The 55,899-nt window shown below is 69.8% G+C and carries 53 protein-coding genes (1 of these 53 cut by a window edge); 22 read left to right on the top strand and 31 right to left on the bottom strand.

Annotated elements, in window-relative coordinates; translation table 11 throughout:
- Positions 1-216: 216 nt before the first annotated feature.
- From AC3ZJJ_RS00535 to AC3ZJJ_RS00520, 4 genes are all read left to right on the top strand, one after another.
- Positions 217-996, top strand: a complete 780-nt coding sequence (locus tag AC3ZJJ_RS00535) for a DeoR/GlpR family DNA-binding transcription regulator (protein WP_489893326.1) — start codon at positions 217-219, stop codon at positions 994-996.
- 2 nt (positions 997-998) lie between these two features.
- A complete protein-coding gene (locus AC3ZJJ_RS00530) occupies positions 999-2,105 on the top strand; it encodes a CdaR family transcriptional regulator (RefSeq protein WP_489893325.1) in 1,107 nt (368 codons plus the stop codon).
- A gap of 135 nt (positions 2,106-2,240) precedes the next feature.
- Positions 2,241-3,413 carry a glycerate kinase gene (locus tag AC3ZJJ_RS00525; RefSeq protein ID WP_489893324.1) on the top strand — a complete coding sequence of 391 codons (1,173 nt, stop codon included), beginning with the start codon at positions 2,241-2,243 and terminating at the stop codon, positions 3,411-3,413.
- A 227-nt stretch (positions 3,414-3,640) separates the two neighbouring features.
- A complete protein-coding gene (locus AC3ZJJ_RS00520) occupies positions 3,641-4,039 on the top strand; it encodes an RNA-binding S4 domain-containing protein (protein WP_489893323.1) in 399 nt (132 codons plus the stop codon).
- A gap of 29 nt (positions 4,040-4,068) precedes the next feature.
- Here the strand turns inward: AC3ZJJ_RS00520 and AC3ZJJ_RS00515 are convergent, their stop codons facing one another.
- Positions 4,069-6,366, bottom strand: a complete 2,298-nt coding sequence (locus AC3ZJJ_RS00515; protein ID WP_489893322.1) for an HNH endonuclease signature motif containing protein — start codon at positions 6,364-6,366, stop codon at positions 4,069-4,071.
- 471 nt (positions 6,367-6,837) lie between these two features.
- Positions 6,838-7,341, bottom strand: coding sequence for a ferritin (locus tag AC3ZJJ_RS00510; protein WP_489893321.1), 504 nt, complete (start codon positions 7,339-7,341; stop codon positions 6,838-6,840).
- A gap of 142 nt (positions 7,342-7,483) precedes the next feature.
- Between AC3ZJJ_RS00510 and AC3ZJJ_RS00505 the strand changes: the two genes are divergently transcribed.
- Complete coding sequence (locus AC3ZJJ_RS00505; RefSeq protein WP_489893320.1) at positions 7,484-9,181, top strand: ABC-F family ATP-binding cassette domain-containing protein; 1,698 nt, start codon at positions 7,484-7,486, stop codon at positions 9,179-9,181.
- A gap of 55 nt (positions 9,182-9,236) precedes the next feature.
- Here the strand turns inward: AC3ZJJ_RS00505 and AC3ZJJ_RS00500 are convergent, their stop codons facing one another.
- Positions 9,237-11,885 (bottom strand): helix-hairpin-helix domain-containing protein, encoded by a 2,649-nt coding sequence (locus AC3ZJJ_RS00500; protein ID WP_489893319.1) that lies wholly within the window; start codon positions 11,883-11,885, stop codon positions 9,237-9,239.
- Between the two features lie 57 nt (positions 11,886-11,942).
- Between AC3ZJJ_RS00500 and AC3ZJJ_RS00495 the strand changes: the two genes are divergently transcribed.
- Positions 11,943-12,335 carry a hypothetical protein gene (locus AC3ZJJ_RS00495; protein WP_489893318.1) on the top strand — a complete coding sequence of 131 codons (393 nt, stop codon included), beginning with the start codon at positions 11,943-11,945 and terminating at the stop codon, positions 12,333-12,335.
- 15 nt (positions 12,336-12,350) lie between these two features.
- Here AC3ZJJ_RS00495 and AC3ZJJ_RS00490 read toward each other — a convergent pair whose 3' ends face one another.
- The 3 genes from AC3ZJJ_RS00490 to AC3ZJJ_RS00480 form a co-directional block, all read right to left on the bottom strand.
- Entirely contained in the window at positions 12,351-12,644 is a 294-nt protein-coding gene (locus tag AC3ZJJ_RS00490) for an acylphosphatase (RefSeq protein WP_489893317.1), read from the bottom strand.
- On the bottom strand, positions 12,635-13,003 hold the full coding sequence (locus tag AC3ZJJ_RS00485; RefSeq protein WP_489893316.1) for an iron chaperone: 369 nt from the start codon (positions 13,001-13,003) through the stop codon (positions 12,635-12,637). Before AC3ZJJ_RS00485 ends, AC3ZJJ_RS00490 begins: the two co-directional genes overlap by 10 nt.
- A 74-nt stretch (positions 13,004-13,077) precedes the next feature.
- Positions 13,078-15,156, bottom strand: coding sequence for a dipeptidyl-peptidase 5 (locus AC3ZJJ_RS00480; RefSeq protein ID WP_489893315.1), 2,079 nt, complete (start codon positions 15,154-15,156; stop codon positions 13,078-13,080).
- 53 nt (positions 15,157-15,209) lie between these two features.
- Between AC3ZJJ_RS00480 and AC3ZJJ_RS00475 the strand changes: the two genes are divergently transcribed.
- Complete coding sequence (locus AC3ZJJ_RS00475; protein WP_489893314.1) at positions 15,210-15,761, top strand: DUF1697 domain-containing protein; 552 nt, start codon at positions 15,210-15,212, stop codon at positions 15,759-15,761.
- Here the strand turns inward: AC3ZJJ_RS00475 and AC3ZJJ_RS00470 are convergent.
- The gene (locus AC3ZJJ_RS00470; RefSeq protein WP_489893313.1) at positions 15,758-17,002 is read right to left on the bottom strand and encodes an MFS transporter; all 1,245 of its coding nucleotides are present in this window, start codon (positions 17,000-17,002) and stop codon (positions 15,758-15,760) included. The two genes, AC3ZJJ_RS00475 and AC3ZJJ_RS00470, sit on opposite strands and share 4 nt — an antisense overlap.
- Before the next feature lies 1 nt (position 17,003).
- A complete protein-coding gene (locus tag AC3ZJJ_RS00465; protein WP_489893312.1) occupies positions 17,004-17,543 on the bottom strand; it encodes a TetR/AcrR family transcriptional regulator in 540 nt (179 codons plus the stop codon).
- 149 nt (positions 17,544-17,692) lie between these two features.
- On the opposite strand from AC3ZJJ_RS00465, the gene AC3ZJJ_RS00460 reads away from it, so the two are divergent.
- Positions 17,693-19,321, top strand: coding sequence for an MFS transporter (locus AC3ZJJ_RS00460; protein ID WP_489893311.1), 1,629 nt, complete (start codon positions 17,693-17,695; stop codon positions 19,319-19,321).
- On the opposite strand, the gene AC3ZJJ_RS00455 is transcribed toward AC3ZJJ_RS00460, so the two are convergent.
- The 3 genes from AC3ZJJ_RS00455 to nirB are packed head-to-tail and all read right to left on the bottom strand — an operon-like array spanning position 19,303 to position 24,166.
- A complete protein-coding gene (locus AC3ZJJ_RS00455) occupies positions 19,303-20,424 on the bottom strand; it encodes a uroporphyrinogen-III synthase (protein ID WP_489893310.1) in 1,122 nt (373 codons plus the stop codon). The genes AC3ZJJ_RS00460 and AC3ZJJ_RS00455 overlap by 19 nt on opposite strands.
- A complete protein-coding gene (gene cobA, locus AC3ZJJ_RS00450; RefSeq protein ID WP_489893309.1) occupies positions 20,421-21,449 on the bottom strand; it encodes a uroporphyrinogen-III C-methyltransferase in 1,029 nt (342 codons plus the stop codon). Before cobA ends, AC3ZJJ_RS00455 begins: the two co-directional genes overlap by 4 nt.
- Complete coding sequence (nirB, locus tag AC3ZJJ_RS00445; protein WP_489893308.1) at positions 21,446-24,166, bottom strand: nitrite reductase large subunit NirB; 2,721 nt, start codon at positions 24,164-24,166, stop codon at positions 21,446-21,448. Before nirB ends, cobA begins: the two co-directional genes overlap by 4 nt.
- A 349-nt stretch (positions 24,167-24,515) precedes the next feature.
- Here nirB and nirD point away from each other — a divergent pair, with 349 nt between their 5' ends.
- The 3 genes from nirD to AC3ZJJ_RS00430 all read left to right on the top strand — a co-directional run bounded on the left by nirD (position 24,516) and on the right by AC3ZJJ_RS00430 (position 26,106).
- Positions 24,516-24,896, top strand: a complete 381-nt coding sequence (gene nirD, locus AC3ZJJ_RS00440; RefSeq protein ID WP_489893307.1) for a nitrite reductase small subunit NirD — start codon at positions 24,516-24,518, stop codon at positions 24,894-24,896.
- Positions 24,893-25,690: a sirohydrochlorin chelatase gene (locus AC3ZJJ_RS00435; protein ID WP_489893306.1), complete on the top strand. Its 798-nt coding sequence runs from the start codon at positions 24,893-24,895 to the stop codon at positions 25,688-25,690. The genes nirD and AC3ZJJ_RS00435 overlap by 4 nt, the downstream gene beginning before the upstream one ends.
- Positions 25,691-25,902: 212 nt before the next feature.
- Positions 25,903-26,106, top strand: a complete 204-nt coding sequence (locus tag AC3ZJJ_RS00430; RefSeq protein WP_343901574.1) for a cold-shock protein — start codon at positions 25,903-25,905, stop codon at positions 26,104-26,106.
- A gap of 114 nt (positions 26,107-26,220) precedes the next feature.
- Here AC3ZJJ_RS00430 and AC3ZJJ_RS00425 read toward each other — a convergent pair whose 3' ends face one another.
- The 3 genes from AC3ZJJ_RS00425 to AC3ZJJ_RS00415 form a co-directional block, all read right to left on the bottom strand.
- The gene (locus AC3ZJJ_RS00425; RefSeq protein ID WP_489893305.1) at positions 26,221-27,213 is read right to left on the bottom strand and encodes an ABC transporter substrate-binding protein; all 993 of its coding nucleotides are present in this window, start codon (positions 27,211-27,213) and stop codon (positions 26,221-26,223) included.
- 135 nt (positions 27,214-27,348) lie between these two features.
- Complete coding sequence (locus tag AC3ZJJ_RS00420; protein ID WP_489893304.1) at positions 27,349-28,377, bottom strand: PDR/VanB family oxidoreductase; 1,029 nt, start codon at positions 28,375-28,377, stop codon at positions 27,349-27,351.
- 54 nt (positions 28,378-28,431) lie between these two features.
- On the bottom strand, positions 28,432-29,526 hold the full coding sequence (locus tag AC3ZJJ_RS00415; RefSeq protein ID WP_489893303.1) for an aromatic ring-hydroxylating oxygenase subunit alpha: 1,095 nt from the start codon (positions 29,524-29,526) through the stop codon (positions 28,432-28,434).
- 267 nt (positions 29,527-29,793) lie between these two features.
- On the opposite strand from AC3ZJJ_RS00415, the gene AC3ZJJ_RS00410 reads away from it, so the two are divergent.
- Entirely contained in the window at positions 29,794-30,765 is a 972-nt protein-coding gene (locus AC3ZJJ_RS00410) for a methylenetetrahydrofolate reductase (protein ID WP_489893302.1), read from the top strand.
- An 18-nt stretch (positions 30,766-30,783) separates the two neighbouring features.
- Here the strand turns inward: AC3ZJJ_RS00410 and AC3ZJJ_RS00405 are convergent, their stop codons facing one another.
- Positions 30,784-31,761 carry an ABC transporter substrate-binding protein gene (locus AC3ZJJ_RS00405; RefSeq protein WP_489893301.1) on the bottom strand — a complete coding sequence of 326 codons (978 nt, stop codon included), beginning with the start codon at positions 31,759-31,761 and terminating at the stop codon, positions 30,784-30,786.
- 259 nt (positions 31,762-32,020) lie between these two features.
- On the opposite strand from AC3ZJJ_RS00405, the gene ligM reads away from it, so the two are divergent.
- Both ligM and AC3ZJJ_RS00395 read left to right on the top strand, forming a co-directional pair.
- Positions 32,021-33,427, top strand: coding sequence for a vanillate/3-O-methylgallate O-demethylase (gene ligM, locus AC3ZJJ_RS00400; protein ID WP_489893300.1), 1,407 nt, complete (start codon positions 32,021-32,023; stop codon positions 33,425-33,427).
- An 81-nt stretch (positions 33,428-33,508) separates the two neighbouring features.
- A complete protein-coding gene (locus tag AC3ZJJ_RS00395; protein ID WP_489893299.1) occupies positions 33,509-34,102 on the top strand; it encodes a PadR family transcriptional regulator in 594 nt (197 codons plus the stop codon).
- A 21-nt stretch (positions 34,103-34,123) separates the two neighbouring features.
- Here the strand turns inward: AC3ZJJ_RS00395 and AC3ZJJ_RS00390 are convergent, their stop codons facing one another.
- Together AC3ZJJ_RS00390 and AC3ZJJ_RS00385 are read right to left on the bottom strand one after the other, a co-directional pair.
- The gene (locus AC3ZJJ_RS00390; RefSeq protein ID WP_489893298.1) at positions 34,124-34,402 is read right to left on the bottom strand and encodes a hypothetical protein; all 279 of its coding nucleotides are present in this window, start codon (positions 34,400-34,402) and stop codon (positions 34,124-34,126) included.
- Between the two features lie 2 nt (positions 34,403-34,404).
- Positions 34,405-35,037 (bottom strand): ArsR/SmtB family transcription factor, encoded by a 633-nt coding sequence (locus AC3ZJJ_RS00385; RefSeq protein ID WP_489893297.1) that lies wholly within the window; start codon positions 35,035-35,037, stop codon positions 34,405-34,407.
- 142 nt (positions 35,038-35,179) lie between these two features.
- On the opposite strand from AC3ZJJ_RS00385, the gene AC3ZJJ_RS00380 reads away from it, so the two are divergent.
- The 3 genes from AC3ZJJ_RS00380 (at position 35,180) to AC3ZJJ_RS00370 (ending at position 37,533) form a co-directional block, all read left to right on the top strand.
- The gene (locus tag AC3ZJJ_RS00380; protein ID WP_489893296.1) at positions 35,180-36,172 is read left to right on the top strand and encodes an LLM class flavin-dependent oxidoreductase; all 993 of its coding nucleotides are present in this window, start codon (positions 35,180-35,182) and stop codon (positions 36,170-36,172) included.
- A gap of 87 nt (positions 36,173-36,259) precedes the next feature.
- Complete coding sequence (locus tag AC3ZJJ_RS00375) at positions 36,260-36,535, top strand: hypothetical protein (RefSeq protein ID WP_489893295.1); 276 nt, start codon at positions 36,260-36,262, stop codon at positions 36,533-36,535.
- A 62-nt stretch (positions 36,536-36,597) separates the two neighbouring features.
- A complete protein-coding gene (locus AC3ZJJ_RS00370; protein ID WP_489893294.1) occupies positions 36,598-37,533 on the top strand; it encodes a LysR family transcriptional regulator in 936 nt (311 codons plus the stop codon).
- 102 nt (positions 37,534-37,635) lie between these two features.
- Here AC3ZJJ_RS00370 and AC3ZJJ_RS00365 read toward each other — a convergent pair whose 3' ends face one another.
- The 5 genes from AC3ZJJ_RS00365 to AC3ZJJ_RS00345 all read right to left on the bottom strand — a co-directional run bounded on the left by AC3ZJJ_RS00365 (position 37,636) and on the right by AC3ZJJ_RS00345 (position 42,421).
- Positions 37,636-38,766 (bottom strand): SH3 domain-containing protein, encoded by a 1,131-nt coding sequence (locus tag AC3ZJJ_RS00365; protein WP_489893293.1) that lies wholly within the window; start codon positions 38,764-38,766, stop codon positions 37,636-37,638.
- Positions 38,767-38,956: 190 nt separating this feature from the next.
- Positions 38,957-39,778 carry an IclR family transcriptional regulator domain-containing protein gene (locus AC3ZJJ_RS00360; RefSeq protein ID WP_489893292.1) on the bottom strand — a complete coding sequence of 274 codons (822 nt, stop codon included), beginning with the start codon at positions 39,776-39,778 and terminating at the stop codon, positions 38,957-38,959.
- A gap of 63 nt (positions 39,779-39,841) precedes the next feature.
- Entirely contained in the window at positions 39,842-40,498 is a 657-nt protein-coding gene (locus tag AC3ZJJ_RS00355; RefSeq protein WP_489893291.1) for a 3-oxoacid CoA-transferase subunit B, read from the bottom strand.
- Positions 40,498-41,169 (bottom strand): 3-oxoacid CoA-transferase subunit A, encoded by a 672-nt coding sequence (locus AC3ZJJ_RS00350; protein WP_489893290.1) that lies wholly within the window; start codon positions 41,167-41,169, stop codon positions 40,498-40,500. The genes AC3ZJJ_RS00355 and AC3ZJJ_RS00350 overlap by 1 nt, the downstream gene beginning before the upstream one ends.
- Positions 41,170-41,209: 40 nt before the next feature.
- Positions 41,210-42,421 (bottom strand): thiolase family protein, encoded by a 1,212-nt coding sequence (locus tag AC3ZJJ_RS00345; RefSeq protein ID WP_489893289.1) that lies wholly within the window; start codon positions 42,419-42,421, stop codon positions 41,210-41,212.
- A 258-nt stretch (positions 42,422-42,679) separates the two neighbouring features.
- Between AC3ZJJ_RS00345 and AC3ZJJ_RS00340 the strand changes: the two genes are divergently transcribed.
- The gene (locus AC3ZJJ_RS00340; RefSeq protein ID WP_489893288.1) at positions 42,680-43,723 is read left to right on the top strand and encodes an enoyl-CoA hydratase/isomerase family protein; all 1,044 of its coding nucleotides are present in this window, start codon (positions 42,680-42,682) and stop codon (positions 43,721-43,723) included.
- Between the two features lie 9 nt (positions 43,724-43,732).
- On the top strand, positions 43,733-44,482 hold the full coding sequence (locus AC3ZJJ_RS00335) for an IclR family transcriptional regulator (protein ID WP_489893287.1): 750 nt from the start codon (positions 43,733-43,735) through the stop codon (positions 44,480-44,482).
- Positions 44,483-44,512: 30 nt separating this feature from the next.
- Here the strand turns inward: AC3ZJJ_RS00335 and AC3ZJJ_RS00330 are convergent, their stop codons facing one another.
- The 9 genes from AC3ZJJ_RS00330 to AC3ZJJ_RS00290 form a co-directional block, all read right to left on the bottom strand.
- Positions 44,513-45,307 carry an ABC transporter ATP-binding protein gene (locus tag AC3ZJJ_RS00330; protein WP_489895901.1) on the bottom strand — a complete coding sequence of 265 codons (795 nt, stop codon included), beginning with the start codon at positions 45,305-45,307 and terminating at the stop codon, positions 44,513-44,515.
- Positions 45,308-45,458: 151 nt separating this feature from the next.
- Entirely contained in the window at positions 45,459-46,232 is a 774-nt protein-coding gene (locus tag AC3ZJJ_RS00325; protein ID WP_489893286.1) for an ABC transporter permease, read from the bottom strand.
- Entirely contained in the window at positions 46,229-47,077 is an 849-nt protein-coding gene (locus AC3ZJJ_RS00320) for an ABC transporter permease (protein WP_489893285.1), read from the bottom strand. Before AC3ZJJ_RS00320 ends, AC3ZJJ_RS00325 begins: the two co-directional genes overlap by 4 nt.
- A complete protein-coding gene (locus AC3ZJJ_RS00315; protein ID WP_489893284.1) occupies positions 47,077-48,057 on the bottom strand; it encodes an ABC transporter substrate-binding protein in 981 nt (326 codons plus the stop codon). Before AC3ZJJ_RS00315 ends, AC3ZJJ_RS00320 begins: the two co-directional genes overlap by 1 nt.
- 141 nt (positions 48,058-48,198) lie before the next feature.
- The gene (locus AC3ZJJ_RS00310) at positions 48,199-49,773 is read right to left on the bottom strand and encodes an acyl-CoA synthetase (protein WP_489893283.1); all 1,575 of its coding nucleotides are present in this window, start codon (positions 49,771-49,773) and stop codon (positions 48,199-48,201) included.
- Between the two features lie 118 nt (positions 49,774-49,891).
- Positions 49,892-50,347: a MaoC family dehydratase gene (locus AC3ZJJ_RS00305; RefSeq protein ID WP_489893282.1), complete on the bottom strand. Its 456-nt coding sequence runs from the start codon at positions 50,345-50,347 to the stop codon at positions 49,892-49,894.
- A 66-nt stretch (positions 50,348-50,413) separates the two neighbouring features.
- Complete coding sequence (locus AC3ZJJ_RS00300; RefSeq protein ID WP_489893281.1) at positions 50,414-51,601, bottom strand: acyl-CoA dehydrogenase family protein; 1,188 nt, start codon at positions 51,599-51,601, stop codon at positions 50,414-50,416.
- Positions 51,598-52,437 (bottom strand): amidohydrolase family protein, encoded by an 840-nt coding sequence (locus tag AC3ZJJ_RS00295; RefSeq protein WP_489895899.1) that lies wholly within the window; start codon positions 52,435-52,437, stop codon positions 51,598-51,600. Before AC3ZJJ_RS00295 ends, AC3ZJJ_RS00300 begins: the two co-directional genes overlap by 4 nt.
- A 60-nt stretch (positions 52,438-52,497) precedes the next feature.
- Complete coding sequence (locus AC3ZJJ_RS00290) at positions 52,498-53,424, bottom strand: SDR family oxidoreductase (RefSeq protein WP_489893280.1); 927 nt, start codon at positions 53,422-53,424, stop codon at positions 52,498-52,500.
- A gap of 153 nt (positions 53,425-53,577) precedes the next feature.
- Between AC3ZJJ_RS00290 and AC3ZJJ_RS00285 the strand changes: the two genes are divergently transcribed.
- From AC3ZJJ_RS00285 to pcaH, 3 genes are all read left to right on the top strand, one after another.
- Positions 53,578-54,069, top strand: a complete 492-nt coding sequence (locus AC3ZJJ_RS00285; protein ID WP_489893279.1) for a MarR family winged helix-turn-helix transcriptional regulator — start codon at positions 53,578-53,580, stop codon at positions 54,067-54,069.
- A 145-nt stretch (positions 54,070-54,214) separates the two neighbouring features.
- Positions 54,215-55,417, top strand: coding sequence for a 4-hydroxybenzoate 3-monooxygenase (locus tag AC3ZJJ_RS00280; RefSeq protein ID WP_489893278.1), 1,203 nt, complete (start codon positions 54,215-54,217; stop codon positions 55,415-55,417).
- Positions 55,418-55,475: 58 nt separating this feature from the next.
- On the top strand, positions 55,476-55,899 hold the 5' portion of the coding sequence (pcaH, locus tag AC3ZJJ_RS00275; protein WP_489893277.1) for a protocatechuate 3,4-dioxygenase subunit beta. The gene runs 410 nt beyond the window's last position; 424 of the gene's 834 nt are visible here — the first part of the coding sequence; the start codon lies at positions 55,476-55,478; its stop codon lies off the right edge, out of view.

Raw genomic sequence — 55,899 nt, 5'->3', positions numbered from 1 at the left:
CGTACTCAAAACGACTTCGAGTCACTATGTCATAGCTCACATACGGACACAAGCACTTCGCTGAACTCTTCTATTTGCGATATATCCGGCTCAATCGAGGGTTGTGCGATACGCACCAAATCGAACATGATGGTCGGACACCATGTTCGCTTTTCCGTCCATGGCTAGGCTGTCGGGACAGTGCCGGCAGGACACGGCAAGGGAACGGAGAGCCAGATGATCGAAATGCTTCCGCCGCACCGGCAGCAGCACATCCTGGACCGCATCGACAAGTACGGCCAGGTCCGCGTTGCCGCCCTGTCGGCCGAGTTGGGCGTTTCGGAGATGACCGTCCGGCGGGACCTGAACGCCCTCGCCTCGCGCGGCGCCGTCGTCAAGGTCCACGGCGGGGCGACCCGTGAGCAGGCCGCGACCAGTGTCGAGCCCGGGTTCGTCAAGAAGCTGACGCTCGAATCGGACGAGAAGGACCGGATTGCCGTCGCGGCCGCGGCCCTGATCCACGACGGCATGTCCGTGGCGCTGAACTCCGGAACCACCACGTACGCGCTGGCCCGGCACTGCACGCGGATCGCGGACCTCACCGTCGTCACAAACTCCCCCCGCATCGCGGAGGTGTTCTACGCCGCCGAGAACCCCACGCAGACCGTCATCCTGACCGGCGGCGTCAGGACGCCGTCGGACGCGCTCGTGGGTCCGCTGTCGGTGGCCGCCCTGCGCCACCTTCACGTCGACGCGTGCTTTATGGGCATCCACGGGATGACCTCCGAGGACGGCTTCACAACGCCCAACATGCTGGAGGCACAGGTCAACCAGGCGTTTATCGCGTCGGCGGCGCAGCACATTGTGCTGGCCGACCACACGAAGTGGGGGGTCACGGGCCTCTGCCACATCGCCCCGCTCTCCGACGCGGACGTCTTGGTGACGGGCGCCGCCATCGCCCCCGAGGCCGTCGAGACGCTGGGCCAGTTCATCGGCTCCGTCGTCGTTGCGGAGTAGTGGTGGCACCCGCCATCGAGGAGCCGCTGGGCCGTGAGCTGGCGCAGCGGGTCGTCGACAGGATTTCGCCCACCCTGCGGCACAACGTCAACGTGATGGACCCGGCGGGGCTCATCATCGCCTCGCGCGACGCCACCCGTATCGGCACGCTGCACGCCGGCGCCCGGCAGGCCGCGGAGTCCGGCGCCGCCGTCGTGATCCGGGCCGGCGACGATCCGCGGGCCGGCCTGCCCGGCGTGAATCTGCCGTTCGAGCTCGACGGCAAAATGGTCGGCGTCGTGGGTCTTACCGGGGATCCCGACGACGTGATGCCCGTGGCCGAGGTTGCGGTGTTGACGATCCGGCTGCTTCTCGAGCGGGAGATGGAGATGGATGCCGCGGCCCGGCGCGAGGCGCGCGACCGCGACTTGCTCGGCCGGCTGATCGCGGGCAACTTGGACGCGTCCGCCGTGAAGCGCGCGCTGGATCGGTCCGACGTGCCCCTCTCGGCGCCGTGGCGGCTGGCGGCGCTGCTCGGCGTCGGCGGCGCGGGTACACCCGCCGCGTCGACTGAACTGCCAGACGGGGTCAGCAAAGTGCTCCGGCGAACCGGCCGCTTCCACTGGGCCTCCTTCGAGGGTGTGCTCTGGGTCTTGCTCGGTTCATCGGAACACGACGCCGCGGCCCTGGCCAAAGTGTCCTCGGACGGCGGCGTCGTGGCGGTGTTCGGCGACGAGTGCTCAGACGTGGGCTCGCTCGCGGGGTCGGCGAAGGGCCTCGCAGCGCTGGTCCGGAGACCTGTGGTGCTGCCCGCAGCATCGGCGGCGCTGCACGTCCGGGACCTCGCCGCCGAACTGGCGGTGGTCTGCATGCCACCCGAGACGGCTCGACAACTGGCCACCCGCGTTGCGCTTCTGACCGCTCCCCAGCGAACAACACTGCAAGCGTTCCTGGACGCGGGCGGATCGGTGTCCGAAGCGGCCCGGGCTCTTTTTGCCCACAGGAACACCGTCATCCAGCGATTGGACCGGATCGCCGCGACGACTGGGCTCAACCCCCGCGACGCGCGGCAGGCGCTTACGCTGCGCCTTGGCCTCGTGGCCACGCGCCTCGAACCGCGTTCCAGTTGAGGTCGGACCGGAAACCGAGTCTGCGGACCATGGGCGCCTATGGTCATCCTGCCCAGTGATGGCGAGCCCACTCGCCATAAAAATGGTCACTATGACCATAGGTTGACCGCGGGGTGGCGGCCTAGAGTCGATGTTATGCCCACCACACGTTTTCCAGTCGTCGTAGCCGCCCCGGACTCCTTCAAGGGGAGCATTACAGCCGCCGGAGCCGCGGCAGCAATGGCCCGAGGCGCCCGATCGGTCTTCGGCCCCGGGGCCGAGATCGTCGAACTCCCGCTGGCCGACGGCGGCGAAGGGACCCTTGATGCGTTGTTGGCCGTCTGGGGTCGGGCGCCCCTGAGCGTCACCGCCACGGACGCCATCGGCCGTCCACGGACCGCCCGGTACGGGATTTCGGCGGACGGAAATACGGGGATCATCGAGGCCGCTGAAGGCAACGGACTACCCGATGTGGCCGACGTGCGCCCGCAGCCATTGCGGGCCGATAGCTACGGAGTGGGGCTGATCGCACGCCAGTTGCTGGAGGACGGCGTGGACGAGATCCTGCTGTGCATTGGAGGATCCGCGAGCACGGACGGCGGTACCGGAATGCTCATGGCGTTGGGAGCACGGTTCCTGGATGCCGACGGGGCGCCGGTCCAGCCGGGTGGCGGAGGGCTCGGGAGCATTCGCACCGTGGACGTCTCCGACCTCCATGCTCGGGCTGCGGCCGTGCGTTGGCGGGTGGCGGTCGACGTCGACAACCCGTTGTGCGGTGAGCGCGGGGCCGCCGCCGTCTTCGGCCCCCAGAAGGGCGCGACGCCCGCGGACGTTGCCCTACTCGATGCCGGTTTGGAGAACCTGGCCCGCGTCCTCGGTGGCGGGGCGACTGTCGACCCGACCACCCCCGGGTTCGGAGCGGCGGGGGGCCTGCCGGTGTCCCTGGTCGCCCTCCTCGGAGCGCAAACCGTGCCCGGTACCGAATTGGTGGGCGAGGCCATCGGCCTCCAAGCGACGCTGGAACGCGCTGATCTTGTGCTGACCGGGGAGGGCAGCCTGGATTCGCAGTCTCTGGGCGGCAAGGTTGTGGATGCCGTGCGTCGGCTGACTCCGGCCACTAGCGCCGTGGTTGTTGTTGCGGGAACCGTGCAGCTGACCGCAGCCCAATGCCGCGACGCCGGAATCACGGCCGCGGTCTCCATTGCCCGCGGCGCGGCGACGTTGGATGAGCTAGTGACCCATGCCGAGACGCTGATCGAAGATGCGTCCGCGCAACTCTGTTCGGCCCTGGCCTACCGGGAGGGCACACCCCGGCCGTTCGGCAGGTAGGCCGCAAAGTCAGGCGCGGAGGGCAGGCAGGCCGGAACATCACGGGGTGGACGGCCGGCAGGCCGGAAGACCAGGAGCGGAGCGAAAGTGGGTGAGCGGACCGCCGGGCAAGCGGCTGGTTTGGCCAACGGGCGGGTTGGCCGAGTCACTAGCCTGGCGACATCCCTTGGCGGCGGTCACTCCGATTCGAGGCGACTAACCGACCACACCGGTAAACTCTGTCGCACATGAACATGACACCCAAGGCCAAGTCCGCCGTGCGCATCGACGCATGGCTCTGGGCGATCCGTGCCTATAAGACGAGGTCCGCCGCGACCGCCGCCTGCCGCGCAGGCCACGTGAGGCTGAATGGGCGCCCGGCGAAGGCGGCCCAGACTATTGTCCCGGGAGACTCGATTCGGGTCCGACAGCACGGGTCCGAGCGAATACTCGAGGTGCGGGACCTGATCGTCAAGCGCGTTGGGGCCGAGGCGGCGGCGCGTTGCTACGCGGACCACACTCCGGAACGTCCGAAGGAACTCGTCGCGACCGTGCCCGTACGTGATCGCGGCGCGGGACGACCGACCAAAAAGGATCGTCGCGAACTGGAACGCCTGCGCGAAGCAATCAATCCCCGCGAGCCGTAGAACACCCTGAAGCTCGCACGCCCCCTGCCTCATGCCGCGCGTGGAATTCGGGGCAGATTCTTGCGGCGGATCCGTCGGCGTCGAACGGATGGACTTACGTTTCCCGGTGGCCGAGTCCGCCCGGCGGCATCATCCCGAGGTTCGTGCGCCGCATCAAGGAAGGTAGCCGCGGTTCTTGTGGCGAGTCCTGGTCTGGTGCCAGGGCTGGTGCCAGGTTCGGCATCGGATCCTCGTCCGCCGCCGCCGGTTCCGGCGCCGGTAGCGGTTGTCGTTCGGGTTTCGGGTGTCTCGGTGGCGGTGTGTGCGAGTTGTTCGCGGAGGCGGGCGAGGGAGCGTTGCCAGTCGCGGTCCTCGGTGGCTTCGGTCCGTTCGGTGCGCACGATCAGGCGCGGTTCGGTGTCCGCGGTCGGGCTTCCCGGTGCCGGGCCGGGCCCGTTCTCCGGGGGTGCGGTGGCGGTCGCGGCCCAGGGGTTTTCGGGGGTGGTGGTGTAGGTGAACCCGGCGGGAGAGGTGTGTTCGATCCCGCCGTCCGGTCCCGCGACGGTGGCCCAGAGTCCGGCGGTTTTCATGGCGTGGTGCCGCGGGCAGCGCGGGCGGAGGTTTTCCACGTCGGTGCTTCCGCCGTCGCGCCATGCGAGCACGTGGTCGATCTCGGAGTCCACGCGCCGGCATCCGGGGTGGGTGCAGTACGGGTCGCGGGAGGCGACGATGCGGCGTTGGGCGTCGGTGGGGCGGTAGCGGGCGCGGCCCATGGCCACGAGCGCGGTGCCGTCCGGGGAGGCGTAGAGCGTGGACCAGGTCGCGGCGAGCCCGGCGAGGCGGGCCGCGGACGCGGCGTCGATCGGCCCGTACCCGCACAGTTCCGCCACCCCGCCCCACCGGGCCGGGGCACCGGCGCGCGGACCGGCGGCCAGCGCGTCGGCCGCGTCGGACGCGTCGGTCGCGCCGGCCGCGCCGGTCGTGTCGGTCGCGCCGGCCGCGCCGGTCGTGTCGGCCGCGTCGGACGTGTCGGGCGCGACGGCGGTCCCGGGGACCACCACGGTCCCGTCCGTGGGGGCGGTGGTTTGCGGGGCCGGGTCCGCGCCGTCGGTGGCCGGGGCGGGGGCTTGGTTGGTCCCACGGGCCGCGGCGAGGGAGGCGTCGAGGAGGGTTCCCGCGGCGCCGGTGAGGGCCTCGTGGGGCAGCAGGACCATGACCTCGGCCCGGATGTTCGCCCACGCGTCCCCGCCCGCGACCGCGCCGGCGACGGCACCGTCCAACGCATCGGAACCGGTGCCGGTGCCGGTGTCCCCGGTGGTGCCGCTGGTGCCGGTCTCCACGGCGGAACCGGTGGTGGTGCCGCTGGTGCCGGTCTCCACGGCGGAACCGGTGGTGGTGTCGGTGGCGCCTAGGACGAGGGCGGCCAGGACGTCCGCGCGCAGCTGCGCCATGGTCCGCTCCTCGCCCGCGCGGCGGCGAAGGGAGGAGGCGATGCGCTGGATGCGTTCCATCATCGCGACCGCGTCCAGGGCGTGGAGCTCCGCGCGCAGCCCCGCGGTCCCGTCCGGTCCCGGTTCCATCCACACCCCGCGCCCGGCGCGGGCCTGCCGGACGCGTTCCTGCAGGGCCCCGGGCCCGAGGCGGGCCTGGAGGCGGCGGGCCTTGTCCCGCAGCCGCCCCGGGGTCCGGCCGGGCGCGAACGCGAGCAGCTCGGTTTCCAGCCAGTCCCTGCGGGTCTCCAGCAGGGCCGCCTCCGCGGCCAGCCGGCGGGCGTGGGCCTCGTGCGCGGCGGGGTGGGCGCCGGCGGGCGGGGCCGGGGGCGTGGGCGCGGGCTGGATCTCCTCGCAGGCCCGCACGATCGCGCACAGGTGCCCGTACCCGAGGTCCCCGGCCCCGAACGCGGCGAGCGTCGCGGCCCGGGGCCCGGTGAGTTCCAGGGCCAGGGAGATCCGGGCGCGCATGGTGGCCTCCGCGGTCCCGGAGGCCGCGGCGAGCTCGGACGCCGCGATCGTCTCGACCCAGGCGTTCTCCCGCACGCACGCGTCGCGGACCAGGGCGCGCAGCCGCGCGGCGTCGGTGGGCGCCGGGTCCCGGGACGCGGCGGCGAGCGCGGCGATGGTCTCTGGGTTCTCCCGGCACGCGGCTTCCGCGGCCCAGGCGCGGACCCGGATCTCGTCGGCCTCCAGGCCGGCGCGGCGGCGGGCGAGGTCCCGGGCGAGGCGGACGGTGTCCGCGAGCGTGAGCGACCCGGGGTCCGGGACGCGCAGCCGGCCGCCCGCGAACACCGCGCGGCCGGCCTCGACTCCCTCCACCACCTCGACCAGCGCCACCATCTCGACACCCGCCACGACCTCCACGGGGACGGTCCGGACGGCGGCCGGGGACGGGACGTGAGGGGCCGGGGCGTGAGGGGCCGGGGCGTCAAGTGCCGGAACACCAAGGGTCGCGGCCGGGACGTGAGCAGCCGGGTCGCCAAGGACCGGTGGATCACAGGCCGCGGGCGCGCAGGCCCGAGGCGCCGGCACGGAGGCTCGGAGCGCCGGCGGCCGCGCACCCGCATGACCCGCCCCGCCCTCCCGCGTCCCAAACTCCCCGTGTAGGTCCATGAACCAACACTAGAAGAGAGTTACGACACAATGGCTACGTGAGAGCCCATTGTGGAATCTATGTTCTAATTATCGCATGTGGAGGGAAGGTCGGCCCGTCGGCGGCGTCCATGGGCGCCACCGACGGGTACCCCGTCTTGGCACCTCGGCAAGACCGCAAGCGCTGCGCTGCGCGGGCGCAGGACCGCGCCCGCCCCGCCGTCGAACCTTGTCCTAGGACGCGTCCGCGAGGCGGCTGCCGAGCTCGGAATCGAGGCGCAGCAGGCCGTTGCCGTCCTCGCCGATCAGGCGGACCCGACCGATGATTTCGCCGACGGTCGCTTCCTCTTCCAGCTGCTCCGAAACGAACCAGTTCAGCAGCGGCAAGGCATCGATATCGCCCTGCTGCTGCGCCAAACGGTAGAGGTTGCGGATGGATTCGGAGACGCGCTGCTCGTGAACCAGGGAAGCCTCGAAGGCTTCGAGCACGGTGTTGGCCGTGGCGTTGGGGGCGTGGATCGCGCCGATGCGGGGATGGGCGTCGCGGTCGGTCATGTGCGCGATGAACTTCTCCGCGTGCGCGATCTCCTCCTGGGACTGCGCCCGGAACCAGCCGGCAATGCCGGGGAGGTCGTGGACCTCCATCTCGATGGCGAGCTGGCGGTAGACCATCGAGGCCTCCAGTTCCAGCGTGACTTGATCGTTGAATGCGGTTTCGAGTTGTCCGTTGAGCTTCATGCCCCAAATCTAGGCCGAATCCGCGCGGGTTTCACCGAAGTTCGGCCTTACTCACAGCGACGGCCGCATTTCGGGCACACGAACCTTGGCCTCGCGTCGAATGGTTGGCTAACCAAACCCCGCTCCACCGTACGATTGACGGATGGGCCATATCGACGTCGCCGGGATCGACTACTTCCTCTCCGACGGCACGCAACTGCTGAACGGTGTCTCCTTCAAGGTCGGCGACGGCAGCAAGACGGCCTTGATCGGCCCCAACGGCACGGGAAAAACCACGCTCTTCAAGGTCATCTCGGGCGACCTTGTCGCCGACGGCGGAACGGTGGGCCGCTCCGGAAGCATGGGCATCATGCGGCAGTTCGTCGGGCAGGTCCGCGACGAATCGACCGTTCGCGATCTGCTGGTCTCGGCCGCACCAAAGGCGATTACCGACGCCGCCGCCGAACTGGCCGCCGCCGAGGACGCGATGATCGCGGATCACGCGAGCCCGGACGCGGAGGAGAAGTCCCAGATGCGGTACGCGCAGGCGATCGTGGACTGGGGCGACGCGGGAGGCTACGAGCAGGAGACGGTCTGGGACGAGGTCTGCATGGCCTCCCTCGGCATCCCCTACGAGCGTGCCCAGTACCGCGCCGCGTCCACGCTGTCCGGCGGCGAGCAGAAGCGGCTGGTGCTCGAGGCGCTCTTCTCCGGACCCGACCAGGTCCTGCTCCTCGACGAGCCGGACAACTACCTCGACGTTCCGGGCAAGCGCTGGCTGGAGTCCAAGCTCAACGAGTCCAAGAAGTCCGTGCTGTTCATCAGCCACGACCGCGAACTGCTGAACGTCGCCGCGGAGCGCATCGTGACGCTGGAGCCCGGCATCAACGGCGCCGGGGCCTGGATCCACGGCGGCGGCTTCGCCAGTTACGTCGAGGCCCGGGCAGACCGCAACGCGCGCTTCGAGGAACTGCGCAAGCGGTGGGACGAGGAGCACCTGAAGCTCAAGGAACTCGTCAACATGTACAAGAACAAGGCGGCATTCCGGTCCGACATGGCCAACAGGTACCACGCGGCCCAAACGCGGCTGGCGAAGTTCCTGGAGGCCGGTCCGCCCGAGGCGCTGCCCATCGAGCAGAACGTCAAGATGCGGCTCCGCGGGGGGCGCACCGCCAAGCGCGCCGTGGTGGCCGAAAAGCTAGAGCTGACGGGACTGATGAAGCCGTTCTCGACCGAGATCTGGTTCGGGGACCGCGTCGGCGTGCTCGGATCCAACGGTTCGGGCAAGTCCCACTTCCTGCGCCTGCTGGCCTCCGGCGGGACCGATCCGGAGCGCGAGCACGTGCCGGTGTCCGACGTCGTCATCGCGGAGGTTCCGCACGAAGGCACCGTGAAGCTGGGGGCGCGTATCCGCCCGGGGTACTTCGCGCAGACCCACGTGCGGCCGGACCTGGGCTCGCGGAGCCTGCTGGACATCCTGCACCGCGGCGACGAGCACCGCTCCGGCATGGCGCGCGAGGCGGCCTCCGGGGCGCTGGACGGCTACGGTCTGGCCGCGCAGGCGGAACAGTCCTTCGACTCGCTCTCGGGCGGCCAGCAGGCACGGTTCCAGATCTTGCTGCTCCAGCTCTCGGGGGCCACCCTCCTGCTCCTCGACGAGCCGACCGACAACCTGGACCTGCACTCCGGCGAGGCGCTGGAACGCGCGATCGACGCCTTCGAGGGCACCGTGCTGGCCGTGACGCACGACCGCTGGTTCGCCAAGTCCTTCGACAGGTTCCTGGTGTTCGGTTCCAACGGGCGCGTCTACGAGTCCGAGGCGCCCGTCTGGGACGAGGAGCGGGTCCGGCGCGAACGCTAGGCGGCGGACCGCGAGAGCGGGCGTCGCGCCAAGGGAACGCCGCGCCCGCCGTCGCCTAGGCCAGTCCGGCGCGCCTGAGCGCGTCGGCCAGGGCCGTATCTGCCGACGGCGCGGCTGACGGGGCGGCCGGCGCGCCCGTGCGGGGCGACCGGCCCCTGTTGTTCTGCGGCGTTTTGGCAGGAGCCGGCGGAGTCTTGGCGCGGTTCTGGCCGTTTCCCCCGGGAACGACGTCGGGGCGCGGCGCTTTGTCCCCCGGCGCGCGTCCGGATGCCGGAGCCTCCCCGCCCCGTGAACGTCCGGCGTCGTTCCGTGGCCCCGACTGTGGCGTGTCCCGCCGCGAGCCGCCGCGCGGGTCGCTCCGTGTGCCTCGGGCGCCGCCAGCCTCGTCGTCGAGCCGAAGGGTCAGCGCGATGCGCTTGCGTGCCTCGTCCACCTCCAGCACCTTGACCTTGACCACCTGTCCGGACCTCACCACCTCGCGCGGGTCGGACACGAAGCCGTTGCTCAGGGCCGACACGTGGACCAGGCCGTCCTGGTGAACGCCGATGTCCACAAACGCGCCGAATGCGGCCACATTGGAGACCGTCCCCTCAAGGATCATTCCGGGCACCAGATCGCCGATCTTCTCGATTCCGTCCTTGAGGGACGCCGTGACAAAGCCCGGCCGGGGGTCCCGTCCCGGGCGCGCCAACTCGGCGAGCACGTCCTTCACCGTCGGCAGCCCGAACTTCTCGTCGACGAAACCGGACGGGTCCAACCGCGCCAGCAAGCCGGCGGCGTCCACACCCACGGACGCGGTGGCGACACCAGCGGCCGCCAGCATCCTCTGCGCCAGGCCATAGGCCTCGGGGTGGACGGCCGACGCGTCGAGGCGGTTGCGCCCCCCGGTGATGCGCAGGAAGCCAGCACACTGCTCGAACGCCTTGGCCCCCAGCCGCGGGACCTTCTTCAGGTCCGCGCGCGAGGAGAACGGTCCGTTGGCGTCCCGGTAGTCCACGATGTTCCGGCTCAGCGTCTCGCCCACACCGGCAACGCGGGCCAGCAGGGCCGGGGACGCGGTGTTGACGTCCACACCCACCGCGTTGACGCAGTCCTCCACAACGGCGTCCAGCGAGCGGTCCAGCTTGGTCGCCGCGAGATCGTGCTGGTACTGACCGACCCCGATCGACTTCGGCTCGATCTTCACCAGCTCGGCCAGCGGATCCTGCAGGCGGCGCGCGATGGAGACGGCCCCGCGCAGCGAGACATCAAGCTCCGGGAGCTCGGCGCTGGCGAGCGCGGACGCGGAATAGACGGAGGCTCCCGCCTCGGACACGATCACCTTCGCGGGCGGCTCCGCCGAAGCCGCCGCGGTCCCTGCCGGCTCGAGCGCCGGGTTCTTGGCCAACCGGGCCAGCAGCTCCCCCGCGAGCTTGTCCGTCTCCCGGCTGGCGGTTCCGTTGCCGACCGCGACGAGTCGCGTGGAGTGGCGGACCGCAAGGGCCTCCAGCGTGGCCAGCGACTCGTCCCACCTCTTCGCCGGAGCGTGCGGATAGATGGTCGCGGTGTCGACGACCTTTCCGGTCCCGTTGACGACGGCGACCTTGACGCCTGTGCGCAGGCCCGGATCGAGCCCGAGCACCGCGCGGTTCCCTGCCGGCGCGGCGAGCAAGACGTCGCGGAGGTTGGCGGCGAACACCCTGATCGCCTCGTCCTGCGCGGCCTCGAAGAGCCGGGTGCGCAGATCGGACTCGATCCGCGCCAGGAGGCGGCCGCGCCAAGCGAGCCTCACGGTCTGCGACATCCATTCCGCCCCGGGTCCCTCCGCGGGTCCGCGGACGCCGAGCGACCGCGCGACCGCCGCCTCGCAGCGCGAACGGGCCGCGGCGAGGGATTCCTCGTCCCGCGGATCCGCCTCGGCGATCTCGAGCGCGAGCGCCCCGTCCCGCTCCCCGCGGAGCAGGGCCAACACGCGGTGGCTGGGCAGCCGGTCCGGGGCCTGGACAAAGTCCACGTAGTCGGAGAACTTGGACGCGTCCACCGGCGGTTTCGGGGTCTTCGCGGGGCCGGGACCGGCCTTGGCCGTCGACGTCTTGGACGCAGTCGACGCCTTCGAGCGCAGCCGCCCCCGCGTCCACACGCGTTCCCGCAGCTCGGACACCAGTGCCGCGTCCTGGCCCACCCGCTCGGTGAGGATGGCGCGCGCGCCGGCCAACACGTCCGCCGCCGTCTCGAATCCGGCCCCCACGTAGCCGCCGGCCGCGGCCTCCGGATCCAGCCCGCCATCCTTCAGGAGCGCATCGGCCAGCGGTTCCAGCCCGGCCTCGCGGGCCAGTTGGGCCTTGGTGCGGCGCTTGGACTTGTAGGGCAGGTAGAGGTCCTCGAGTTCCGACTTGGTGGATGCCCGCACGACGGCGGTGCGGAGTTCCGGGGTCAGCATTCCCTGGTCCTCGATCGCCTGAAGCACGGTGGCCCGGCGGTCCTCGAGTTCGCGCAGGTAGCGCAGTCGCTCCTCGAGATCACGCAACTGGGCGTCGTCCAGCGTGCCCGTCGCCTCCTTGCGGTACCGGGCAATGAACGGGACGGTGGCGCCGCCGTCGAGCAGGCCGATGGCCGCCCTGACGCGCCAGACCTCGACCCCGAGTTCGTCGGCCACAAGTTGTTCGATGCTCGGGGCGGGGCGCCCGCGTGCGGAGAGGTGCTGTGTCTTTTCGGTGGTGCTCACCAGACAAGTGTGTCTTATGGCGCGCGGTCGACGCTCCCGGGCGCCTACGCTTAAGGCATGCTCTCCCCGTCCAAGAAAATGCTCCTTCCCGCCCTCCTCGCGATCGCCGGCCTTGGCCTCACCGGGTGCGCCCAGGCCGAGGAGGCCGCACGGGACGTGGCCAGCGGCGCGGCGGGCCAGGCCGGCGAGGCGGCGTCCGAGGCCGTCAACGCCGGCCGCGACGCCTTGGTCGACCAGCTGTGCAAGCCGGTGGAGGACGGGAGCCTGAGCACCGAGGAGATCCGCCTGCTGGGCGGCCTGCTCGACGCCGGACGCGCCGCCGGCGTACCCGCCGAGATCCTCGACCCGGTTCAGGGCATCGCGGACGCCGGCGACCAAGGCGGCACGGAAGCCTCCGCAAAGCTGGTGGAGTCCCTTCGAGACGGCTGCGCGAAGTCCGGCCAGCAGTAGGCGCGGAGCCCGGGTTCAGCCCGTGTGGAAACCGCTCAGGTCGCCGCGTGGTGTTTGCCAGACCACGTCGACGGTCGCCACACGGCCGGGCGTCGGCCCCGTTTCCAGCCACGCGACCAAGTCGTCCAAGGCGGCACGGGGCCCCTCGGCCACCACACGGACCGAACCGTCGGGTAGGTTCACGGACTCGCCCACCAGCCCCAGGTCCACGGCCGTGTTCCGCGCCGTATAGCGGAATCCGACACCCTGCACCCGGCCCGTCACCGTCGCCTCGACCCGCGCGGTGGCGCCGCCCCCGCCTACCTCCACCGCACACCGTCCTCGGTGAACTCCCTGATGCGGTGGTCGATCATCCGGCCCAGCAGCCGAACGGGCACGGGCTCGGTGTACGGGAGCTGGATGGACCCCTTCCCGGTGGTGCGGCCGCCCAGTTCGGGCACGAAGGCCTCCAACGTGGACGGCGTGACGACGAAGTTGGCGTGGCTCTTGTGGCCGCTGAAGACGAACAGGATGGTCTCCACCCAATACGCCGGATTCCCCCACTTCAGGCCCTCCGTCGCGTGCGGCGCATGGAGGCGGCTGAGCTCGCGCAATTCGCGCAGGCGAGCTCGCGCTTCGGCTGGAAAGGAGTCGATGTACTCGTCCACCGTCTCCGGTTTGCTGACCATGCGACCAGTGTGGCACCAAGGCAGAGGCGGATCGAGGGATTCGCGCCGGGCGCCGCGGCGGACGGCGGTGCCGGCTATCGTGACCGCGCCGCCTCTCCCGACAACTCGATCGCCGGAACGTCGGCAGCAAACCCGAAGACCTTGGCGTAGAAGGCAAGGGTGAGTTCGTGGGCGCGGACGATGTTCTCGGCCTTGCGGAAGCCGTGCTGTTCTCCCTTGAAGACCACGTAGGCGTGCGGGATTCCCTTCACCGCCAAGGCATCCGCGAACGCCTGCGACTGGCTGGGCGGAACCACCTTGTCCTCGTCGCCCTGCAGCAGCAGGACCGGGCAGTCGAGTCCGTCCACGTGGTTCACCGGCGCGCGGTCGCGGTACAGCTGGCGGGCCGCCGGCCACGGACCAACCAGCCCCTCCATATACCGGGACTCGAAGTCGTGCGTGTCGGTGACCAGCGCCTCGAGGTCGGCCACTCCGTAGCGCGAGACGCCGGCGTCGAACGTGTCAGTCAGCGTCAGGCACGCCAACGCAGTCCAGCCGCCCGCCGATCCGCCCTCGATGGCCAGCCGGTTGCCGTCCGCGATTCCGGCCGCCACTAGGCCCCTCATCACCGCAACCGTGTCCGCTACGTCGACGACTCCCCACTGCCCCTTCAGCCGCTCCCGGTAGGCGCGGCCGTACCCCGTCGATCCCCCGTAGTTCACGTCCACCACCCCGATCCCCCGGCTGGTGTAGTACGCGACGCCCATCGAAAGCCCCGCGTGCGCCTGCGACGTCGGTCCGCCGTGCACAAGGGCGACGAACGCCGGCAACTCGCCCTTCAGGCCGTCGTGGCCGGACAGGCGCGGCTCGTAGACGTGCGCGTACACGGACGCCCCGTCGTCGGCCGGAAATTCCATGGACCGTGCCACGGGGAGCACGCCCGGGTCCGGGCGGTCGGCGAGCGCCAGCCGAACGGTGCGCACCGAGCCAGAGGCCAGGTCGATCAGCCGGATGCCGTCTCCATCGACCAGCGACGTGGCGCCAACGAGTGCCTCGAACGACGGCGCCGCGGGCGCGGGCCCGCCGGCGGGAGGCGGCGCCGCGGCGGGAGGCCCGCCGGCGGGCGGCCGGGGCGGCGTGGCCCGAACGGCGTGGGGAATGGCGCGGGTGAAGGGAAGGTCGAGGTCCGTCAGTTCTCCTGCCGCGACGTCGAGGATGCCCAGCCGCATGCCGTGCGTGCCGTGGGAGACAAGCAGGCGACCGGAGTCGAGCACGCGGTACCAGCCCGTGCCCACGTTCCACAGCGGCCCGGCGAACTCCTCCTCCCGGGGGCAAAGAGCGCGCGGCTCCGCATCCAGCGGATCCTGGCCCGTCACGCCCTGGGAGTACACGTTCCACCATCCGGACCGGTCGGAGACGTAAGCAAGCGTGTCGGCGTCGAGCCACTCGGGCTGCAGCACGGATTCGTCCACGGCCCCGGCGACGTCCCGCACGTTCTCGGCCGTGCCCTCGGCCGTCAGGTCCGCGACGCGCAGGACCGTCCCGTCCCACGGCATCTGCGGGTGTTCCCAGCAGATCCAGGCAATGCGGCGGCCATCCGGGCTCACGCGTGCGCCCGCCACAAAGCGCGACGCCGGAACCACGCGCCGCAGGGCGGAGGCGTCCGTGGCGGCGGACCCGTCTAGCGGCACCGCCACAACGTACCGGGCGATCCCGCCCCCGCGGTGGTCCTCGCACTGGGCCAGAAGCTCGCCCGGAAGGGATGACGGCGTGAACTCGGCGAACCGCAGTTCGGGATCCGCATGCTCGGGCGCGGGTGTCAGCGGGACCGGCAACCCGCCCTCGGGATCCACGAGGTGGACCCGCTGGTCCGCGAAGTTCACGAACACCAACCGGTCCCGGCCGTCGATCCGGACGGAGGCCCACGCGGACCCGCCGTACTCGTTGACCCGGCTGCGTACGTTGAAGGGCGCGGCGACGAGCTCGCGGGTGACGCCGTCGAGTCCCGCCGGGCCCGCGACCACCGTCAGCCGGCCCCCCTCGGCGGGCCTGCCCTCCAGCCACCACAGCTCGTCTCCGGAGAACGCGGCGGCGCCGATCGGCGTGGTTCCCGCGGCCACCTGGCGCGCGTTGATCGGGGACGGCCAGGAACCATACGGGGCACGAATCGTCATGGCGCGAGCCTACCGGCTTGTAGCCCGCGCTCCCGCTCGTGCAGAATGCACGCATGGCTACCTTTGCGGTGTTTCTGCGCGGCATCAACGTCGGCGGCGTCAGGATCGCCATGCGGGACCTCCAGCGTGTCCTGACGGGCGCCGGCTTCCGGAACGTCACCACGCTGCTGGCATCGGGAAACGTGGTGTTGGACGCCGGGACGGACGACGTCGGCGAGGTGAAGGAAGCCGTGGAGGCCGCACTCCGCGAGGGCTTCGGATACGAGGCGTGGGTGATCGTCAAGACGCCGGGGCAGGTCGCCGCCGTCATCGACGGGTACCCCTTTGTGGCCCCCGACGACGGCGTGGCGCGGCACGCGTACACGGTCCTGACCACCGGCGCCAAGACGGTTCGCGAGGCGGTGGACGCCTGTCCGGAGCCCTCCCCGGAGGAACGCTTTCAGGGTGCAGGCGACGTCCTCTATTGGGAGGTGCCCAAGGGAAGCACCCTGGATTCGAACCTGGCCAAGCAATTGGGCCGCGCCCGCTACAAGCCGCTGGCGACCACGCGAAACCTCAACACCATGCACAAGGTCCTGGCCGAATGCGCGTCCCGGGCGTCCTAGCCTGAACGGCGCCTCGGCGTCGGAGCGTCCTCGATCCTGCGCGGGCCGTTGATCATGGCCGCGCCGACGAGCAGCACCACCAGGCACACCGCCAGCATGGAGAACGAGGCGCCCCACCCGTCGGTCGCGTCGTGGACGACGCCGAAGAACAGCGGGACGACCGCGGCGCCCGCGTAGCCCAGCCCCTGGCTGAACCCGGACAGGACGCCCGACCCGTAGGTGGTCCGCGAGCGCAGATTCATCATCAGCAACGCCATCGCGAACGTGCCCTGGCCCAGCCCGGCGAAGGTCATCCAGACCCACGTTCCAGCCGTGGGTGAGAAGTAGTTGCCCGTGTGGCCCACCACCCAGCAGGCCACAAAAAGTCCGACGGCGATGATCGGGTGGCGCAACCGCGGCACCCAGAGCGGCACGAGGAGGCTGACCGGCAACCCCAGGATGGCGAAGTAGGCCAGGGCGCTGCCGGCCGCCGCCGGGTCAAGCCCCTGGGAGATCAGGTACGGCGGCAACCACGTGAAGTAAACGTAGGTCTGCGCGGAGTTCCCGGCCAGGAAGATCGCCAGCCCCCACGCCACCGGCGACCGCCACGGGTTCAGCCGGTCCGCCCGCGGGACGGCCACGGCGGCGGGCCGAGGATGGGTGCCATCGGCGCGGTGCCGCTTCCGGTCCCCGAGCAGTTGGATCGCCCATGGGACGGCCACCACGGCACTGGCAAGCGTCCAGAACACGATGGAGAAGCGCCAGTCCACGGCCTCGGCGAGCGGGACCGCGAACTGGGGACTCATGGCCGTGCCGATGGCCAGCATGGTCACGTAGCCGGCGGTGACGGCGGCCATGCGGTCCGGGAAATAGCGTTTGACCAGCGGCGGAAGGACCACGTTGCCGATCCCGTAGCCGGCCATGGTGACGGCCGAGAGGGCGAGGAATGGGACAACGGAGTCCACCGTTGCGCGGCCAAGCTGGCCCGCGATGGCGAGGACCACGGCACCGAGCAGGACCCGCTCCAGGCCCCAGCGGGCGATCAACCGCGGCGTCGCCAGGCCGAAGGCCGCGAACACGATCGGCGCCAGCATGGCGAGGACACCGATGCTGAACGCGTCGAAGCCCAATTCCGGGCCGAGCGTCCCGAGCAGCGGGGGTACGGCGACGACGGCGGCACGCAGGCTCAGGGCCATCAACAGGATGCCGAGCAGCGCCCCGATGCGCCCCCGCCACGGCTGGCGGGGCAGTCTCAGCGCCACCTCAGCTGCCGGACTTCAGACGGTCGACTTGGCGGAGCAGGTGTTCCAGGGAACCGGTCTCCGGCCCGAAGTACGACGTCGGCATGGTCGAGTGGTAGTACAGTCCCTCGCCGATCAGCATGATGGCCTCGGCCGCGTGCCGGTCGCCGACCTCGCGATGGATCAGGTCCAGCCAGCCCCGGTGCACGGTGTCCAGCGCTTCCATCGCCGCCGGGGACGAGCCGGCCGCCATCCGCAGCACGGCGGCATAGCTGGCGTCCAAGACGGAACCGGTCTGGACGGAGGTCCGAACGAAGTAATGGGACGCGCCTTCCTCGGCCGCGGCCATCGTCTCCAGGTCTTCGCGCGACGCCTGCAGGAGGCGTTCGATCACGGCCTCGGCGAGGGCGTCCTTGGACTTGAAGTGGTACAGCAGTCCGCCCTTGGACACCCCGGCAAGCGCGGCGGTGGCGTCCATCGTGGCTGCGCGCTCGCCGTCGCGCCGCAGCAGTTCGCAGTAGGCGTCAAGGATCTTCTCCTTGGCCGCAGGTGGTCTGGACATGCCTGAAACTCTAGCCCGGCCGCCGAGGTTGACCGGAATCGTGCTGTGGCGAACGTCATCGGCCGCACCTCGTCAACTATACCGTCCAGACGGTACAGTTATGGACGGGCCGCCCGCCCGCACACCGAACCTCTCCACAGGACACAGCGATGACCATTCACCCGTCCCGGCCACAGCACGCCACGCCGCCCGGCACCCGGATCCGTTTCGGCGGGCCCCATCCGGCGCGCCCCGACCACCCCGGGCGCGCCGGGCGCGCCCGCCGATGGTTGGCCCTCGCCGTCCTGATGTTCCCCGTGCTGCTGGTGGCCGTGGACAACACGGTGCTGAGCTTCGCCGTGCCCGCACTTTCCACGGCGTTGGCGCCCACCGGCGAACAGCTGCTCTGGATCATCGACGTCTATCCGCTGGTGCTGGCCGGGCTCCTCGTCCCGATGGGCAGCCTGGGCGACAGGATCGGCCGCCGGCGGCTGCTGCTGATCGGCGGCACCGGGTTCGCCGCCGTGTCCGCGGCCGCCGCCTTCGTTCCCACCGCCGAGGCCCTGATCCTCTCCCGGGCACTGCTCGGCGTGTTCGGCGCCATGCTGATGCCGGCGACGCTTTCGCTGATCCGCAACATCTTCACCGACGCCTCCGAGCGGCGGACGGCGATTGCCGTGTGGGCCGCGGGCTTCTCCGGCGGCGCGGCCCTCGGCCCCATCGTGGGCGGCTGGCTCCTCGAGCACTTCTGGTGGGGATCCGTCTTTCTCCTGGCCGTGCCGATGCTCCTGCCGTTGCTGGCGCTGGGGCCCTTCGTGGTCCCCGAGTCCCGGGACCCGCACCCCGGCCCACTCGATCCCGTCAGCGTCCTGCTCGTCGTCGCCACGCTCCTGCCTGTCGTCTACGGCATCAAGGCGGCCACGAGCGCGGACTCGGCGCTGTGGCCCGCCGCGTCAATCGGGCTGGGACTCGCCGCCGGCGTTGTGTTCGTGCGCCGCCAACTGCGCCGCGCCCATCCCCTGCTGGACGTCCGGCTCTTCCGCAACCCGGTGTTCGCCAGCGCCCTGTCCGTCAACCTGCTGAGCATCTTTTCGCTGGTCGGCTTCATCTACTTCCTGTCCCAGCACCTGCAGCTCATCGCCGGGAAGTCGCCCGTGGAGGCCGGGATGCTGATGCTCCCCGGCCTGGCGCTGACGGTGACCTCCGGGTTCGCGGCCGTGCCGCTGGTCCGGCGCTTCCGCCCCTCGACGGTCATGGTGACGGGGCTCGGGCTGAACGCCGTGGCCTACGGAATCGTGTTCGCGCTGGGGCAGACCGGATCGGTGGCCGCCCTGATGACGGCCTTCGCGGTGCTGGGCGCCGGCGTGGGGATGGCCGAGACCATTTCCAACGACCTGGCCCTCTCCGCGGTGCCCCCGGCCAAGGCCGGCGCGGCGTCGGCCATCTCCGAGACCGCCTATGAGGTGGGCTCGGTGATGGGCACCGCGGTCCTCGGAAGCATCCTCAACGCGGCCTACAGCAGCGGCCTGCGCGTTCCGGCGGAGGTCGCCGCGGCCGACGCCGAGCGGGCCCGCGAAACGCTCGGCGGCGCGGTCGACGTCGCCAACACCCTGCCGGCCGAGTCCGCCGAGACCGCCGGCGCGCTGTTGGAGTCCGCCGCCCACGCGTTCGACGCGGGGGTCACGGTGACCTCGGCGATCGCGGTTGTGCTGACGCTGGCCGCCGCGCTGATCGTCGCCCGGTGCCTGCGCCCGGAACGCGAGGGCGCCGCACCGGCCGCTCAGACGTTGAGCCGGTAGCCACGCTTGATGACGGTCGCGATCAGCTTTCCCTCCGGGAGGGCCTGGCGCAGCCGGCTCACGGCCATGTCCAGCGCGTGGTCGCCCTGCCCCTCGGGCAGGATGGCCACCAGGTCGCAGCGCGGCAGGACGGCACCCTGCGCGTCGGCGAGTGCGCGGAAGAGGGCCAGCTGCGAGGTGCTCAGTTCGCTGCGCGTCCCGGCGAGCTCCACCGCGTTGCCGCGGACGCTGCACTGGCCCAGCGCCGTCTCGAACCGGTGCGTGCCGCGGCCCGAAAGGTGCTCGACGATCTGACGGATCATCGCCCCCATGCGGAAACGTTCGGGGATGAGCGGCTGGATGCCCGCGTCGAGCAGCGGCTGCGCCGTCACCGGCCCCACCGCGGCCGCCGTCAGCGTGGACTGGAACGCCTGCACCAGGGGCCAGTAGCGGTCGCGCGCCTGGGCGGCGCTCCACAGGGCGTCGACGGCCGGGGCGGACGTGAACGTCATAACGTCCAGCCCGCCGGTGCAGGCCGCCTCGATCAGGCGCTCCACCTTTTCCTCGCTGTCCGCGGGAGCGACCCAGCGGTACGGGGAAACCGTCAGCACGGTGGCGCCGGCCGCGCGCAGCCGCTCCAGCCCCTCCAGGTCCGCGTAGCCGTGCAGTTGGACGGCGACCGTCTTGCCGGCGACGCCGGCGTCGATCACGTTCTGGACCAGCGTCGCCGTGCGCTCGTCCTCGCTGATGCCCTCGTCGTTGAAGCCGGCGGCCCGGACGGCGCCTCGGGCCTTTGGACCGCGCACGTGGATGCGGGTGGTCTCCAGCACGTCCGCGAGGTCCTCGCCCAGCCCGTGCGCGTCCGCCGCCTCGATCCAGCGGCGCATGCCGTAGGCCGTGGTGACCAGGAGGTAGTCCGGGTCGGCGGCGATGATGGCCTCCGTCTCGGCGACCAGCTCGGCGTCCTGGGCGACGGGCTCGATCTTCAGCACGGGGGCATGCAGCACGGTGGCGCCGCGGCGCACCAGCGCGTCGATCAGGTCCTCGGACCGCCGGTCCGACGTGACGCCGATCCGGAAGCCGTCCAGCGTCAGCTCACCCGGGATCCCGGGGACCACGCTCATCGCCCGGCTCCAACGGGAAATCCGGCGACTTCGGCGGCCTCGACCGCGCCGCCCACGGCCACCACGTCGCCGATGACGACGACGGCCGGGGAGGCGCAGCCCGCCCGCCCCGCGGCGAGCACCAGTTCGTCGAGGCGGGCGACCGTGCTGCGCTGGGTGTCGCTGAAGCCCCGCTCCACGATCGCGGCCGGGGTCGCGGGGTTCAGCCCGTGCCGGAGCAGCCCCCCGACCGTTTGCGGGAGCGTTCCGACCCCCATGAGGATCACGATGGTGCTGCGCAGGCCGGCGAGGTGCTCGAGCTCCGACTCCCCGAACGGCTCGTGGCCGGACGCGACGGTGAACATGCGGCTGACGCCGCGGTGCGTGACGGGGATTCCGGACGCGCCGGGAACGGAGACTGCGCTGGTAATGCCGGGCACCACGGTCACGGGGATTCCGGCGGCGACACACGCCGCCACTTCCTCGCCCCCGCGGCCGAACACGAACGGGTCACCGCCCTTGAGCCGCACCACGGCCTTGCCCCCAAGCGCCGCCTCGACGATCAGCGACTCGATTTGCGACTGCGGCACCTTGTGGTGCCCCGGGAGCTTGCCGACGTCGACCAGCTCGGCTCCTGGCGCGAGCGACGCCACCGTCCCGTAGGGACCCAGTCGGTCGTAGAAGACGATGTCGGCGCGGCCGAGGGCCTCGGCCCCGCGCACGGTGACGAGGTCCGCGGCGCCCGGCCCGCCGCCGACCAGCGTCACCGTGCCCGTGGTGGGCGCCGCGGGCTCGCGGACCATCATCAGGCGGCGCTCTCGGCACAAGGCGGGCAGGATGTCCCAGCCGGGCCGCCCGTCGTCGACCGCCACCAACAGGCTGGCGCGTCCAAGCGTCGGCGCCAGCGCGCCGAGATCGGACGGCGCGACGGCGCTGCGAACGTCGGCGCCCAGCGCCTTATAGCGGGCCGTGGCCCGGCGCGCGGCCTCGAGACCTCCGCAGACGAGAACCGTGTGGCCGGCCAGTTCCAAGGTCCCGGCGATCACGAGGCGGCCCCCGTCGGCGCTCCCACGGCCGCGTCCCGCGGGCCCACGGGAATCGTGTCCCCCAGCGGGACGGGGCCGGAGGGCCGGCGCTGGCCGCGCTCCTCGACGTACTCCAGCGACGTGTCCTTCTGGTCCGGCGCGTTCACGAACGAGCGGAAGCGGCGCAGCCGCTCGGGATCGGCCAGGGTGGCCGCCCACTCGTCCTCGTAGGCGTCGACGTGCCGCGCCATGGCGGTCTCCAGGTCACCGCCAAGGCCCAGGGAGTCCTCGACGACGACGGCGCGGACGTGGTCGATGCCGCCGTCGAGGTCCTCCATCCAACGGGCCGTGCGCTGCAGCCGGTCGGCCGTGCGGATGTAGTACATCAGGTAGCGGTCGATGTACTTCAGCAGCGTCGCGTCGTCGAGGTCCTTGGCCAGGAGCTGCGCGTGGGCCGGGTTGGCTCCGCCGTTGCCGCCGACGTAGAGGTTCCAGCCGTCGGCCGTGGCGATCACGCCGACGTCCTTGCCGCGGGCCTCGGCGCATTCGCGGGCACAGCCGGAGACGCCCATCTTGAACTTGTGCGGGGCCCGCAAACCCCGGTAGCGCAATTCCATGGCGATGCCCATGGCGACGGAGTCCTGGACGCCGAAGCGGCACCAGGTGGATCCCACGCAGGTCTTCACGTTGCGCAGCGATTTGCCGTAGGCCTGCCCGGACTCGAAGCCCGCCTCGACGAGTTCCTTCCAGATGTCCGGCAGCTGCTCCAACCTGGCGCCGAACATGTCGATGCGCAGGGCCCCGGTGAGCTTCGTGTAGAGGTTGTACTTCTCCGCGACGCGGGCGATCACTCCGAGCTTCTCCGGGGTGATCTCGCCGCCGGGGATGCGCGGGACCACCGAATACGTGCCGTTCTTCTGCATGTTGGCCAGGGCGCGGTCGTTGGTGTCCTGCAGCCCGCCAAGGCCGCCGTCGAGCGGGTAGCCGGAGTGCTGGGAGGCGAGGATCGAGGCGATCGCCGGCTTGCAGATGTCGCAGCCGAGCCCGGTACCGAAGCGCTCCATGATGGCGTCGAAGGACGCGAGCTCCGCCAGCTGCACTGCCTCGAACAGCTCGGCGCGGGAGAGGGCGACGTGCTCGCACATGGCCTTGGAAACCTCGACGCCGCCCTTGACCAGCTCCCTCTCGAGAAGCTTCTTGAGCATCGGCACGCAGGACCCGCACTGGGTTCCGGCGCGGGTGCAGGACTTCAGCCCGCCGAGCTCCTGGACGGGATCCTTGCCCTCGCACGTCCCGCAGCCTCCGACGGCGTCGCGGATGGCACCGGCCGCCACGTTGTTGCAGGAGCACAGGATGGCGTCGTCGGGCAGCTCCGTGTCCGGGGCGTCTCCCCCGCCGGCGGCGGAGAGGTACGCGCCGGGCTCTGCCGGCAACTCGCGTCCCAGCAGCGGGCGAAGCGAGGTGTACGGGGCGGCGTCGCCGACGAAGATGCCGCCGAGCAGCGTCTTGGCGTCGTCGGTGACAACGATCTTCTGGTAGACGCCGCGCGCCGGGTCCGCGTACACCACCTCGAGCGCCCCGTCGGCCTTGGCGAAGGCGTCCCCGAAGCTCGCGACGTCGACCCCGGAGAGCTTCAGCTTGGTGGCCGTGTCGAAGCCGCCGAAGGACGCGTCGCCGCCGGAGAGCCGGTCCGCGACGATCTCGGCCATCGTGTTGGCGGGGGCGACCAGGCCGATGCACATGCCGCCGAAGTTGGCGACCTCGCCCACCGCCCAGACGTTCTCGACGTCGGTCGCGCAGCGTTCGTCGATGACGATGCCGCCGCGGGCGCCCATCCGGAACACTGGGACGAAGTCCTCGTCGCCCAGCTCGTCGGCCGACTTGCCCGCCGCGGCGGCGGCCTCCTCCTTGGCGCGCCCGTTGAGGGTGCGCGCGATCTCGTCGCGGGGGCGCACGCCGATCGAGACGACGACCATGTCCGCGTCGATGATGCGGCCGTCCGCCATCTCGACGCCGACGACGCGTGCCTCGCCGTTGTGCTCCTCCGTCAGCACCGCCTTGGGGTAGACGCCACCGTGGACCTCCAGCCCCTTCGCGGCAATGAGCCGGCCCATGGCCTGCCCCGCCCCCTCGTCGAGCTGCGTGCCCATCAACCACTTGCCACCGTCGATGACGATCGGGTTGGCGCCGAGCGACTGCAGGCCGGCGGCGGCCTCAAGCCCCAGCAGGCCGCCGCCGATGGTCACGGCGTTGACGGGGCGCCCCAGCCGCGCGCCGAGTTCGGCCACCTGGGCGTTGATGGCCCAGACGTCCTCCAGCGTGCGGTAGACGTGTGTGTGTTCGTTGCCCGGGATCGGGAGCGTCGCCGCGTTGGAACCGGTGGCGAGCACCAGTTCGTCGTAGGCGAAGCGACGGCCGTCCTCCGTGACGACCTCCCGCGCGGCGATGTCCAGGTCCACCGCGCGGGCGCCGGTGACAAGGGTGACGGCGCCGTCGTCCCACAGGCCGCCGGCGAGCGTGAGGTCGACGCCGGGCTCGGTCAGTGCCTTGCTCAGGGCGACGCGGTCGTAGGGAAGGTGCGTTTCCTCCGTCAGGACCGTCACGCGGGTGCCTTCGAGTCCGCGGGCCGCGATGGCCTCCGTGAAGCGGTGCGCCGCGGGGCCGCCGCCGACGACCACGATTCGGCGGACGCCGTCCGTCGATTCGGTGGTGGTGGTCTTGCCGGATGCTGTGCTCATGGTGTCCTCGCTTGTGTTCGTCGTGGGCGTCCCGTGGGCCGCGGCGTGCCTTGCCGGTCGCGGCGCCGGGGGCGTCCCCCTGCCTGCCCTCAAGCGTAGGAAGCGGCGTTTGCCCCGCAATTACCCTCGCGTTTCGTTCGCAATACGTTGTTTTCCGGGATCCGCGGAATACCGGTGAGCGGCCGGAAACGTGCCGGAAACAATCGTTGTCCGGTCCTCACGCGGCCCTGCGGGGGAGCGTGAGGGTGGATTTACTGCCGCGAAACATCGGCCGGACCGACGCGTAACACCGGCTCCCTAGGCTCGATGCAACGCCAAACGCCCACCACCCGTAGAAGGAGACACCGCCATGACCGTCCTGATCGAGGAGCAAGCCACCACCGCCGGAAACGTCGCCTGGCACGACGTCTGCTGGTTCGACGACCTGGAGACGGGCTGGGGGGAAGCCGCATGGATCGACGGCCGGCAGGTCGCCCTGTTCCGTTTCGCCGACGGCACCATCCACGCCTCCGACCAGCGCTGCCCGGCCACCGGATCCAATGTGATGGCCCGCGGGATCATGGGCGGCCGTTCCACGGACGCCGGCCTGGTCCACACCATCGCCAGCCCGCTGCACAAGGAGGTCTACCGGCTCGACTCCGGCGAATGCCTCAGCTCCCCCGGGCTCGTGCTGCCGGTGCACCGTGTGCGCGTGGAGGACGGCCGCGTTTGGGTTGGGTTCTCGCTGTGACCGCGGCGTTGCTGGAGGAGCACACGGCGCGGGACGGGGCCGCGCCCCTGACCCCGACCTCGAACTCCGCGTGGGGCGGCTGGGAGCCGCCGGCCGTGGCCACCACGCTCGTCGCCGCGTCCCACGGCACCAACAGCCCCGCCGGCCAGCGGGCGATCGCTGAGCTGGTCTCCGCCGTGGCCGCAGCCCGCCCCGAGGTCCCGGTGGCCCCCGCGTTCGTGGACGTTCAGGAGCCGGACGTCGGCACCGTGCTGCGCGCCGCCGGCGGGAAGCCGCGGATTGTGCCGCTCCTCCTTTCCACGGGCTTCCACACGCGCCACGACCTGGCGGGATCCGCGGCCGGCGCGCCCGGCACCACGGTCTCCCGCGCCCTCGGGCCCGATCCCCGGCTGGCCGCCGTGTTGGAGCGCCGGCTTGCTGAGGCGGGCCTCCGCCGCGGCGACCAGGTCATCCTGGCGTGCGCCGGCTCGACCGACGCCCAAGGGGTGGCGGACTGCCACGCGATGGCGCGCCTGCTGTCCGACAGGCTGGGCACCACCGTGGAGACGTCGTTCGTCTCCGCGGCCACCCCGTCCGTCGGCGAGGCGGTGCGGCGTGCCGGGGCGAGGTCCCGCAGGCGGTGGTTTGCCCGCGGAAGGGTGGTGGTCTCCACCTACTTGATGGCGCCCGGCCACTTCGCGGCCCTCGTGGCGGGCAGCGGTGCCGACGTCGTTTCGCAGCCCCTGCTGGTTCCCGGCACCGACGTCCCGAACGAACTCGTGGATCTGGTCCTCGAGCGCTTCGACCGCCTGTAGGGAGCTCCGCGCACCCCAAATAGGTTCTGCGGAACCCATCGGCTATCGTTGTGGATGTAGTCGTAGTTTTCTCGTAGTAGTTTCAGTGCCAAGTCCCCGCTCGCGGGGCGTGTCTCTTTCTGACTCGCGGTAAATCACGTAGCTGCATGGGGCCACCAAGTCCGGTGGCCGCAACCCCTACGTCCCCTGCGGACAGTCTGAAAGGACACATCATGGCAATTGGTACCGTCAAGTGGTTCAACGCTGAAAAGGGCTTCGGCTTCATCGCTCCGGACGACAACTCGGACGACGTGTTCGCGCACTACTCCGCGATCCAGTCCAACGGATTCCGCTCCCTCGAAGAGGGCCAGCGCGTTGAGTTCGAGGTGACCCAGGGCCAAAAGGGCCTGCAGGCCACCGACATCCGCGCTGTCTAAGTAGCGGATCGGCTCGATACATCGAGCTCTTCTAATCACCGCGAAGGCGGCACCCGGTTCGGGTGCCGCCTTCGGGCTTTAAGCCGCGGCTGTGCCCTGGGCGGCCCCCGCCGGCTACCGCACCACCATCGCGTCGATGTCCGGCGCCTTGGACAGGAACTCGTACTTCACCGTGAGCTCGCCCATCTTGGACAGCTGTTCGGCCGGAACCTCCGCGGACCAGGTCTCCATCTTCATGCCCTTCGCCACGTCCGCGTCCATGCCCATGAACTCGGGGAGCAGCGCCTTGGCGTCCTCCTGATTGGTTTCCGCTTCCGTCAGCACCTCCGCCATGGCCTCCTTAAACTTCGCCACGGTCTCGGCGTTGCCGCTGGCGAAGTTTCCGCTGGTGAAGCTGACCATGGTGGGCAGGCCGGGGACCGCTTTCTGATTCGGATAGCCGAGGAGTTCGTTGTCGGGATCCGCCAACGCCTTGCTCAGGAACGGCTCGGGCAGCCAGATGGCGTCGGTGTTGCCGCGCTCCAGCTGCGCCTCCATGTCGGGGAAGGGCATCTCGTTGAACTTCAGCCCGGCGGGGTCGCCGCCGTCGATCGACGCCGACTCCATGATCGTCAGGTCGCCCTGCGTCTTGAGCGCGTTGACCGACGTCGTTTTCCCGGCGAGGTCCTCAAACGTGTCGATCCCGGAGTCCTTCTGGACCACCACCCCGTTGATGTCCTCGCCCTCCGCCTTGGAGTTCGAGTAGCCGGTGACGATCTTCATGTCCAGGCCCTTGTCGACGGCCGTCATCACGGACAGGCCGTTGCCGACCGCGAAGTTCATGGTTCCCGTGGACACGGCGGGCAGCATGGCGGCCCCGCCCTGTCCGGTCTGGAGCTCGACGTCGAGCCCGTGCTTCTCGAAGAGGCCCTCGTCGATGCCGTACTGCATGGCGACGGACGGGGCGATCGCCAGCACGCCGACGGTCACCTTCGTCAGGCTCGAATCCCCCGGGGACTGCGAGTCCGCCCCCGCGGCGGTACCGGACGGGGATCCCCCGCCGCACGCGCTGAGCAGCAGCGACACCGCGGCTCCCAGGACAACGGCTTTGGGCAGGTTCTTGTTCATGGTTTCTCCTTAGCTGGGACCGGATGCGCTGGCTTCCCCGGCCGTGGCCCCGGCGGCTTTGTGGGCTGGGTCACACACTATCGCCGCCACATGACAGTTACAAGGGTTCATCAATAGTTGAGTTCCGCAACGGAGCTAGACATCGATGCTGACCACGGCGCGGCCCGACGCCGGGCGGGAGGCGCCCGCCCCGGGCCGGATGCCGGAGCCGCCCGGCCCGCCCTCCGCCACGCGCGATACGCACGCGCACATGCGGTCCGCGGCGCACTGCTGGCGCTCGCTGAGAAAAACGTCGCGATGGTCGATCCGGCCTTCTGCGCCAAGGATCTTGACCTCGCACAACCCGCACTCGCCCTTCCGGCAGTCGAACATCAGGTCCACGCCGGCGTCCTGGAGGGCCTCCAGCATGGAACGGTCCCTGCCGACGATTGTTTCGACGCCGAGCCGCGGCACCCGGACCGTGAACTCCTCGGGCTCGAACCACCCCGAGTTGCCGAACGTCTCGTACCGCAGGTCCGGGAGCGGAAGGTCCCGCGCCGCCCAGGCGCGGCGCACCGCATCCATCAGGCGTATGGGACCGCACATGTAGACCTCCGTGCCTGCGGGGATCCCCGCGACAAGCGCACCAACGTCGAGCGCCGTCCCCTCCGCGTCGATGTGCGCGGCGAGCCTGTCACCGTGGGAGGCCTCCAGTTCGCCAAGGTACGCCATGGCGTCCCTGCGCCTGCCCGCGTAGACGATGCGGTAGTGGGCGTTGACGCGCCGCAACACGTCGGCCATGTGGGCGATGGCGGTGATGCCGATGCCGCCGGCCACCAGGACGTAGCCGGCGGCGCCGATCCGTAGCGGGAAGTTCTGCAGCGGGGTGGTGGCGCGCAGCGTGTCCCCCGCGCGGAGCGAGTGCATGTGGCTGGATCCGCCGCGAGACGACGACGTGCGGAACACGCTGACGGCCAGGCGCCTGCCACCGTCCATCGATTCCACCACCGAGTAGGAGCGGCGGTGGGGCTGCCCCTCGACGTCCACCACCACGTCGATGTGGGAACCCGGCTCGGCGGCCTGCGCGAACTGGACTTCGAGGACGATGCGGCGGATCCCCGCGGCCACCTCGGTGCTTTCCACGACCACGGCGTCCTGCCAGGTTTCCGTGTTGTTGGCTGCCATGCTGGTGCCCCTTGTGTGCTTGACGTGAATGGCTGTTCGGAAGGCGGTGGCCGCTCAGACGCGCTCGGCCGCGCGACCTTCGGCGGCCAGCATGCCCTCAAGAATCCGCCGCACCCACATTCCGCCCGCGTCGATGTTCAGGCTGTAGAACTCGTGGTCGGGGTTGGCGTCGATGGCCTCCTGCTGCGCCTTGAGCATCTCCTCGTCCTCGCCGAAGACCCCATGGACTCCGTTGCGCAGCTGGGTGGTGATCAGCTGGCTGTCCAGCCGGTAGTTGCGCATGAACGCCCAGAAATAGTGGGACGAGCGGTCCGTCTCCGGTGTGATGGTGTTCATGACGTAACCGTTGACCCCCTGGCTGCGGTCTCCGGACGCGGCACCGGTGCCCGCCTTCGCGACCCCGACGTCGATGCGTATCGTGGACGGCGCCTCGAAATGGATGATCTGCCACCGGTCGACCTTCCCCTCGAACCCCGGGAACCTGTCCCGCATGTTCTTGAGCCAGAATGGAGGCGCGTCGATGTTGAACATCCACCGGGAAACCGTGACCCGGTTCCCGTCCCGCGAGGTCTCGAACTCCGACTCGCTCAGCTCCTCCTGCCCGATCGAGGACGAGTGGACGAACTCCTCGTGGGTGAGGTCCATCAGGTTGTCCAGGATCAGTTGGTAGTTGCAGGCGGCATGGATGGTTTCGCCGTCGCCCGCCCACTCCGCGGAGTCCATTTGGGGCATGTCCGGGACAAGGTCGGGATCGGCGAGCATGGGGTCCCCCAGCCAAACCCACACGTAGCGGTGGCGTTCGACCACCGGAAAGGACGGAACGGTGGCGCTCGGGTTCACGGTCTCCTGCGCCGGCATGGACACGCAGCGCCCCGCGGAGTTGTAGACGATCCCGTGGTACGGGCATTGGATGCCGTCCCTGCCCGTCGTCTTGCCCATGGACAGCGGGGCCAGGCGGTGCCAGCAGGCGTCGGCGAGAGCGACGGCGCGCCCGTCCTCCGTGCGGTACAGCGCGAGCGGCCGGTTGGCCACCCGGCGCGGCATCGGCGTGCGCGTGACCTCGTGGTCCCAGGCGGCGACGTACCAGGCGTTGAGCGGATGCCCCAGAACCTTCGCGGCTCCGGCGCTTCTGGTGGCGGTGTTGGTCATGGCTGGTCCTTCTTGGAATGGCGGCGCCGGAATGGTGCGCGCCGGCTTCGAGCATTGCTTGTGGCCTGGAACACAGAGTAACTATGCACATAGATAGCTGGCAAGTGTCATGCCGCCCTACTCAGCCATCCCGCTCGCCGGTCACCCGTAGACACGACACTATGGCGGTAGTTACTCTGGGCCTGCCCCGTGCGGGGCGCGACACCGACGTCGGGATCCCTGCACACGTGCCGCCGCAGGCAACGCACCCGGAACCAAAGGACCCCAATGACGCCGTCCGACCAGACTCCGCCAGACCAGCTTCCGCGCGACGGGATTCCATCCGGCGAGCTCCCGCCAGGCCAGCGTCCATCGGGCGCCACGCCGCCCGGTCCACCCTCCGGCATTGTGGCGCAGGGCCTGCTCGCGGACTTCTCGCTGGAGATGACCGGGAAGGACATCCCCGCGCTCGAGGCGGCGCGCGGCGCGATCCCTGCGGGAACACGCATCAACGTGACGTTCCTCGGAAACGAGGACCTGCCGATGCGCGTTGCCGCGTCCACCGCGGTCCGGGCGGCGGGCTTTGTGCCGGTCCCCCATGTTTCCGCGCGTCGCCTGGCCACCGAGGCGGAGCTGGACGGGTTTCTCGAGGCGCTCTCGACGCGCGCCGGCGCCCGGGACATCTTCGTGGTCGGCGGTGATCCGGCCCAGCCGATGGGCCCTTATCCCGATTCGCTGTCCGTCATCCGAAGCGGGGCCCTGACCCGTCACGGATTCACGCACGCGTCCATCAGCGGCTACCCCGAGGGGCACCCGGACATCGACGCGGACACCCTGTGGAGGGCGCTGGAGGACAAGGCGGCCGCCCTCGCGTCCCAGGGACTCGACGGCTCGATCATCACCCAGTTCGGGTTCGACACGGAGCCCGTGCTGGACTGGTTGGCCGAGGTGCGGCGGCGCGGCATCGACCTGCCCGTGCGCATTGGCGTCCCGGGACCGGCGGGAATCAAACGCCTGCTCACCTTCGCCAAGCGCTTCGGCATCGCGTCCTCGGCCGGGATAGCCCAGAAGTACGGCTTCTCCCTTGCCAACCTCTTGGGCACGGCGGGCCCGGACCGCTTCCTGAGGGACCTGGCCGCCGGCCACGACCCGGCGGTCCACGGCGCGGTGGGGCTGCACTTCTACACCTTTGGCGGGCTCAAGGCCACCGCCGACTGGATCGCGGATTTCAGGGACGACGACGGCGGCCGCCGGGCATAGCCGGCGGGCCGTCGTCGGCTACTCCGCCGGGAGCAGTGCCTTCAGGTCCGGGACCTCTTCGATCAGTCCGCGGTCCAGGGAGATCTGCGCGATCTCCTCGATGGAGTCGGCGTTGACCTCGGTCGGGAACTTCGGCAGCGTCAGCTTCTCGATCACGTCCGGCTTCAGTGTGGTGTAGGTCGGAAGAATCTCGCGGACGCGGTCCGGATTGGCCTCGGCGAACTCCAGGGAGGCCTTCATGGCGCGCACAAACTTCTCCGCGGTCTCCGGGTTGTCCTGCACATACTGGTCCGAGGTGAAGTACACGGCGACCGTGAGGTCCTCGACCGGCTCGGCGTAGTTGGAGAACACGCGCTCGTTGCCGCCCTCCTCCGCGATCGTCACAAAGGGCTCGACGGCGGCGATCGCGTCCACGTTGCCCTTGTCCAGTTGCCCGACCATGTCGGGAAAGGGCATCTCCACAAAATCGACGCCGGCCGGGTCTCCCCCGGCCTGCTTGACGGCCTCGGAGATGGTCGAGTCCGAGATGTTGTTGAGCGTGTTGACTCCCACCTTTTTGCCGACCAGGTCCGCGATCTCCTCGATGCCGCTCCCCTGTTTGGTCATGACCGCCGCGAAGTCGTCCTCCACGTTTCCGGTGGTGTTGGCGCCCGCCGCGACCATCCTCAGCGGCAGTCCCTTGGAGCGCGCGACGATCATGGACGTGACGTTGGAAAACCCAAAGTCCATCTGGCCCGAGGTGATGGCCGGAACAATGGCGGCGCCGCCCTGCGCGAGCGTCAGCTTGAGGTCCAGCCCCTCCTTCTCGAAGAGCCCCTCCTCGACGCCCAGGTAGATCGGCGCGACATCGACGATGGGGATAACACCCACCTCGATCTGCTCCATCCCCGCCCCGCCCGCCGCAGTCCCGCTCGCGTCCGACGACGGCGATCCGCCGCCGCACGCCGCCAGTCCGAGTACCGCCACGCACAACACGGCCGCCTTGAGTGATTTCATCGTGCTCTCCTGATGTCGGGGACACCCCACGGGCCGGGGTTGTGATCCAGTTCACACAATAACTACACTGATCGGTATTTCATAGGCGCCCGGATTCCCCGGTGGGCAACCCCTGACGAAGAAAGCATTTCGGTGACCACACCTCGACATATCTACGCGCGTAGTCATATGGTCGAGGGAGTTCGTGTGATCTGCTTCACTATTTCACCGTTCCGGCCCAACGGCGGATCCGGAACCATCAACGAAGGAAGAGGCCCCCGTGGAAGCCAAGAACCTCCAGGACGTTCTCGACGCGGCACCCAGCACCGTGGAGCTCCTACGAAATTCGCAGATCGGCGCGTACATTTACCCGGTGGTGGCGCCCGAGTTCTCCAACTGGCGCAGCGAGCAGCGCGCGTGGCGCGAGACGGCGGTCCTTTTCGACCAGTCCCACCACATGGACAACCTGTTCATCAAGGGGCCCGACGCCCATAAGCTGATTTCGGACACGGCCATCAACAGCACCGCGGCGTTCCCCGTGAACAAGGCCAAGCAGTATGTGCCGACGACGCCGGCGGGCCACGTCATCGGCGACGGGATCCTATTCCACGAGGCCGAGGACGAGTACGTCTACGTGGGCCGGGCCCCGGCGGCGAACTGGCTGCTCTTCCACGCTGAAACGGGCGGCTACGACGTGGAGGTGGTTGCGGACCGGCGCTCTCCCTCGCGCCCCATGGGCAAGCCGGTGCGGCGCAAGTACTGGCGGTTCCAAATCCAGGGGCCCAACGCGTGGCAGATCATCGAGAAGCTCAACGGCGGCTCGGTCGAGCAACTCAAGTTCTTCAACATGGACGAGATGACGATCGCGGGCGAGCGCGTGCGCACGCTGCGCCACGGCATGGCCGGGGCCCCGGGGTTGGAGATCTGGGGCGAATACGGGTCCTACGACAAGGTCCGGGACGCCATCGTCGAGGCGGGGGCCGAATTCGGGATGCTGCCCGTCGGCGCGCGCGCCTACCCGTCCAACACGCTGGAGTCGGGATGGATACCGTCGCCGTTGCCCGGCATCTACACGGGCGACGAGTTGCGGACCTACCGCCAATGGCTCGGCGCCGACAGCTACGAGGCGGCCAACGCCGTCGCCGGCAGCTTCGTTTCGGACGATATCGAGGACTACTACCTGACGCCGTGGGAACTCGGTTACGGTTCGTTCGTCAAGTTCGACCACGACTTTATTGGGCGGGACGCACTGGAACGGATCGACCCGGCGTCGCAGCGCACGAAGGTCACGCTGGCCTGGAACGCCGAGGACCTGGGCCGGATCCTTACTTCGGTGCTGGACACCGACGAGGTCCCCTACAAGTACTTCGACCTTCCTCTGGCCAACTATGGATCCTCCAACTACGACAGGGTTGTGGACGCCGTCGGCAACACCGTGGGGCTCTCCATGTTCACCGGGTACAGCTCGAACGAGCGCCGCGGCCTGTCGCTCGCCACCATCGACCCGGACGTTCCCGTGGGGACGGAGCTGAAGGTCGTGTGGGGCGAGCCGGACGGCGGAACGCGAAAGTCCACCGTGGAGCCGCACCGCCAGATCGAGGTCCGCGCGGTCGTCAGCCCGACCCCCTACTCGACCGTGGCCCGCCAGGACTACCGCGGAGGCTGGCGCACCGCGGCCGTACGGTAGGCCGATCCGCATCGCGTGCCCGCATAGGATGGTCTGACCGCCGACCCGCGTGGGCGGCCGCCGAACGCTGAAAGGGGACCGTTGAGCCTCCGCTATGCGCTATTGGCGCTGCTGAACGTCGAGCCGATGACGGGGTACGACCTGTACAAGGTCTTCGAGTCCTCCGTCGGCCACGTCTGGTACGCGCCGGACTCCCAGATCTACCCGGAACTGCGGAAGATGGAGGGGGACGGGCTGGTCCTCGGCGAGGACGTGCCGTGGGGCAAGTCGGGAACCAAGCGCCGGTACCACATCACTCCGGACGGCAACGCGGCGTTCACGGACTGGATCAATTCCCCGATGGAGTTCTCGCGGGTCCGCGATCCGGCGCACCTTCGCGCCGCCTACCTTGAATGGGCCACGCCCGAGGCCGCGCGGAACCAGATGCGGGCACACGTGGCGCACAACACCGCGCTCTTGCGGCAGTGGGAGCAGAAGGTCCGGGAGATCGACACTGGGACCAGCGCCATGCTCCTGCGGCGGCTGAGCAAGACCGCCGAGAAGGACCGCGGGCGCACCACGGCGTTCAAGCGCTTCGCGTACGAGGGGTTGATCGCCCGTGCCGAGGCGGAGATCGCCTGGGCCAACCGCGGGCTGCGCCTCGCGGACGAGCTCTACGGCGCCGAGGAGGCCTGAACGCCGCACACCGGCCGGCCGCTACGGCAGAAGGCCGGAGTGCGCCCGGGCCAGCACGTCTGTACGGGTTTCGGCATGGCGCCGACCCAGCGCCTCGCGCAGGGGGTCCGCTTGGCCGCGCCGCGCGGTCGACCGTTCGCCCCAGCCGACCAGTGCGGATCCCGCGCGAACCATCAGGAGGTCCAGTCCGGACGGGACCGGGGCGACGGCCGCGGCCCGCGGCGGCCTCGCGGCCGTTGTGCGGTGGATGGCCGGGTCTGGTGTTGGTGTCTCTGATGCTGTTGCTGTTGCGAGGGACATCGTCATCGGCTTTCTGTGTCTGGATCCGCGGGGCCCGCGGGGGGCGCCGCCGGATCAACGAGGGGGAAGGCATTGAAGTGGAGCTGCACGGGACGGGCGCCGGGGCCACCCTTCCCGCGGTATTCCTCGACGATCTCGCCGAGTGATTGCACAACGCGCCGGCTGATCTCTTCCAGCTGGGCAGCATCCAGCCGCAGGTTGGAGGTGTTGAGCACGGAGGCCTCCATCCACTCCGTTCCGAGCCGTTCGTCGCCGAAGCGGATGAAGTCCTCCAGGGCCTCCGAGCGGTTGCGTTCGAATTGGCGGGCAACGATGCGCGCCGCCGCGATCGTCGCCTGGTTGTGGGGGTCGGCGGCGGGAGAAAGGCTGATGGCTCCGGGAGGGCGCTCCCACCAGCGCTCGCGGGCCGATCCCTTGCCTTCGACCTCGCGTACCAGGCCGTGCTTGGCCAGTTGGCGCAGGTGGTAGCTGGTGGATCCGCTCGATTCGTGGAGCCGCTCGGCGAGGCCGCTGGCCGTTTGCGCCCCGTGGCGCGAGAGCGCCTCGAGAAGCTGCAGGCGGATCGGGTGGGACAGTGCCTTGAGAGCGGCCAGATCGAGTGTCCGGCTCTCGGCTTCGCGCGGGACGTTTTCCATAAGACGAGGATAGGAGTGCAAAGGTTTATTTGCAAGTATTTCTTTGCAACTATTTCTTTGCGGACTTTCTCCCAGCGGTGACCCCTCGCACCCCGCCCCCCTCGCGGGAATGAACGCCGGGGGACGGAGGTTGGCATCAGGTGTGAGCATTCCACTGTCGGTCCTTGACCTTGCCCCCATCTCCCCCGGCGGCACCCCCGCCCAGACGTTCGCCGCGTCGGTCCAACTGGCGCAGGCGGCCGAAGCCTCCGGCTATACGCGGGTGTGGTACGCGGAGCACCACAACATGGCCACCATCGCCTCAAGCGCGACGTCGGTGCTGATCGGCCATATCGCGCACCACACGTCCACGATCCGCCTGGGCGCCGGCGGAATTATGCTGCCCAACCACTCCCCGCTGGTCATCGCCGAGCAGTTCGGCACGCTGGAGACGCTGTTCCCGGGCCGCATCGACCTGGGACTCGGCCGGGCGCCCGGCAGCGACCAGGCGACCTTCCGCGCGCTCCGCCGCGACCCGGCGTCGGCCGACGCCTTCCCGCACGACGTGCTGGAGTTGCAGTCCTTCCTGGGCCCCGCCTCCCGCATCCCCGGCGTCAGCGCCTACCCGGGCCGCGGCACCGGCGTGCCGCTCTACATCCTCGGCTCGAGCCTCTTCGGCGCGCGCCTCGCCGCCCAGCTGGGGCTGCCGTACTCCTTCGCGTCCCACTTCGCGCCGGACGCGCTCGAGCAGGCCGTCTCCGTCTACCGCGCGGAATTCAAGCCGTCGGAGCAGCTGTCCGAGCCCTACGTGATCGCCGGCGTCGGGGTTGTCGCCGCGGACACCAACGAAGAGGCCCAGCGCATCATGGAGGAGGTCCGCCGCAGCCGCATCCGCATGATGTTGGGGCGCGGCCGAGAACAGCCCTTCACCGAGGACGAGGTGGACATGCTGCTCACCTCTCCCGCCGGGGAGTCCATCCTGCGCATGCTCGCCTACACGGCCGTCGGCACACCCGCGGCAGTCCGAGATTATCTGGAGGGATTTGCCGCCCACGCGCGCGCGGACGAGCTGATCACGGTGCACAACGCGCCGCACGCGGAGGACCGCCTGTCCTCCGTCCGGATCACGGCCGATGCCATGGGGTTGGGAAAATAGGGCTATGCCGTGAGATCGGCTGGTTCTACGCTGTCACTGAAGGCACACCGCGGGGCGTCCGGTCCCGCCGGCAACCAGGAGGGGCAGATGAGCGACGTTTTCGATGACACGGTGTTCGACGAACGGGCCGACGACGACCTGAACGAACCCGAGGATGGGCGCGACGGCCAGCCCTACCCGGGGTCCTCCGACTCGCCGGAGTCGATGGAGGTGCTGGACCCGCTGCACAAGCACAACTACCTGCTCGACGACGACCTCGAGACGGAGGAGGACCTCGACGACGAGGACGCCGAGGAGGAATGGGACGACGAGGAGCCCCGGGTCGACGACGACGAGGACGCCGAGGACGCCGAAGGGGACTGACCGCGGCGCTAGGATGAATTAGCGGCAGCCGCCGCTGACGGCATCAAGCGCAAGGAGCACTGATGGTCAACCCGGTGCACCTGCGCACGATGCTGGAGGTCATCCAACAGGGCTCCTTCGCCGCCGCCGCGGCGCGGCTGGGCTACACCGCCTCCGCCGTCTCCCAGCAGATGTCCGCCCTGGAGCGCGACACCGGGGTGTCCCTCTTCCGGCGCTCCGCCCGCGCGATCGAGCCGACCGAGGCCGCTACCACCATGGCGAGGCACGCGCGGAAGGTGCTCACCGACATCGATGCCCTCCTGGCCGCCAGCCACACCGCCGGATCCGGAGCGGAGGGCAACGGCACACGGGAACTGCGGCTCGGCATCTTCCCCTCCCTCGCCACGTTCGCCCTGCCCCGGCTCCTCGGCTCCCGCGACTGGCTGTCCTTGGGCGTCAGCCTGCGCGTAAGCGTCGGCGAGCCGCACCAGACCATCCAGGGGTTGCAGGCCGGGGGCGAGCTGGACCTGGCGCTGGTCTTCCAGGTGGGGCAGGCCGGACTGGCCTGGCCGAGCACCCTGGACCGCCAGTGGATCGGCGACGACAATTTCCGGGTCGTCCTTCCCAAGTCGTGGCGGATCGCGGACGGATCCGAGGTCACGGCCGAACAGCTGGCACACATGCCATGGATCATGCACCACCCCGGGACGTCGGACGCCACGGTGATCTCCCGGCTGTTCGCCTCCTGCGACCTGCACCCGCGCGTGGTGGCCTACTGCGACGACTTCAACGCCTCGCTGCAACTGGCCGCGGCGGGCCTGGGTGCCGCCCTGGTGCCCGACCTGGCAATGCAGGACCGGCCCGCGGGAGTGGTGGTGGTCGAGGTTCCGGAAATCAGGCTGGCCCGGAGCATCTTCGCGCTCCAGCTGAACGATCGGCGCAGCGCGCAGGTGGACGTGTTTATGGACCGTCTCGCCACCGAACTGCGCCAGATCAAGATTGGTCCGCGGCAGCGCTAGCCGGACCGCGGCAATGCGGGACCCGGACCGGCTACCTGGAGACGAACGTGTCCACGTGGATGTGGTCGTAGTGCATGGTCGTCGCGTTCCAGCCGCGCGAGGTCAGGTGCCGCCCCATCCGCCCTTGGAGTACGGGCCCCACTGCCCGTCCTGGCCCAGCCAAATCCGGTCGCGCCAGATGATGTAGTCAACCCCCAGCGCGTCGGCGTTGGCGACGAGATAGTTGGCCATCTGGTTGCCGTTCCCGATGCCGGACGCAGCGCTCCAGTTCCTGATCATGAAGTCGGCACCCAGCCCGAGGCGGTGGCCGATGGAGCCCGAGCGCAAGGTGCCCACGGACGAGTAGTGGTTCGGGAAGTTGCGCTTCACGGCCTTGAGCATCTTCGCGGTCACCGGCTGCAGGTGGGCCGGCGCCTTGGTGGCCAGGTTCGTCAGCAAGGTGTTCTTGATCCAGCCCGTCCCGCGGGACGTCTTGACGCGCGACCAGCCGTTCTTCGTCCCCAGCCGCGGCATCATTTCCCCGGCGGGCAGGATTCCGAGGCTGCGGTGGGCGGTGGACGCGCCCGTCCGCACGTTCGCCCGGCCGGTGGTCCACCGGTAGGTGGCCGACGGGAGGATCGTGGCTCCCGTGTAGTAGGTCTGCGTCTTCGACAGGGCCGCGGTGGGAATCCAACCGCGACCGCCGAGCGCCCTGACCTCGCTCCAGGAGCCGGAGGTCCGCAGGACGGTCGCCTTGGTGCCCTTGGTGTACGCCATCAGCCGCTTGGACGAGAACGTCGGCTTGGCGTACAGCGCCTGGGATCCGCCGAACCACCGGCTGGAGGTCGCGGCCGCCGCGGGTGCCGCCGTGGAGCGCAGGTAGTCCGAGCTGGCCCAGCCGGTCTTGCCGGCGTGGCGCACCTCCCACCACTTGCCCGAAACCTTGCCCGTTCTGGCCACCACGGAACCCTTGGGCATCAGTGCCAGGGACGCGTACTTCGTCCCGGGTCGCTGGCGAAGGTGGAGGTTGGCGGTGGTCTTGGCATACTTCGTGGCGGCCGCCGGCACGGCGGAACGTGCCGCCGCCGGAGCTACCGCCAGCGGTGCCGCGGCCCGGACCGGCCCCGCGACCGCGGAGGTTGCCGTCCCCGGCGCCTGGGCACCGGCGGCCGGTACCGCGCCGCCCGCCACAACGATTCCCAGGGCGATTCCGGCGGCCAAGCCGCGCCGCCCCGTGTTCTTCCAAACCGACATTTCGATCCCCCGATGCGAGAAATGGCGCCGTCGGCGGGAGACTGGGCCACCAACAACCGGCGGGGCCATCGTCCCACCGGTCACATGCTATCGCGGCCACCGGAACCGCGGGCGGGACCGCGGGCGGGTCCGCGGGCGCGCATCGGGGCGCCGCGAGAGGGCGGGACCGGCGGTCCGCCGGCCATCGTGCCTACCGCCGGGCGCGCAGCGCCGCCTCCACCCGGGCGGCGGCCGACCGCAGGGAGGGCAGCACCTCCATGGCCGCGGCCACGGGATCGTCGCGGTCGGCGGCCGGGAGTGTGCCCATGGAGACGTTCATGGCCGCCGCCACGGTGCCGTCCGGCGCGAAAACGGGCACCGCGATCGATCTCAGGCCCAACTCCAGCTCCTGGTCCACCAGGCACCACCCTTGGGCCCGCACCTTGTCCAGCTCCGTGCGCAGCGCGTCCGGGTCCGTGAGGGTGCTCGGCGTGAGCGCCTCCAACGGCTGCGCCCCGAGGGCATGCTCGAGTGCGGCCTGCGGCAAGTGCGCCAAAAGCACGCGCCCCATCGACGTCGCGTAGGCCGGGAATCGGGTGCCCACGGCTATGCCCACGCGCATGATCCGGCGCGTGTGCACGCGGGCGATGTAGACGACGTCGGAGCCGTCCAGGACGGAAGCGGACGCGGACTGGTTGAGTTCCGCGGACAATTCCTCCAGCACCGGCTCGATCAGCTGCGGCAGCGAATGGCTGGACAGGTACGCATAGCCGAGTTGCAGGACCTGGGCCGTGAGCTCGAAGTACTTGCCGTCCGTCCTGACGTAGCCGAGATCGGCCAGCGTCAGCAGGAACCGCCGCGCCGTCGCCCGCGACAGGCCCGTGAGCTTGGCGACGTCGGTCAGGGTCATGGACGGGTGGTCCGCGTCGAAGGCCCGGATGACGTCCAGCCCACGGGCGAGGGACTGGACGAACTGGCCTGCCGGGCCTCCGGTCTCAACGAGCGTGTGCGGTGCGCCGCCGCTGTTCTCCATGTGGCCCCTCCCCTCGGTCCGCGGCCGGTGGGCCGCGCACTACATCCTAGGCGCAGCGGCCGTTCAGGCTCGCGTCACCGCGAACGGCAGCCGCTCGGCGAGCTCGTCGAAGGTGGTGCCGTGGGTGGAGCGCACGGCCACGCCGTCCTCGCCGATGAGGAAGACCGCCGACTCGGTGTAGATGCGGGACACACATCCGAGCCCGGTGGCCGGGTAGGTCAGCGCCTCGACCAGCTTGGACTCGCCGCCCTTGGTGAACAGGCTCATCATGACCCAGGTGGCCTTCGCGCCGATGGCCAGGTCCATCGCGCCGCCGACGGCCGGGATGGCGTCGGGCGCGCCCGTGTGCCAGTTGGCCAGGTCGCCCGCCCGGGACACCTGGAAGGCGCCCAGCACGCAGACGTCCAGATGGCCGCCGCGCATCATGGCGAAGGAATCCGCATGGTGGAAGTAGGACGCCCCCGGGAGCTCGGTCACGGGAATCTTGCCCGCGTTGATGAGGTCCTCGTCGATCTGGTCCCCGGTGGCGACCGGGCCCATGCCCAGCATCCCGTTCTCGGTGTGGAGGGTGACGCCCTGCTCGGCGGTGAGGAAGTTGGACACGTTGGTCGGCTGGCCGATCCCGAGGTTGACGAATGCGCCCTCCGGGATGTCGGCGGCAACGATCCTGGCCAGCTCGTCGCGGGTCAGGGCGGCTTCGGTGGAGGTGAATTCGCTCATTACTTGGCTCCTGGAATCGCTACGACGGTGTCCACGTAAATGCCCGGCGTCACGACGTTTTCGGGGTCGATCGCGCCGGTCTCGACGACCTCGTCAACCTGGACGATGGCCTGCTTGGCGGCGGCCGCCATGATGGGGCCGAAGTTGCGGGCGGTCTTGCGGTAGACGAGGTTGCCCACGCCGTCCGCGCGCAGCGCCTTGACGAGCGCGAAGTCCGCGCCGATCGGCGACTCGAGGACGTAGCCCTTGCCGTCGATGACCCGGGTTTCCTTGCCCTCGGCCAGCATGGTCCCGTATCCGGTGGGCGTGAAGAAGCCACCGATTCCGGCGCCGGCCGCGCGGATGCGTTCGGCGAGGTTGCCCTGCGGCACCAACTCGAGTTCGATCTCGCCGGCGCGGTACGCCTCGTCGAAATGCCACGAGTCTGACTGCCGCGGGAACGAGCAGATGATCTTCTTGACCCGGCGTTCCTTGATCAGGAGCGCCAGCCCGGCGTCGGCTTGGCCGGCGTTGTTGTTGACGACCGTCAGGCCGGTCGCTCCGCACTCCAGGAGTGCGTCGATGAGTTCCATCGGCTGGCCGGCATTGCCGAACCCTCCGATCAGTACCGTGGCCCCGTCGTGGATGCCGGCAACGGCGTCCGCGGCGGAAGTGGCGATGCGTGGTGCCATGGGTGGCTCCTACTTCCTAGTCTGTGGCTTGTGGTGGGCTCTAGCGGTTTGCCGCGGTGTTTTCTAGTACGACGGCGAGGCCCTGGCCGACGCCGATGCAGAGGCTGGCGACGCCGTAGCGGTCCCCCGACTCCTGCAGCCTGCGTGCCAGGGTGCCGAGCACGCGCAGGCCGGATGCGCCGAGCGGGTGCCCGATGGCAATCGCTCCGCCCCAGGCGTTGACGATGCCCTCGTCGATGTCCCACTGCTTGACGCAGGCGAGCGACTGGGCCGCGAAGGCCTCGTTGAGCTCGACGGCGGCGACGTCGCCCCAGGAGATGCCGGCACGCTTGAGCGCCAGGTTCGCGGCCTCGACCGGAGCCTCGCCGAAGTACTGGGGCTCGTTGGCGGCCGCTCCGCGTCCGGCGATGCGCGCGATCGGCTCGAGTCCGAGCAGGCCGGCGGCCTTCTCGGAGCCGAGCCAGGCGGCGGAGGCGCCGTCGCTCATCGGCGAGGCGTTGCCGGCGGTGACCGTGGCGTTCGCGCCGGTGCGGAAGACGGTGCGCAGGCCGCCAAGGGTTTCGGCCGTGGAATCGGGACGGACGGTCTCGTCGCGCGTGAACTCAACGCCCTTCTTGGAGTTCGGCGGGACCGGGACCACGAGGTTGCTGTACTTGCCCTCTGCCCACGCACTGGCGGCCAGCTGGTGGGACCGCGCGGAGAACTCGTCCTGGGCGCGGCGGGAAATGTTGTGCTTTTCGCGCAGCTGCTCCGTTGCCTCGCCGAGGGAGACAGTCCATTCGGCGGGCATCTGCGGATTCACGAGGCGCCACCCGAGCGCGGTGTTGGCCAGTTCGAGGTTGCTCATGGGGAACGGGCGCTCGGTCTTGGGCAGCACCCAGGGCGCCCGGCTCATCGACTCGACGCCGCCGATGAGCATCAGGTCGGCCTCGCCGACCTCGATCTGGCGGGAGGCCATCATGGCTGCGTCGAGCGAGGAGCCGCACAGCCGGTTGACGGTGGTGCCCGGCAACGACGTCGGGAGTCCCGCAAGGAGCGTGGCCATGCGGGCCACGTTGCGGTTCTCCTCGCCGGCGCCGTTGGCGTTGCCGAAGACCACCTCGTCGATGACGGCGGCGTCTAGACCCGGCGCCCGCTTCACGATCTCGCCGACCACCAGCGCCGCCAGGTCGTCCGGGCGGTGGCCCGCCAGGGAGCCGCCGATCTTTCCGAAAGGCGTGCGCACCGCGTCGTACACATAGGCCTGCTGCATCAACTTCTCCTGGTCCCTCGTAAAAAAGTGCACTATATGAACTTCTGTGCGTTCAATGAACTTTATCAGCGCCGCCCTCGGGCGGCAAGGGGTGGCCCGCGCGGGGCATCTGTCGGGCGGGGTTTGCGCGGGGCACCCGTCGGGCGGGGTTCGCGCGGAGCCGGGCACGGGGGCGTCGCGCGGGGATGTGGCGCGGCCCGAACGGCGCATGTAGCGTCGTGGGAGATCCACTGAGCACCTCCGAAGGGCGGACACACCATGGGCGGACACGTCCTCGCGGCCGCCGGCGACGGGCTGGGCGTCATCACGCTCAACCGGCCGGACAAGATCAACGCGCTGACCCGGGCCATGGTCGCGGACATCGGGGCCGCCCTGGAATCCTGGCGCTCCGACCCCGATGTGGGGATCGTGCTTCTGCGCGGGGCGGGCGAGAGGGGCTTCTGCGCCGGCGGCGACATCAAGGGCTTCTACGAGTCCATCAAGGGCGACCGCCATCAGGACTTCCTGGACTTCCTCGCGGAGGAGTTTGCGGTGGACCAGGCGATCGCGGGGTATCCCAAGCCGGTCGTCGCGCTGATGGACGGACTGTGCATGGGCGGCGGCGTGGGCCTGGCCGGCCACGCGTCCATCCGCGTCGTGACGCCACGCTCCGTCGTCGCGATGCCGGAGACCCGCATCGGCTACTCCCCCGATGTCGGGGGGACCCACCTGCTGGGCCGGGCCCCGGGTCGGCTCGGCGAGCATTTCGGCCTGACCGCCGACTCGATGGGCGCCGGCGACGCCATCCTTGCCGGATTCGCGGACTTCTGCGTCGCGGAGGATGCGCTCGAGGACCTCGTGGGCACGCTGCCGGACCTGGTGGGACTCGCCGCCGCCGAGGTGTCCGCCGCCCTCGAGGTGCTTCACGCGATGCCCGCCCCCGCCGCCACGTCAACGGCCGCCGCCGAAAGGCCCTGGATCGACGCCGCCTACGCCGCCGATTCGGTCGCGGGCATCCTTCACGCGCTCGACGGACTGCCGCACGCCGGCGCCGTCCGTGCGGCGCAGGCCATCCGAGCCAACTCGCCCCTCGCGACGGAGACGGCGCTCCAGGCAATCCGCGCCGCCAGGGAAGAGGACCACTTGGCCGACGCGATGCTGCGCGAGCACCGCATCGCCGCCTACCTGATGGACCACCCCGACCTGCCGGAGGGCATCCGCGCGCAGATCATCGACAAGGACCGCAACCCGGCCTGGTCGCCGGCCAGCCCAGTGCTGGTGGACGTCGACGCGGTTGCGGCGATCATGCCCCACCCCGCTTAGGCGGCGGCCATGGCCAACTCGCCGTCCGGCGACACCATGCTCGACCGGCTGGTCCGGATCCTCGACTCCTTCGGACCGGACTCCAGGTCGCTGACGGTGGGCGCGCTGGCGCGCCGCGCCGACGTCCCCCGCGCCACGGCCTACCGCCTGGTCGACGACCTGGTCCAGCGCGGCCTCCTGGCCCGCAACCAGAACGGCGAGATCCGGCTGGGGGTGCGTCTGTGGGAGATCGCCAACCGCTCCTCCGCAACGCGCGACCTGCGCCAGGTGGCACTGCCGTTTATGGAGGACGTGAACCAGCTGGTCCGCCAGAACACCCAACTCGCCGTCCTCCACGAGGACGAGGTCCTCATCGTCGAGCGCCTGTCCCGTCCGGACTCGGTGGTCAACCAGGCCCACGTAGCCGGTCGGATGCCGGTGCACCTGACGTCCATGGGCATGGCCCTGCTGGCCTTCTCCCCCGCGCCCGTGCTGGAGGGATACCTTCAACGCAATGCCGCCGCCGTGGCGGCCCGGCACGCCGACATCCGCCGCGAACTGGCGCACATCAGGCTCCGCGGGTACGCGACGTTCGACGGCTTTATCGACGCCGAGACCACCGGTGCCGCCGTGCCCATCCTGGACGCGCGAGGACTGGTGGTCGCCGTGCTGGCCGTGGTCGTCCCCCGCGGATCCGAGTCGCTTCCGGCCGCCGTAATGGCCCTCCGGACGGCGGCGCGGGGCATCGCCCGCGGTCTCGGCGAGGGAGCCGGAGAGTAGGCGCCCCGTGCGGGCGCCCGCCCCCCGACCCTAATGCGCCTTGGCGACGTCGGGGCGGTGGCCTTTCTTGGCCAGTTGGATCTGCTCGTAGACGTGGTGCCGCAGTTCGGTGAACCTCGCCGAGGAGCGCGTCTCGAGCTGGTCGCGGTCCGCGGGCAAGTCGATCAGGATGTCCTCCTGCACCACGGTCGGCGAGCTGGAGAGGATGATGACGCGCTCGCCGAGATAGACGGACTCGTCGATGTCGTGGGTGACGAACAGGACGGTCATGCCCAAGTCCTTCCACAGTCGCCGCACCAGGTCCTCCAGGTCCGCGCGGGTCTGCGCGTCGACCGCCGCGAAGGGCTCGTCCATCAGCAGGACCTCGGGCTGGTAGGCGACCGCCCGGGCGATCGCCACGCGCTGTTGCATGCCGCCGGAGAGCTGCCACGGGTAGGACTTGGGAACGTGGGACAGGCCCACGGCCTCGAGCGCCTCGTCCACCCGGCGCCGGCGCTCGGCCTTGGGCACTCCGGCGTTCTTCAGCGGAAGTTCCACGTTGTCCGCGACCCGCAGCCACGGGAACAGCGACCGTCCGTACTCCTGGAACACCACCGCCATCTTCTTCGGCGGGCCGGTGACCCGCTGCCCGTCCAGCAGGACCTCGCCCTCCGTTGTCCCCAGCAGGCCCGCGATGCACTTCAGGAGCGTCGTCTTGCCGGAGCCCGAGGGGCCCACGAGGCACGCGAGTTCCCCGTGGCCCAGGTCGAACGTCAGGTTCCGGACGGCCTCGATGTCCCCGCCGTCGGTCTTGTAGACCTTCTTCAGGCCCCGCACGCTCAGCAGCGCCTGACCCTCGGGCAGTGTGCGCCCGGACGGGACCGGCCCCGCGCCCGGCGCCGCCGCGCCGGCTGGCTGGGAGAGGTGGTCGGGGGCGGCCGCGCGTGCGGCGGAGTCGCCGGTCCGCAGGCCGCCCGTGCCCTCGGTGTTCTGGGTGTCAGGCTGCATTTTCTACCTCTTTAAGGCCGTGGTACCAGCGCAGGACGCGCCTCTCGCACCATTGGAAGATGAAGGACATGGCCACACCGATCAGTCCGAGGACCACGATGCCGGACCACATTTCGGGGATCGCGAAGGATCGCTGGAACTGGACGATCGTGAATCCCAGCCCGGAGGACGAGGCGAACATCTCGGAGATGACCATCAGGATCAGGCCGATGGACAGGCATTGGCGGATTCCGGCCATGATGGTCGGCGCCGCGGAGGGCAGCACCTGGTAGCGGATCCGGTTCAGCCCCGAGATCCCGTAGGAGCGGGTCGTCTCGTTCTGCACCGGATCGATGGATCGGACGCCCTCGATGGTGTTCAGCAGGACCGGCCACACGCAGCCGGAAATGATCACCGCGACCTTCATGCCGTCGTTGATGCCCACCAGCAGCATCAGGACCGGCACCAGCACCGGCGGCGGCAGCGCACGGAAGAACTCGAACACGGGCTCGGTCACGGCGCGCACCGTTCGGTTCAGGCCGACCAGCAGCCCCACCACCACACCCAGCACGATCGCGGACAGCACTCCCACCACCAGCCGGCCGAGCGAGGGCAACACGTCGGAGGTGATGCGGCCCTCGAGCCACGTCGGTCCGAACGTCTCGCCCAGCTGCGCCGGCGTCGGGACGAAGAAGTTCGGCTCCCCCGATGTCCCCGCCCACCAGGCGGCGAAGAGGATCAGCGGCAGCGCCACCACATAGCCCAGGGTCTTGAGCGCTTTCATACGACCACCTCCCCGCGGACGGACGGGTGCCAGTTCAGCACCCGTTTCTCGATTTGGCGCATGACCGCGTTGATGACCACGCCGAGCAGGCCGGTGGCCAGGATCAGGGCGTACATCCCGGAGATGGCGCCCCCGGACTGGGCCAGGGCGATCTCGTGCCCCAGGCCCGGGGACCCAATGATCAGCTCGGCCGTGATGGCCAGGATCAGCGCGACCGATGCGGCCAGGCGGATGCCGGTCATCAGGTAGGGCAACACGGTCGGGAACACCACGTCCCTGATGCGCTGCCTGCGCGAGAACCCGTAGGACTGCGCCGTCTGCATCGCCACGTTGTCCACGTCGGCCACCCCGTAGAGCACCTGGATCAGCACCTGCCAGAAGCAGGCGTACACGATCAGCATCAGCGAGGACTCGATCTTCACGCCGAACAGCAGCACGGCCAGCGGGATGAGCGCCACCGACGGGATCGGCCGCAGGAACTCGATCGTCGAGTTCGTGAAGCGGCGGAGGAATGGGCTCATCCCGATGACGAGCCCCAGCACGCCGCCCAGCACGATGGCCATGGCCAGCCCGATCGCCCATGCCGCCATCGTCTCTCCCACGGCCTCCCAGAACGCGGCCAACCCGAAGTCCCGGCCCAACGCCACCAGAACCTCCGAGGCGGGCGGCAGGTAGCGCGCCTGGACGATCCCCAGGACCGGCATCAGCTCCCACAAGACCAGGAACCCGACGACGCCGGCGAGGCCGAGCAACGGCTTCGACGCCCAACCGGACTTCTTCCGCACCGCGCGGGGTGCGCCGGCACGCCTCCCCGGTCGGCTCTCGACCACCTGTTGCGCGGACATCAGGGAAGCAACTTCTCGAGGTCGACGTCGTTGGAGAGCGTCCCGTACTTCTTGGCCGAGTCGGCCAGCTTCTGCGCGGCCTCCATGTTGAAGTCGGCTCGGTACCGCGGCAGGACGATCCTGGAGCGGGTCTCCTCGTCGATCTTCGTGTAGGTGCCGACGATGTCGCGGACCTTCTCCGGGTTGTCCTGCGCGAATTCCAGGGATTCGTTCATGGCCCGTGTGAACTTCTCCACGAGTTCGGGCTCGGCGTCGATCTTCGCCTGGCTGGTGAAGTAGCCGGCGATGTCGAGTTCGGGGTGGAAGTCGACGAAGTTGGACGAGACCAGGCGGGCCCCGCCGTCGACCGCCTGGGTCAGGAAGGGATCGAGGATCCAGGCCGCGTCGACCACGCCGTTCTCCAGCGCGGCCGGCGCGTCCGGGAAGGGCACCTCGACGAACTGCACCGAGCCGGCGTCCCCGCCGTCGGCCTCGATGACGTCCTTGATCGTGGTGTCGCCAATGTTGGACAGGTTGTTCACGGACACCTTCTTGCCGGCCAGGTCCTTGGGCGACTTGATGTCCGATTCGGGGTTGACGACGACGCCGCCGAAGTCGTGCTTCGCGTCCCCCGACGTCGTCGCCCCATTGGCGACGACGGCCATGTCCAGGCCCTTGTCGTTGGCGACCATGATCGAGATCAGGTTGGAGAAGGCGAAGTCGTAGCTTCCGGACTGGACGCCGGGGACGATCGCGGAGCCGCCCGTGGCGGTCTCGATCTCCAGGTCGAGGCCCTCCTTGGCGAAAATGCCCTCCGCGTCGCCCAGCCAGATCGGGGCCGTGTCGACGATGGGAATGACCCCGACCGTCACCCTGGTCAGCTCGCCGGATCCGTCCGCGCCGCCGGCGGTGTCCGTAGCGCCGCTCGGTGAGCCGCCCCCGCAGGCCGTCAGGGCCAGGACGGCCGCGGCCAACACTGCGGGCTTCAACAGGTGTTTCATGGGTGACTTCCTTGTCATGCTCAATGAACGGTAACGAGTTGTTCGCAGTTCGAACTTCTGTGCGCTGACTGCTGTGTCCAACCTAGTCGGCGCCGATGTGATTCGAAACACCACGCCGGTCACGGCGCGATAAAGGATGAACTATCCACCAAATTGCCGCCGGACGTCCGCCTTTCGGATCTTCCCGGAGGCCGTCCTGGGCAGCTCGCGCACGAACTCCACCGACTTGGGAATCTTGTACCGGGCCAGGCGACCGTCGAGGTGCGCGGTCACGTCCCGCGCCGTGAGGCTCCTCCCCTCGGCCGGGACCACGACGGCCAGGGGAACCTCCCCCCACTTGTCGTCGGGAACGCCAACCACGGCCACGGCGGCCACGGAGTCGAGTTCCATCACCAGCTGCTCCACCTCCGCGGGGTAGATGTTCTCCCCGCCCGAGATGATCATGTCCTTGAGCCGGTCGGAAATGTAGAGGAAGCCCTCGTCGTCGACATAGCCCATGTCGCCGGACCTGAACCAGGCCCCGTCGGCGAAGGAGTCGGCTGTGGCCTCCGGCCGGTTCCAGTACCGCGGGATCACGTTGGGACCGGAGATCAGGATCTCCCCCACGGCCCCCGGCGACTGCTGCCCGCCCATGGCGTCGACAATGCGGATGTCCGAAAAGAAGTGCGGGAGTCCGGCGGACCCCGCCTTGTCGCGGGAGCGTTCGGGCTGCAGCGACGTGGCCCCGGGAGACGTCTCCGTCATGCCGTAGCCGCCGGAGAAGGACAGCCCGCGCCGCTCGTACGCGTCCATGACGCGGGAGGGGACGGCCGACCCGCCACAGGTCAGCTTGGTCAGCGTGGACAGGTCCGCCGTGTCCCAGCCCGGATGCTCGGCGAGCATCTGGAACGTGGTCGGGACACCGGACAGGGAGGTGACTCCGTGCCGTTCGATCGCGGCCAGCGTCGCCGAGGGCTCGAAGCGGTCCTGGAGCACCACGGTTCCTCCCTTAAGGAGGGTCGGGAGGGCCCCCATGCCCAACGAAGCCACGTGGAACATGGGCGCGATCATCAGCGCCACCTCCCGGCTGGTCACGTCATAGTCCACCAGCACGTTGATCGAGTTCCAGGTGAGGTTGCCGTGCGTCAGGACGGCACCCTTGGGACGGCCGGTGGTGCCGGACGTGTAGAGGATGATCGCGGTGTCGTCGAGGCCCACCTGGACGTCTCCGTGTTCTTCGGAGGCGGCGGCCACCGCCTCGCCGTAGGATTCGGCCGGCACCGCGGCGGGAGGGACCGGATCCCCGTCGCCGCGAGGCGCCGCGGACGGCGTGGCCGCGCCGTCGTCGACCACCAGCCTGCGCACGACGCCGGTGCCCCGGCTGCCCGCCACGGCCAAGGGCTCGAGGCTGGAGGCGTTGACCAGGAGCGTGCTCCCGGAGTCGCCGAGCGCGTAGGAGATTTCCGCCGCGGCGAGGCGTGTGTTCAGCGGGACGAAGACGGCCCCGAGTTGTCCGCAGGCGAACAGCGTCTCCAGGAAGGCCGGGTGATTGTTGCCCAGGTAGGCGACCCGGTCGCCGTCCCTAACGCCGCGGTCCGCCAGCGCGTTCGCCAGGCGGTCCACCCGGCCGGCCATCTCGCCGTAGGTCAGCGCGGTGTCCCCGCTGACCACGGCGACGTTGTTCCGCGATTTGACCCGCCGCTTGTGGATCCAAGACCCCAGACCGCCGTTGTTCATTCCCGCCTGCCCCTTCCGAGCCGGATGCCGTCCGGTGCCACCAGGCCCCCGTGACCGCTGTCACATCCGATAAACAATGTAGGTTCAATAGTTGAGAAGGTCAATAGAAATTGCGCGGTTACGCGTAGAAGCGATAGATCCCCCGCGAGACGACGGACGGCTTCGCGGCGCCCTCCACCTCGACCACCTGGTCGACGGCGATCTGGTACCCACCCTTGACCTCTTCCACCTCGGCGATGGCCGCCTTCATGCGCACCCTGGCGCCAACCGGGACGGGCGCCGGGAAGCGGACCTTGTCCAGCCCATAGTTCACCTTGGTCGTCACTCCCGTGACCTCGAACAACTCCGTCCAGAACGCGATCTGCAGAGACAGCGTCAGGTAGCCGTGGGCGATCGGCCCGCCGAAGGGGCCGTCCTTGGCCTTCTCGGGGTCGGTGTGGATCCACTGGTGGTCGTCGGCCGCATCGGCGAACGTGTTGACCTGGTCCTGCGTGACGGTGCGGAACTCGCTGTAGCCGAGGTCCGTCCCGGCGGCGTTGGCGAGTTCCTCGTAGCTGATGACGGTCTGGCCCATGGCGGGTCCTCCTGTGTGTTGTGGTGGTGATGGTGGTTTTTGGGCCGCCAGAGCACGGGCGGCGGCTCAGGTGAAGGCCCCGATGCCGGTCAGCGCCCGCCCCACGACGAGCGCGCAAATCTCGTGCGTTCCCTCGTAGGAGTAGATGGCCTCCGCGTCCGCATGGAAACGGGCGACGTCGTACTCCAGCAGGATGCCGTTTCCGCCGACGACCTCGCGGGCGAGCGCCACGGTCTCGCGCAGGCTCTGCGCCGTGAACATCTTGGCCAGGGCGGAGTTTTCGTCGCGGTAAACGCCGGCCTCCTGTTGCTGCGTCAGCCGCACCACCATGCCCAGGCAGGCCGTGACGTTGGCAAGCATCCGGGCAAGCTTCTCCTGGACCAGCTGGAAGCCCGCGACGGGGCGCCCGAACTGGTGGCGCTCGGCCACGTAGCGCAGCGCCGCCTCGTAGGCCCCTGCCGCGACGCCGGTGGCGATCCAGGCGACGTCGGAGCGCATGTTGCGCAGGCACGCGGCGACGTCCCTGAACGAGTTGATGTTGGCCAGCCGCGCCGAGTCCGGCACCACGACGTTCTTCAGGGTGATGTCGGCGTTCTGCATGATGCGCAGCGAGGTCTTGCCGCGCATCTTTTCGATTTCCACCCCCGGCGCGTCGGTCGGTACCAGGAAGCACTTGACCTGGCGGTCCGCCTCGTCGCGGGCAAACACGGCCAGCACGTCCGCCGTGGCCGCCCCGCCGATCCAGCGCTTGGCGCCGTCGAGGACCCAGTGGCCGCCGTCGCCGTCCGCCCGGAACCGCGCACGGCTCTGGAGCCCGCCGGCAATGTCCGATCCGTGCTCCGGCTCGGTGAGGGCGAAGACTCCCTTGAGGCCAAACGAGCGGATCCGCGGTTCCATTGCGGCGGCCTGCTCCGGGCTGCCGCCCAGGCTCACCGTTGTGCGGAACAGGCCGGACTGGGCGTTGTAGAGCGTGGCCATGGAGGCGTCGGTGCGCCCCAGTTCGAAGTTCCGGAAGCCACCGTAGAGCGCGGAGGGGTGCCCTCCCTCGCGACGGACCTCGGCAGGATCCATCAGGTCCAGATCGATCAGCGGCCGCAGGGTCTCCAGCGGAAACTCGCCGCGCTCCCAGTGGTCCGCCAGCAGCGGCCGGACGTCGCGGTCCAGCACCGCGCGAAGGCGTGCCAGTGCGGCCAGTTCCCCGCCGGAGAGCAGCTCTGAGAAGCCGTACTGGTCGCTGGGATAGAAGGCCGTCACGGCCGGCCCAGACCCAGCAGCCCCGCCGCGTTGCCCTTCAGGATGCCGGGGCGCACCTCGTCACTGAGCGGCAGCGACTCGAAGGCGGACAGCCACTTTTCAGGCGTGATCAGCGGGAAGTCGGTGCCGAAGAGCAGCTTGCGGGACAGGACGTTGTTGCCGAGCCGCACGAGGGACTCTGGGAAGTACTTGGGGCTCCAGCCGGAGAGGTCGATGAAGACGTTGGCCTTGTGCGTGGCGATCGAGTTCGCCTCGTCCTGCCACGGCACGGACGGGTGCGCCATGATGATCGTGAGGCCGGGGTGTTCCGCCGCGACGTCGTCGAGCAGCAGGGGGTTGGAGTAGCGCAGCTTGATGCCCCTCCCCCCGGGCAGCCCCGCCCCCATGCCGTTCTGTCCCGTGTGGAAGATGCAGGGAAGCCCAAGCTCCTCGAGCGTTCCCCAAAGCGGACGGAACTCGTCGGAGGACGGATCGAAACCCTGAAGCGACGGATGGAACTTGAAGCCGCGCACCCCCAACTCGTCCGCCTGCCGGCGCGCCTCGGCGATGGCCGCCGGCCCGGTGCGGGGATCAACGGTGCCGAAAGGGATCAACACGTCGTTGTGGCGCGCGGCCCCGTCAACGAGGTCGTCGATGGAATTGGGCCGGTGCCCCAGCGCGGTGCGGGCGTCCACGGTAAAAACAACCGCGGCCATGTTCAGCCCACGGTAGACCTCGGCGATGCGGTCGATCGATGGCGTGCGCTCCTCCGCCTTGAAGTACTTGGCCGACGCGTCGAAAAGGTCTTGCGGCATCGCCTGGTGGCCGTGCCCGTCGACCTCCAGGTGCACGTGCATGTCGATCGCCGAGATCCCCTCGGCGTCGATGGCGGGTTCGTAGCGCACGGTGGCCTCGCCCTACTTGCCGGCCGGCTCGGGACGAAGCTCGGCGGGGAGTTCCGGGAAGTCCTCGCCGACGCCCTGCAGCCGGTCGGCAAAGGGGAAGCCGGCGCGCAGCGACTCGTAGTCCCAACCGCCGTCGCGCAGTTCGCTGGCGATCGCCTCCGGATGGCTCCACAGCTGGAGGCGGTCGCCGCCGGCGCCTATCGCCTGGCCCGTGATGCCCGCGGCCTCGTCGGAGGCCAGGTAGGCCACGAGCCCCGCGACGTCGTCGGCCGTGCCGAACCCCAGGTCCTTGCGGAAGAAGTCGGGCATGGGCTCGCCGTTGTCGTCGGCTTCGACGGCCTTGGCGAAGAACGGAACGGTCCGGGTCATGGCGGTCGCCGCGACCGGGACGACGACGTTCGCCGTGACCCCCGCGCGCTTCATCTCCAGCGCCCAGGTGCGCACCATGCCCACGATTCCGGCCTTGGCGGCCGCGTAGTTCGTCTGGCCGAAGTTGCCGCGCTGGCCCGTCGGGGAGCCGATCGCGATGACGCGGCCGGCGACGCCGTGCTGCTTGAAGTAGGCGAACGCCTCGCGGACGCAGGTGAATGTGCCGCGCAGGTGGACGTTCACCACGAGGTCGAAGTCCTCGTCGGTCATCTTGAGCAGCGACTTGTCCCGAAGCACCCCGGCGTTGGTGACCAGGATGTCCAGGCCACCGAAGTTGTCGACGGCCGCCGCCACAAGCGCCTTCGCCGTCTCCGTGGAGCCGACCGCGGCGACGACGGGGACGGCGCGGCCGCCGGCGGCCGCGATGGAGGCGACGGCCTCGTCGGCGACGGCGGCATCGACGTCGTTCACCACGACCGCCGCGCCCTGCCGCGCGAGCTCCTGGGCGTACGCCAACCCGAGGCCGCGTCCGCTGCCCGTGACGATGGCGACTTTTCCTGCGAGTGACATGTTGGCTCCTTTGCCGGCCGCCGGAGTCTTGCCGCCCGGCGCGTTGTCGTGGGATTCTTGATTCGAATACATGACAACTTATATTCTTGAGAAAGTCAACGATTATCCGGTCCCGCCCGCGGACCGCGGCTTCGACAAACGATCGGAGGGCCCATGGCCCCCAGCAATTCGGCCACGGCGACGGGGGCCCACCGGCTCATGGCGTCGGACCTGGCCAGCGAACCCAGCTTCCTGATCGCACGCACTCGCTCGCTCGGATCCTCCCAGGCGAACCGCCGGCTCGCGGAGCTCGACCTGAGGGTCCGCTCCTACTCGGTCCTGTCCCTGGCCTGCGGCGACACGGCCCCGACCCAGCGGGAGCTCGCGGATTTCCTGTCCCTGGATCCTAGCCAGATCGTGGCGCTCGTCGACTCGCTGGAGGGTCGAGGCCTGGTTCGCCGGGAGGCGGACCCGTCCGACCGCCGGTCCAAGCTGGTGGCGGCCACCCCCGAGGGCGCCAAGCTCTACCGCAAGGCCCGCGCCGCCACGGCCGCCGCCGAGGACGAGACGCTGTCCGCCTTGGATCCGGCCGAACGCGCGGAGTTCCAGCGGCTTCTCATCAAGGCGGCGTTCCGCTCCGACGTCTCGAGCGCCGGGCCGGGATAGCGCCGGGGCAGGAAATCCCATTCAATGGGACGCCCTTGGCGCCGCCCGCGTGGCCGGGCACACACTGGGTTCGTACATGACGGGCCTCGCCGCCATCAACGATGATGCGCGACGGCTCCGGTCGATCCCCCGAAGGAGTCACCCCATGGGCGCGCCCCGCACCGTTCTGAAGACCAAGGTCGGCATCGTCGGCGGCGGCCCTGCCGGGCTGATGCTCAGCCACCTCCTGGCCAAGGCCGGAATCGAGAACCTGGTGGTCGAGTCCCGCGACCACGAGACCATCAAGAACACCCACCGCGCCGGCATCCTCGAGGCCGGATCCGTGGCCATGCTGACGGACACCGGCGTCGACGGACGGGTCCTGACGGACGGGGACGAGCACGCCGGGATCGACCTGCGCTTCAACGGCGAGTCCCATCCGCTGGATTTCAAGGTCCTGGTCGACGCGACCGTCACCCTCTACGCCCAGAACGAGGTCTTCGTCGACCTCGCCGCGGCGCGCAGGCGGGACGGGGGCGACGTGCGGTACGAGGCGGTCGTCGACGCGGTGTTCGACCTCGAAACCGACACCCCGAAATTTCATTTCACCGACGCCGCCGGGACCGCGTTCGAGGTGCATTGCGACATCCTGGTGGGCGCGGACGGTTCGCGCAGCTTCTGCCGACGCGCCGTGCCGGGCACCCGGGACTACAAGACGGAATATCCCTTCGCCTGGTTCGGCATCCTCACGGAGGCACCCAAGAGTGCCCCCGAACTGATCTACGCCAACTCGCCCGATGGCTTCGCATTGATTTCGCAGCGCAGCGAGACGGTCCAGCGGATGTACTTCCAATGCGACCCGGGGGAGAACGTGGACGCCTGGTCGGACGACCGCATCTGGAGCGAACTGCAGAAGCGCGTCGACGGTCCGGACGGTTTCGAGCTGAAGACCGGCCCGATCTTCGACAAGTCGGTGCTGGCGTTCCGGTCCTTCGTGCGCGAGCCGCTCAGCCACGGGCGGATGTTCCTGGTCGGCGACGCTGGCCACACGGTCCCGCCCACCGGCGCCAAGGGCCTGAACCTGGCGTTCGCCGACGTCAGGGTGCTTTTCGAGGCGATCGACTCCTATTACGCCACGCGCAGCCCGGCCCTGCTGGAGGGATATTCGGATCTTGCCCTCAAGCGGGTCTGGAAGGCGCAGAACTTCTCGTATTGGATGACCAGCATGTTGCACACCCCGCCGAACGGCGAGCCGTTTATGCTCCGCCGGGCCCTCGGCGAGCTGGAGACCGTGACGAGCTCGCGGTACGGACAGCAGTATCTCGCCGAGTCGTACACCGGCTGGCCGCACGCCGCTCGCGCGGCCTGACAGCGCTGGCGCGGCCAAGGACAAGCAGAACATCCCACACCACAGAAAGGAGAGCCTTGTGAGTTCGGAACAGAATGCCGACGAATCCTTCGGGAACAGCCACGTGCTGGACCCGGCGGCGACGGCCGTTTCCCAGGAGAGCATCAACCGGGAGATGGAGGACATCCACGCGGCCTACCGCCAAGGCGTGGCCGACGGCGGGCCCGAGGAGGTTCAGCCGCGCATCGACTTCGCGCCCTACCGCTCGTCCCTGCTGCGCCACCCCACGAAGTCGCTGCACCACGCGGATCCCGAAACGATCGAGCTGTGGAGCCCGGCGTTCGGCGAGCGGGACGTCCACGTCCTCGAGTCGGACCTGACCATCCAGCACAACGGAGAACCGATCGGCGAGCGCATGATCGTCGCGGGGCGCGTGCTCGACGGCGACGGCCGCCCCGTGGCCGGGCAGCTGATCGAGATCTGGCAGGCAAACGCGGCCGGCC

It is taken from the genome of Arthrobacter sp. AOP29-A2-19, from assembly GCF_058138025.1.
Note: the sequence above shows the minus strand (reverse complement) of the source record. Positions and strands in the feature narration are given on the sequence as shown.

Coding starts and splice junctions, on each gene's coding strand:
- AC3ZJJ_RS00535 (WP_489893326.1), top strand. CDS start 217: ATGATCGAAATGCTTCCGCCGCACCGGCAGCAGCACATCCTGGACCGC.
- AC3ZJJ_RS00525 (WP_489893324.1), top strand. CDS start 2,241: ATGCCCACCACACGTTTTCCAGTCGTCGTAGCCGCCCCGGACTCCTTC.
- AC3ZJJ_RS00520 (WP_489893323.1), top strand. CDS start 3,641: ATGAACATGACACCCAAGGCCAAGTCCGCCGTGCGCATCGACGCATGG.
- AC3ZJJ_RS00510 (WP_489893321.1), bottom strand. CDS start 7,341: ATGAAGCTCAACGGACAACTCGAAACCGCATTCAACGATCAAGTCACG.
- AC3ZJJ_RS00505 (WP_489893320.1), top strand. CDS start 7,484: ATGGGCCATATCGACGTCGCCGGGATCGACTACTTCCTCTCCGACGGC.
- AC3ZJJ_RS00495 (WP_489893318.1), top strand. CDS start 11,943: ATGCTCTCCCCGTCCAAGAAAATGCTCCTTCCCGCCCTCCTCGCGATC.
- AC3ZJJ_RS00485 (WP_489893316.1), bottom strand. CDS start 13,003: ATGGTCAGCAAACCGGAGACGGTGGACGAGTACATCGACTCCTTTCCA.
- AC3ZJJ_RS00480 (WP_489893315.1), bottom strand. CDS start 15,156: ATGACGATTCGTGCCCCGTATGGTTCCTGGCCGTCCCCGATCAACGCG.
- AC3ZJJ_RS00475 (WP_489893314.1), top strand. CDS start 15,210: ATGGCTACCTTTGCGGTGTTTCTGCGCGGCATCAACGTCGGCGGCGTC.
- AC3ZJJ_RS00465 (WP_489893312.1), bottom strand. CDS start 17,543: ATGTCCAGACCACCTGCGGCCAAGGAGAAGATCCTTGACGCCTACTGC.
- AC3ZJJ_RS00460 (WP_489893311.1), top strand. CDS start 17,693: ATGACCATTCACCCGTCCCGGCCACAGCACGCCACGCCGCCCGGCACC.
- AC3ZJJ_RS00455 (WP_489893310.1), bottom strand. CDS start 20,424: ATGAGCGTGGTCCCCGGGATCCCGGGTGAGCTGACGCTGGACGGCTTC.
- nirB (WP_489893308.1), bottom strand. CDS start 24,166: ATGAGCACAGCATCCGGCAAGACCACCACCACCGAATCGACGGACGGC.
- nirD (WP_489893307.1), top strand. CDS start 24,516: ATGACCGTCCTGATCGAGGAGCAAGCCACCACCGCCGGAAACGTCGCC.
- AC3ZJJ_RS00430 (WP_343901574.1), top strand. CDS start 25,903: ATGGCAATTGGTACCGTCAAGTGGTTCAACGCTGAAAAGGGCTTCGGC.
- AC3ZJJ_RS00425 (WP_489893305.1), bottom strand. CDS start 27,213: ATGAACAAGAACCTGCCCAAAGCCGTTGTCCTGGGAGCCGCGGTGTCG.
- AC3ZJJ_RS00420 (WP_489893304.1), bottom strand. CDS start 28,377: ATGGCAGCCAACAACACGGAAACCTGGCAGGACGCCGTGGTCGTGGAA.
- AC3ZJJ_RS00415 (WP_489893303.1), bottom strand. CDS start 29,526: ATGACCAACACCGCCACCAGAAGCGCCGGAGCCGCGAAGGTTCTGGGG.
- AC3ZJJ_RS00410 (WP_489893302.1), top strand. CDS start 29,794: ATGACGCCGTCCGACCAGACTCCGCCAGACCAGCTTCCGCGCGACGGG.
- AC3ZJJ_RS00405 (WP_489893301.1), bottom strand. CDS start 31,761: ATGAAATCACTCAAGGCGGCCGTGTTGTGCGTGGCGGTACTCGGACTG.
- AC3ZJJ_RS00390 (WP_489893298.1), bottom strand. CDS start 34,402: ATGTCCCTCGCAACAGCAACAGCATCAGAGACACCAACACCAGACCCG.
- AC3ZJJ_RS00385 (WP_489893297.1), bottom strand. CDS start 35,037: ATGGAAAACGTCCCGCGCGAAGCCGAGAGCCGGACACTCGATCTGGCC.
- AC3ZJJ_RS00375 (WP_489893295.1), top strand. CDS start 36,260: ATGAGCGACGTTTTCGATGACACGGTGTTCGACGAACGGGCCGACGAC.
- AC3ZJJ_RS00370 (WP_489893294.1), top strand. CDS start 36,598: ATGGTCAACCCGGTGCACCTGCGCACGATGCTGGAGGTCATCCAACAG.
- AC3ZJJ_RS00365 (WP_489893293.1), bottom strand. CDS start 38,766: ATGTCGGTTTGGAAGAACACGGGGCGGCGCGGCTTGGCCGCCGGAATC.
- AC3ZJJ_RS00360 (WP_489893292.1), bottom strand. CDS start 39,778: ATGGAGAACAGCGGCGGCGCACCGCACACGCTCGTTGAGACCGGAGGC.
- AC3ZJJ_RS00355 (WP_489893291.1), bottom strand. CDS start 40,498: ATGAGCGAATTCACCTCCACCGAAGCCGCCCTGACCCGCGACGAGCTG.
- AC3ZJJ_RS00350 (WP_489893290.1), bottom strand. CDS start 41,169: ATGGCACCACGCATCGCCACTTCCGCCGCGGACGCCGTTGCCGGCATC.
- AC3ZJJ_RS00345 (WP_489893289.1), bottom strand. CDS start 42,421: ATGCAGCAGGCCTATGTGTACGACGCGGTGCGCACGCCTTTCGGAAAG.
- AC3ZJJ_RS00340 (WP_489893288.1), top strand. CDS start 42,680: ATGGGCGGACACGTCCTCGCGGCCGCCGGCGACGGGCTGGGCGTCATC.
- AC3ZJJ_RS00335 (WP_489893287.1), top strand. CDS start 43,733: ATGGCCAACTCGCCGTCCGGCGACACCATGCTCGACCGGCTGGTCCGG.
- AC3ZJJ_RS00325 (WP_489893286.1), bottom strand. CDS start 46,232: ATGAAAGCGCTCAAGACCCTGGGCTATGTGGTGGCGCTGCCGCTGATC.
- AC3ZJJ_RS00320 (WP_489893285.1), bottom strand. CDS start 47,077: ATGTCCGCGCAACAGGTGGTCGAGAGCCGACCGGGGAGGCGTGCCGGC.
- AC3ZJJ_RS00315 (WP_489893284.1), bottom strand. CDS start 48,057: ATGAAACACCTGTTGAAGCCCGCAGTGTTGGCCGCGGCCGTCCTGGCC.
- AC3ZJJ_RS00310 (WP_489893283.1), bottom strand. CDS start 49,773: ATGAACAACGGCGGTCTGGGGTCTTGGATCCACAAGCGGCGGGTCAAA.
- AC3ZJJ_RS00305 (WP_489893282.1), bottom strand. CDS start 50,347: ATGGGCCAGACCGTCATCAGCTACGAGGAACTCGCCAACGCCGCCGGG.
- AC3ZJJ_RS00295 (WP_489895899.1), bottom strand. CDS start 52,437: ATGCACGTGCACCTGGAGGTCGACGGGCACGGCCACCAGGCGATGCCG.
- AC3ZJJ_RS00290 (WP_489893280.1), bottom strand. CDS start 53,424: ATGTCACTCGCAGGAAAAGTCGCCATCGTCACGGGCAGCGGACGCGGC.
- AC3ZJJ_RS00285 (WP_489893279.1), top strand. CDS start 53,578: ATGGCCCCCAGCAATTCGGCCACGGCGACGGGGGCCCACCGGCTCATG.
- AC3ZJJ_RS00280 (WP_489893278.1), top strand. CDS start 54,215: ATGGGCGCGCCCCGCACCGTTCTGAAGACCAAGGTCGGCATCGTCGGC.